Source organism: Coriobacteriia bacterium (assembly GCA_030652115.1).
Lineage (GTDB): Bacteria > Actinomycetota > Coriobacteriia > Anaerosomatales > Anaerosomataceae > UBA6100.
The window spans coordinates 1-55,510 of record JAUSBK010000009.1 but is presented as its reverse complement, the minus strand read 5'-3'; the positions used below and the strand labels follow the sequence as shown (position 1 = coordinate 55,510).

General features: G+C 66.6%; 61 protein-coding genes and 5 tRNA genes (1 of these 66 cut by a window edge). 58 read left to right on the top strand and 8 right to left on the bottom strand.

What is annotated here, in order from left to right; all coding sequences use genetic code 11:
• The 10 genes in view from fdhD to Q7W51_07600 are tightly spaced (at most 3 nt apart) and all read left to right on the top strand, a layout consistent with a single transcriptional unit that may run on beyond the window.
• On the top strand, positions 1–747 hold the 3' portion of the coding sequence (gene fdhD, locus Q7W51_07645; protein ID MDO8848239.1) for a formate dehydrogenase accessory sulfurtransferase FdhD. The gene continues 660 nt to the left of window position 1, outside the view; the window shows 747 of its 1,407 coding nt (coding positions 661–1,407); the start codon falls outside the window, past its left edge; it ends in the stop codon at positions 745–747.
• On the top strand, positions 744–1,985 hold the full coding sequence (locus Q7W51_07640) for a molybdopterin molybdotransferase MoeA (protein ID MDO8848238.1): 1,242 nt from the start codon (positions 744–746) through the stop codon (positions 1,983–1,985). The genes fdhD and Q7W51_07640 overlap by 4 nt, the downstream gene beginning before the upstream one ends.
• Positions 1,982–2,203 carry a hypothetical protein gene (locus Q7W51_07635; protein MDO8848237.1) on the top strand — a complete coding sequence of 74 codons (222 nt, stop codon included), beginning with the start codon at positions 1,982–1,984 and terminating at the stop codon, positions 2,201–2,203. The genes Q7W51_07640 and Q7W51_07635 overlap by 4 nt, the downstream gene beginning before the upstream one ends.
• Position 2,204: 1 nt before the next feature.
• Positions 2,205–2,729 (top strand): molybdopterin-guanine dinucleotide biosynthesis protein B, encoded by a 525-nt coding sequence (gene mobB, locus Q7W51_07630; GenBank protein MDO8848236.1) that lies wholly within the window; start codon positions 2,205–2,207, stop codon positions 2,727–2,729.
• Positions 2,719–3,741 (top strand): GTP 3',8-cyclase MoaA, encoded by a 1,023-nt coding sequence (gene moaA, locus Q7W51_07625; protein MDO8848235.1) that lies wholly within the window; start codon positions 2,719–2,721, stop codon positions 3,739–3,741. The genes mobB and moaA overlap by 11 nt, the downstream gene beginning before the upstream one ends.
• A 1-nt stretch (position 3,742) precedes the next feature.
• Positions 3,743–4,252, top strand: coding sequence for a cyclic pyranopterin monophosphate synthase MoaC (gene moaC, locus Q7W51_07620; protein MDO8848234.1), 510 nt, complete (start codon positions 3,743–3,745; stop codon positions 4,250–4,252).
• Between the two features lie 2 nt (positions 4,253–4,254).
• Complete coding sequence (locus Q7W51_07615; protein ID MDO8848233.1) at positions 4,255–4,695, top strand: MOSC domain-containing protein; 441 nt, start codon at positions 4,255–4,257, stop codon at positions 4,693–4,695.
• Position 4,696: 1 nt separating this feature from the next.
• Positions 4,697–5,176: a MogA/MoaB family molybdenum cofactor biosynthesis protein gene (locus tag Q7W51_07610; protein MDO8848232.1), complete on the top strand. Its 480-nt coding sequence runs from the start codon at positions 4,697–4,699 to the stop codon at positions 5,174–5,176.
• Between the two features lie 3 nt (positions 5,177–5,179).
• A complete protein-coding gene (locus Q7W51_07605) occupies positions 5,180–6,334 on the top strand; it encodes an aminotransferase class V-fold PLP-dependent enzyme (GenBank protein MDO8848231.1) in 1,155 nt (384 codons plus the stop codon).
• Positions 6,331–6,588, top strand: coding sequence for a DUF3343 domain-containing protein (locus tag Q7W51_07600; protein MDO8848230.1), 258 nt, complete (start codon positions 6,331–6,333; stop codon positions 6,586–6,588). Before Q7W51_07605 ends, Q7W51_07600 begins: the two co-directional genes overlap by 4 nt.
• On the opposite strand, the gene Q7W51_07595 is transcribed toward Q7W51_07600, so the two are convergent.
• Complete coding sequence (locus Q7W51_07595) at positions 6,585–7,622, bottom strand: L,D-transpeptidase/peptidoglycan binding protein (protein MDO8848229.1); 1,038 nt, start codon at positions 7,620–7,622, stop codon at positions 6,585–6,587. The two genes, Q7W51_07600 and Q7W51_07595, sit on opposite strands and share 4 nt — an antisense overlap.
• Positions 7,623–7,715: 93 nt before the next feature.
• Between Q7W51_07595 and Q7W51_07590 the strand changes: the two genes are divergently transcribed.
• The 14 genes from Q7W51_07590 to Q7W51_07525 all read left to right on the top strand — a co-directional run bounded on the left by Q7W51_07590 (position 7,716) and on the right by Q7W51_07525 (position 21,381).
• Entirely contained in the window at positions 7,716–8,564 is an 849-nt protein-coding gene (locus Q7W51_07590) for a protein-glutamate O-methyltransferase CheR (GenBank protein MDO8848228.1), read from the top strand.
• 67 nt (positions 8,565–8,631) lie between these two features.
• Positions 8,632–9,954 carry a methyl-accepting chemotaxis protein gene (locus Q7W51_07585; GenBank protein MDO8848227.1) on the top strand — a complete coding sequence of 441 codons (1,323 nt, stop codon included), beginning with the start codon at positions 8,632–8,634 and terminating at the stop codon, positions 9,952–9,954.
• Positions 9,955–9,956: 2 nt separating this feature from the next.
• Positions 9,957–10,448 (top strand): chemotaxis protein CheW, encoded by a 492-nt coding sequence (locus Q7W51_07580; protein ID MDO8848226.1) that lies wholly within the window; start codon positions 9,957–9,959, stop codon positions 10,446–10,448.
• The gene (locus tag Q7W51_07575) at positions 10,441–10,815 is read left to right on the top strand and encodes a response regulator (protein MDO8848225.1); all 375 of its coding nucleotides are present in this window, start codon (positions 10,441–10,443) and stop codon (positions 10,813–10,815) included. The genes Q7W51_07580 and Q7W51_07575 overlap by 8 nt, the downstream gene beginning before the upstream one ends.
• A 10-nt stretch (positions 10,816–10,825) precedes the next feature.
• Positions 10,826–11,878 carry a chemotaxis response regulator protein-glutamate methylesterase gene (locus tag Q7W51_07570; protein MDO8848224.1) on the top strand — a complete coding sequence of 351 codons (1,053 nt, stop codon included), beginning with the start codon at positions 10,826–10,828 and terminating at the stop codon, positions 11,876–11,878.
• A gap of 6 nt (positions 11,879–11,884) precedes the next feature.
• Positions 11,885–13,837, top strand: a complete 1,953-nt coding sequence (locus Q7W51_07565; GenBank protein MDO8848223.1) for a chemotaxis protein CheA — start codon at positions 11,885–11,887, stop codon at positions 13,835–13,837.
• A gap of 1 nt (position 13,838) precedes the next feature.
• Positions 13,839–14,450 carry a chemotaxis protein CheC gene (locus Q7W51_07560; protein ID MDO8848222.1) on the top strand — a complete coding sequence of 204 codons (612 nt, stop codon included), beginning with the start codon at positions 13,839–13,841 and terminating at the stop codon, positions 14,448–14,450.
• 3 nt (positions 14,451–14,453) lie between these two features.
• Positions 14,454–14,972 carry a chemotaxis protein CheD gene (locus Q7W51_07555; GenBank protein MDO8848221.1) on the top strand — a complete coding sequence of 173 codons (519 nt, stop codon included), beginning with the start codon at positions 14,454–14,456 and terminating at the stop codon, positions 14,970–14,972.
• A 37-nt stretch (positions 14,973–15,009) separates the two neighbouring features.
• Positions 15,010–16,500 (top strand): sensor domain-containing diguanylate cyclase, encoded by a 1,491-nt coding sequence (locus Q7W51_07550; protein MDO8848220.1) that lies wholly within the window; start codon positions 15,010–15,012, stop codon positions 16,498–16,500.
• A gap of 59 nt (positions 16,501–16,559) precedes the next feature.
• Positions 16,560–16,898: a hypothetical protein gene (locus Q7W51_07545; GenBank protein MDO8848219.1), complete on the top strand. Its 339-nt coding sequence runs from the start codon at positions 16,560–16,562 to the stop codon at positions 16,896–16,898.
• A gap of 36 nt (positions 16,899–16,934) precedes the next feature.
• Positions 16,935–17,843: a peptidoglycan-binding protein gene (locus Q7W51_07540; GenBank protein MDO8848218.1), complete on the top strand. Its 909-nt coding sequence runs from the start codon at positions 16,935–16,937 to the stop codon at positions 17,841–17,843.
• 53 nt (positions 17,844–17,896) lie between these two features.
• Positions 17,897–18,922: an NlpC/P60 family protein gene (locus tag Q7W51_07535; protein ID MDO8848217.1), complete on the top strand. Its 1,026-nt coding sequence runs from the start codon at positions 17,897–17,899 to the stop codon at positions 18,920–18,922.
• 39 nt (positions 18,923–18,961) lie between these two features.
• The gene (locus Q7W51_07530; GenBank protein MDO8848216.1) at positions 18,962–20,197 is read left to right on the top strand and encodes an MFS transporter; all 1,236 of its coding nucleotides are present in this window, start codon (positions 18,962–18,964) and stop codon (positions 20,195–20,197) included.
• A gap of 80 nt (positions 20,198–20,277) precedes the next feature.
• Complete coding sequence (locus Q7W51_07525) at positions 20,278–21,381, top strand: PilT/PilU family type 4a pilus ATPase (GenBank protein MDO8848215.1); 1,104 nt, start codon at positions 20,278–20,280, stop codon at positions 21,379–21,381.
• 4 nt (positions 21,382–21,385) lie between these two features.
• Here Q7W51_07525 and Q7W51_07520 read toward each other — a convergent pair whose 3' ends face one another.
• The gene (locus Q7W51_07520; protein MDO8848214.1) at positions 21,386–21,766 is read right to left on the bottom strand and encodes a VanZ family protein; all 381 of its coding nucleotides are present in this window, start codon (positions 21,764–21,766) and stop codon (positions 21,386–21,388) included.
• An 82-nt stretch (positions 21,767–21,848) separates the two neighbouring features.
• Here Q7W51_07520 and Q7W51_07515 point away from each other — a divergent pair, with 82 nt between their 5' ends.
• Entirely contained in the window at positions 21,849–22,751 is a 903-nt protein-coding gene (locus Q7W51_07515) for a DMT family transporter (GenBank protein ID MDO8848213.1), read from the top strand.
• On the opposite strand, the gene Q7W51_07510 is transcribed toward Q7W51_07515, so the two are convergent.
• The 3 genes from Q7W51_07510 to Q7W51_07500 form a co-directional block, all read right to left on the bottom strand.
• Positions 22,748–23,416, bottom strand: a complete 669-nt coding sequence (locus tag Q7W51_07510; GenBank protein ID MDO8848212.1) for a hypothetical protein — start codon at positions 23,414–23,416, stop codon at positions 22,748–22,750. The genes Q7W51_07515 and Q7W51_07510 overlap by 4 nt on opposite strands.
• 90 nt (positions 23,417–23,506) lie before the next feature.
• Positions 23,507–23,734: a DUF1462 family protein gene (locus Q7W51_07505; protein ID MDO8848211.1), complete on the bottom strand. Its 228-nt coding sequence runs from the start codon at positions 23,732–23,734 to the stop codon at positions 23,507–23,509.
• 115 nt (positions 23,735–23,849) lie between these two features.
• Positions 23,850–23,927 carry a 4Fe-4S binding protein gene (locus Q7W51_07500; protein MDO8848210.1) on the bottom strand — a complete coding sequence of 26 codons (78 nt, stop codon included), beginning with the start codon at positions 23,925–23,927 and terminating at the stop codon, positions 23,850–23,852.
• Positions 23,928–24,239: 312 nt separating this feature from the next.
• Here Q7W51_07500 and Q7W51_07495 point away from each other — a divergent pair, with 312 nt between their 5' ends.
• From Q7W51_07495 to Q7W51_07470, 6 genes are all read left to right on the top strand, one after another.
• Positions 24,240–25,394 (top strand): methyl-accepting chemotaxis protein, encoded by a 1,155-nt coding sequence (locus Q7W51_07495; GenBank protein ID MDO8848209.1) that lies wholly within the window; start codon positions 24,240–24,242, stop codon positions 25,392–25,394.
• Entirely contained in the window at positions 25,394–25,855 is a 462-nt protein-coding gene (locus Q7W51_07490) for a RidA family protein (protein MDO8848208.1), read from the top strand. Before Q7W51_07495 ends, Q7W51_07490 begins: the two co-directional genes overlap by 1 nt.
• 186 nt (positions 25,856–26,041) lie before the next feature.
• Complete coding sequence (locus tag Q7W51_07485) at positions 26,042–28,213, top strand: cytochrome c3 family protein (GenBank protein MDO8848207.1); 2,172 nt, start codon at positions 26,042–26,044, stop codon at positions 28,211–28,213.
• Between the two features lie 122 nt (positions 28,214–28,335).
• A tRNA-Pro gene (locus Q7W51_07480) sits at positions 28,336–28,412 on the top strand.
• Between the two features lie 58 nt (positions 28,413–28,470).
• Positions 28,471–29,148, top strand: a complete 678-nt coding sequence (locus tag Q7W51_07475) for a DUF2085 domain-containing protein (GenBank protein ID MDO8848206.1) — start codon at positions 28,471–28,473, stop codon at positions 29,146–29,148.
• A gap of 69 nt (positions 29,149–29,217) precedes the next feature.
• On the top strand, positions 29,218–29,601 hold the full coding sequence (locus Q7W51_07470; GenBank protein ID MDO8848205.1) for a hypothetical protein: 384 nt from the start codon (positions 29,218–29,220) through the stop codon (positions 29,599–29,601).
• Here the strand turns inward: Q7W51_07470 and Q7W51_07465 are convergent.
• Entirely contained in the window at positions 29,598–30,044 is a 447-nt protein-coding gene (locus tag Q7W51_07465) for a hypothetical protein (protein MDO8848204.1), read from the bottom strand. The genes Q7W51_07470 and Q7W51_07465 overlap by 4 nt on opposite strands.
• Before the next feature lie 79 nt (positions 30,045–30,123).
• Here Q7W51_07465 and Q7W51_07460 point away from each other — a divergent pair, with 79 nt between their 5' ends.
• The 21 genes from Q7W51_07460 (at position 30,124) to Q7W51_07360 (ending at position 50,672) form a co-directional block, all read left to right on the top strand.
• The gene (locus tag Q7W51_07460; GenBank protein ID MDO8848203.1) at positions 30,124–30,930 is read left to right on the top strand and encodes an SAM-dependent chlorinase/fluorinase; all 807 of its coding nucleotides are present in this window, start codon (positions 30,124–30,126) and stop codon (positions 30,928–30,930) included.
• A 78-nt stretch (positions 30,931–31,008) separates the two neighbouring features.
• Positions 31,009–32,010, top strand: a complete 1,002-nt coding sequence (locus tag Q7W51_07455; protein MDO8848202.1) for an HD domain-containing protein — start codon at positions 31,009–31,011, stop codon at positions 32,008–32,010.
• Positions 32,011–32,088: 78 nt separating this feature from the next.
• Positions 32,089–32,886, top strand: coding sequence for an S-methyl-5'-thioadenosine phosphorylase (locus Q7W51_07450; protein ID MDO8848201.1), 798 nt, complete (start codon positions 32,089–32,091; stop codon positions 32,884–32,886).
• Between the two features lie 28 nt (positions 32,887–32,914).
• Positions 32,915–34,039, top strand: coding sequence for a site-2 protease family protein (locus tag Q7W51_07445; GenBank protein ID MDO8848200.1), 1,125 nt, complete (start codon positions 32,915–32,917; stop codon positions 34,037–34,039).
• Between the two features lie 75 nt (positions 34,040–34,114).
• On the top strand, positions 34,115–34,768 hold the full coding sequence (locus tag Q7W51_07440; protein MDO8848199.1) for a redox-sensing transcriptional repressor Rex: 654 nt from the start codon (positions 34,115–34,117) through the stop codon (positions 34,766–34,768).
• A gap of 74 nt (positions 34,769–34,842) precedes the next feature.
• Positions 34,843–35,058, top strand: coding sequence for a twin-arginine translocase TatA/TatE family subunit (locus Q7W51_07435; GenBank protein ID MDO8848198.1), 216 nt, complete (start codon positions 34,843–34,845; stop codon positions 35,056–35,058).
• A 161-nt stretch (positions 35,059–35,219) separates the two neighbouring features.
• A complete protein-coding gene (greA, locus tag Q7W51_07430; protein MDO8848197.1) occupies positions 35,220–35,693 on the top strand; it encodes a transcription elongation factor GreA in 474 nt (157 codons plus the stop codon).
• A 9-nt stretch (positions 35,694–35,702) separates the two neighbouring features.
• Positions 35,703–37,202 (top strand): lysine--tRNA ligase, encoded by a 1,500-nt coding sequence (lysS, locus tag Q7W51_07425; GenBank protein ID MDO8848196.1) that lies wholly within the window; start codon positions 35,703–35,705, stop codon positions 37,200–37,202.
• Between the two features lie 168 nt (positions 37,203–37,370).
• Positions 37,371–39,926 carry an ATP-dependent Clp protease ATP-binding subunit gene (locus tag Q7W51_07420; protein ID MDO8848195.1) on the top strand — a complete coding sequence of 852 codons (2,556 nt, stop codon included), beginning with the start codon at positions 37,371–37,373 and terminating at the stop codon, positions 39,924–39,926.
• A gap of 1 nt (position 39,927) precedes the next feature.
• A complete protein-coding gene (gene radA, locus Q7W51_07415) occupies positions 39,928–41,271 on the top strand; it encodes a DNA repair protein RadA (protein ID MDO8848194.1) in 1,344 nt (447 codons plus the stop codon).
• 75 nt (positions 41,272–41,346) lie between these two features.
• Positions 41,347–42,399, top strand: coding sequence for a DNA integrity scanning diadenylate cyclase DisA (disA, locus tag Q7W51_07410; protein MDO8848193.1), 1,053 nt, complete (start codon positions 41,347–41,349; stop codon positions 42,397–42,399).
• Positions 42,400–42,524: 125 nt separating this feature from the next.
• Entirely contained in the window at positions 42,525–43,592 is a 1,068-nt protein-coding gene (locus Q7W51_07405) for a PIN/TRAM domain-containing protein (GenBank protein ID MDO8848192.1), read from the top strand.
• Positions 43,589–44,299 (top strand): 2-C-methyl-D-erythritol 4-phosphate cytidylyltransferase, encoded by a 711-nt coding sequence (ispD, locus tag Q7W51_07400; GenBank protein ID MDO8848191.1) that lies wholly within the window; start codon positions 43,589–43,591, stop codon positions 44,297–44,299. The genes Q7W51_07405 and ispD overlap by 4 nt, the downstream gene beginning before the upstream one ends.
• Positions 44,292–44,780, top strand: a complete 489-nt coding sequence (gene ispF, locus Q7W51_07395) for a 2-C-methyl-D-erythritol 2,4-cyclodiphosphate synthase (protein MDO8848190.1) — start codon at positions 44,292–44,294, stop codon at positions 44,778–44,780. The genes ispD and ispF overlap by 8 nt, the downstream gene beginning before the upstream one ends.
• Complete coding sequence (gene gltX / locus Q7W51_07390) at positions 44,777–46,195, top strand: glutamate--tRNA ligase (protein ID MDO8848189.1); 1,419 nt, start codon at positions 44,777–44,779, stop codon at positions 46,193–46,195. Before ispF ends, gltX begins: the two co-directional genes overlap by 4 nt.
• 72 nt (positions 46,196–46,267) lie before the next feature.
• Positions 46,268–46,984 (top strand): serine O-acetyltransferase, encoded by a 717-nt coding sequence (cysE, locus tag Q7W51_07385; GenBank protein MDO8848188.1) that lies wholly within the window; start codon positions 46,268–46,270, stop codon positions 46,982–46,984.
• Complete coding sequence (cysS, locus tag Q7W51_07380) at positions 46,965–48,470, top strand: cysteine--tRNA ligase (protein MDO8848187.1); 1,506 nt, start codon at positions 46,965–46,967, stop codon at positions 48,468–48,470. Before cysE ends, cysS begins: the two co-directional genes overlap by 20 nt.
• 7 nt (positions 48,471–48,477) lie before the next feature.
• Positions 48,478–49,209: a 23S rRNA (guanosine(2251)-2'-O)-methyltransferase RlmB gene (rlmB, locus tag Q7W51_07375; protein ID MDO8848186.1), complete on the top strand. Its 732-nt coding sequence runs from the start codon at positions 48,478–48,480 to the stop codon at positions 49,207–49,209.
• Positions 49,206–49,733 (top strand): NYN domain-containing protein, encoded by a 528-nt coding sequence (locus Q7W51_07370; protein ID MDO8848185.1) that lies wholly within the window; start codon positions 49,206–49,208, stop codon positions 49,731–49,733. The genes rlmB and Q7W51_07370 overlap by 4 nt, the downstream gene beginning before the upstream one ends.
• A gap of 172 nt (positions 49,734–49,905) precedes the next feature.
• Entirely contained in the window at positions 49,906–50,553 is a 648-nt protein-coding gene (gene sigH / locus Q7W51_07365; GenBank protein MDO8848184.1) for an RNA polymerase sporulation sigma factor SigH, read from the top strand.
• Between the two features lie 44 nt (positions 50,554–50,597).
• A tRNA-Thr gene (locus Q7W51_07360) sits at positions 50,598–50,672 on the top strand.
• Positions 50,673–50,728: 56 nt separating this feature from the next.
• On the opposite strand, the gene Q7W51_07355 is transcribed toward Q7W51_07360, so the two are convergent.
• Together Q7W51_07355 and Q7W51_07350 are read right to left on the bottom strand one after the other, a co-directional pair.
• Complete coding sequence (locus Q7W51_07355) at positions 50,729–52,243, bottom strand: adenylate/guanylate cyclase domain-containing protein (GenBank protein ID MDO8848183.1); 1,515 nt, start codon at positions 52,241–52,243, stop codon at positions 50,729–50,731.
• A gap of 17 nt (positions 52,244–52,260) precedes the next feature.
• Positions 52,261–52,968 (bottom strand): DUF3307 domain-containing protein, encoded by a 708-nt coding sequence (locus Q7W51_07350; protein MDO8848182.1) that lies wholly within the window; start codon positions 52,966–52,968, stop codon positions 52,261–52,263.
• Between the two features lie 138 nt (positions 52,969–53,106).
• On the opposite strand from Q7W51_07350, the gene Q7W51_07345 reads away from it, so the two are divergent.
• The 6 genes from Q7W51_07345 to Q7W51_07320 form a co-directional block, all read left to right on the top strand.
• Positions 53,107–53,520 carry a cyclic nucleotide-binding domain-containing protein gene (locus tag Q7W51_07345; protein MDO8848181.1) on the top strand — a complete coding sequence of 138 codons (414 nt, stop codon included), beginning with the start codon at positions 53,107–53,109 and terminating at the stop codon, positions 53,518–53,520.
• 23 nt (positions 53,521–53,543) lie between these two features.
• Positions 53,544–54,164 (top strand): hypothetical protein, encoded by a 621-nt coding sequence (locus Q7W51_07340; protein ID MDO8848180.1) that lies wholly within the window; start codon positions 53,544–53,546, stop codon positions 54,162–54,164.
• 160 nt (positions 54,165–54,324) lie between these two features.
• Positions 54,325–54,409: transfer RNA gene (locus Q7W51_07335), tRNA-Tyr, on the top strand.
• Positions 54,410–54,443: 34 nt separating this feature from the next.
• Positions 54,444–54,519, top strand: a tRNA-Thr gene (locus Q7W51_07330).
• Positions 54,520–54,553: 34 nt separating this feature from the next.
• Positions 54,554–54,630: transfer RNA gene (locus tag Q7W51_07325), tRNA-Met, on the top strand.
• Between the two features lie 153 nt (positions 54,631–54,783).
• Positions 54,784–55,510, top strand: a 727-nt coding sequence (locus Q7W51_07320) for an elongation factor Tu (protein MDO8848179.1), incomplete at its 3' end; no start/stop codon positions are given.

The following is a 55,510-nucleotide window of genomic DNA, read 5'->3' as shown; positions in this document are numbered from 1 at the left end:
GCGCGCCGACAGCGCGGGATGCCTTCCGAGCGGCCGATCACGATCTTCCTCAATGACGACGAGATCGCCACGATGCAAAGCACGCCCGAGGATCTCGACGACCTGGGCATCGGCTTCCTGGTCTCCGAAGGATTCCTCACCGATCGCGACGCGCTCGAGAGTGTCGACATCGACCACAAGCGCGGACTCGTGTACGTACGCAGTCGCGAGGAAGCGCCAGCCGACGTGGCCGAGCGCAAGCGCTACGTGACCTCCGGGTGCGGCAAGGGCGTGACCTTCGCGTCGGTCGGGCACGCGCGTGGCGTGGAGCCCGTCGTTTCCTCGGCCACCGTGTCGCCGGATGTGATCTACGACCTCATGGGCCAGCTCGCCCGTGCGGCGGCGGCGTACCGCGACACGGGCGGCGTCCACTCCTGCGGTCTCGGCGTGAACGGCGAGCTCGTGCTCATGCGTGAGGACGTGGGCCGGCACAATGCGCTCGACAAGCTGTTCGGCCGCGCGTGGCTCGACGGCACCCCCACCCAAGACGGGCTCCTGCTCACCACCGGCCGCATCAGCTACGAGATGGCCGTGAAGGCCGCCAAGGCGCGCGTCCCGGTGGTTGCGTCACGCACGGCGGTCACCGATCTGGCCGCCGAGGTCGCCGAGCGCGCCGCTATCACGCTCGTGGGGTACGCCCGCGGCGGAAAACTGGTCGTCTACACGAACCCGCAGCGCATCATCCCGAGCGAGGAGGCACACTCGTGATCACCGTCGAAGAGGCGACCGCGCAGGTTCTGTCGCGCATCCCGGTTCTCGAGCCGGAGCGGGTATCGCTCCTCGAGTCCCTTGGACGCGTGCTCGCCGAAGACGTGATCTCGGACATCGACGTCGCGCCCTTCGACAACTCGGCGATGGACGGCTATGCGCTTCGCTATGCCGACATCGCAGGCGCGAGCGACGACACCCCGGTGAAGCTCGACGTGATCGAGCACATCCCGGCGGGTGTGGCGCCAGAACGGTCCGTGGGTCCGGGGCAGGCCGCACGCATCATGACGGGTGCTCCTGTGCCGACAGGAGCCGACGCGGTCGTGAAGGTGGAGCTCACGCGGGTGGGAGAGAACGCCGGCGGTGCCGGCGGGACGGTTGAGATCCTCGCGACGGCCAAACCCGGCGAGAACATCCGGGGCCGCGGCGAGGAGGTCCGCGCCGGTGAGACCGTTCTCCTGAGCGGCGAGCTTATCGGTCCAGCGGCGATCGGGCTGGCGGCATCGGTGGGGCACGACCAGCTCATGGTGCGGCGCCGTCCCCGGGTCGCCATCGTCTCCACCGGGGACGAACTCGTGGAGGTCACCGAGAAGCCGGGGCCGGGGAAGATCCGCAACTCCAACTCGCACTCGCTCGCCGCGCAGGTGCTTCAGGCAGGCGGGGAGCCGCACGTCCTTGGCGTGGCGCGCGACAACGAGGACGACACCCGGGCGCTGCTTTCGCGGGCGTCCGAGTTCGACCTGATGGTCACCACCGGCGGTGTCTCGATGGGCGACTTCGACGTAGTGAAGAAGGTTCTCGAGGAGATCGGCGAGCTCGACTTCTGGCGGGTCGCCATGCGCCCGGGCGCGCCGCAGACCTTCGGCACGATCGACGGGACGCCGTTTTTCGGCCTGCCGGGCAACCCCACCTCGACGATGGTCGGGTTCGAGATGTTCGTTCGCCCGACCATCCGCAAGATGGCCGGCTACACGTCGCTCGCACGGCCGCGTGCGGTGGCGACGCTCACGCACGACGTGAAGAAGAAGGCGGACCGGCGGTACTTCCTGCGCGGACGACTCACCGCAAGCGGCGACGGGAGCTACTCGGCCGCAGTCTCGGGCAACCAGTCCTCGGCGCTGCTGACAGCGATGCATCGCGGCAACTGCCTGATATCGCTGCCGGAGGGGGAGTCGTTCGTCCCCGCCGGCACGTCGGTGATGTGCATCCGACTCGACATGGAAGAAGGTACGGCATGAGCAGCGAGAACCAGAAGTTCGCCGACCCCAGGTGGGCCGGTCAGGTGACCGACGACATGAAGGACGCCATCAAGGCCAAGGCGGACGAGAACGGCAAGATCACCTGCCCCGTGCTGCGGAAGTTCGCCGAGGACCAGGGAGTGCCGTACAAAGTCGCGGGCGCCGCTGCCGACGCAGCCGGCGTGCGTGTCCACAACTGCGACCTCGGGTGCTTCTAGCGTGACCTCCGGGGCGGGCATCCCTGTCGTCTCCGTCGTCGGCAAGAGCGATTCGGGCAAGACGACTTTGATGGAGCGGCTGATCCGCGCGCTCGTCGCGCGCGGCTACCGCGTGGGCAGCGTCAAGCATCACGTCCACGACTTCGACATCGATGTGCCCGGCAAGGACTCGTGGCGCCATGCGAAGGCCGGCGCAGCCGTCACGCTCGTGAGCACGCCTTCGAAGCTCGGCATGGTGCGCACGATGGATCATGAGGCCTCGCTCGATGAGTTGCTCGCGCTGGCCAACGACGTGCACATCCTGCTCACGGAGGGCTACCGCCGCGCGGGCAACGTGCGCATCGAGGTATCGCGGCGCGCCCGCTCGACCGAGCTCGTGTGCGAAGCGGCCGAGCTGTTCGCGCTCGTCACCGACAACGATGAGATCGATCTGGGGGAGGTGCCGGTCTTCGGTCTGGACGATGCCGAGGGGCTGGCCGACTTGGTGGAAGCGACGTTCCTGAAGGGCAGCCCCCATGGCGACTGACGCGTTCGGCCGACGGATCGACTACCTGCGCATCAGCGTCACAGACCGCTGCAACCTGCGGTGCGTCTACTGCATGCCGCCCGACGGCGTGGAGTGGAAAGGGCACGAGGAGGTCCTCTCCTTCGAGGAGATCGAGCGATTCGCGGCGGTCGCTGCAAGTGAGGGCATCAGCAAGATCCGCCTCACCGGCGGCGAGCCGCTCGTGCGGCGTGGCATCGTGGATCACGTGCGCCGCCTGCGCGAGACCACCGGGATCGAGGCGATCGCGCTCACCACCAACGCCACGCTTCTTCGGCGGTATGCGGCCGACCTGGCCGAAGCAGGCCTCAAGCGCATCAACATCTCTCTCGACACCCTCGACCCCGAGGTCTACAAGCGGGTCACGCGAGGCGGGAACCTCGCCGACGTGCTCGACGGGCTCGGAGCGGCGTTCGAGGTGGGTATGGATCCGGTCAAGCTGAACGTGGTGGTCGTGCGCTCGCTCGACCAGAATCTCGTCGGCTTCGCGGGCATGACCTTCGATCGTCCGCTGCACGTGCGCTTCATCGAATACATGCCGGTCGGCGACGTGGGCGAGCATTCGTGCACGAGCGCCGAGGCGGACGGATGGAGCGAGGGTGACCACGTCTCGACAGATGAGATCCTCGAGCGCATCGCCGCCGACGGGGCAGCCGCGGGGCTGGGCGAGCTCACGGCGGTGGCGCGCGATGACGCGCCCGGCGGCTGGGGTCCCGCGCGCTACTACCAGTTCCCCGGGGCGCTCGGCACGATCGGCGTGATCTCGCCGCTCTCGCATCACTTCTGTGGCGAGTGCAACCGGCTACGTCTGACCGCGGACGGCAAGCTGCGGACGTGCCTCTTCTCCGACGAGGAGATCGATGTCCGCGGCGTCCTGCGCGCGGGGACGGATGCCGACGTGCGGGACATCATCCAGCAAGCGCTGGCGGCCAAGCCCGAGGGGCATCACATGCAGCTCGGCACGGTGCGACGCATGTCGCAGATCGGAGGCTGACATGAAGGACGGCTCGCACCTCACGCACCTTGACGAGCACGGTGCCGCACACATGGTCGATGTGGCCGACAAGCCGGTCACGCACCGGCGCGCGGTGGCCGAAGCGCTCATCCGCATGCAGCCCGAAACGCTCGCGATGATCGTCGAGGGCCGGGCGCCGAAGGGCGACGTCTTCGCCGTGGCGCGCATCGCCGGCATCCAGGCCGCGAAGCGCACGAGCGATCTGATCCCGCTGTGCCACCCGCTGCCGATCACGCACGCAAGCGTGGAGCTCGAGCCGTGCGATTCCGCGGTGCGTATCACCGCCGTGGTCGAGACCGACGGCAAGACGGGTATCGAGATGGAGGCGCTCACGGCTGCGTCGGTGGCCGCGCTCGCGCTCTACGACATGTGCAAGGCGGTCGACCGCGGCATGGAGATCACCTCGGTGCGCCTGCTCGAGAAGACCGGCGGCGCTTCGGGCACCTGGGAACGGCAAGACGTCCCGCGCAAGACCCCCAAGGAGGACTAGCAATGGCAGCGACGGTGACTTCGGTCAACCTCTCCGCGAAGAAGACGGTGCGCAAGACGCCTGGCGCGGCCGGCACGCTCATCGAGAATCGCGGCTTCGACGGCGATGCGCACGCAGGCGACTGGCATCGGCAGGTAAGCCTTCTGGCCGAGGAGTCCATCGCCAAGATGCAGGCCAAGGGACTGGACGTGGATGCCGGCGATTTTGCCGAGAACATCACCACGAGCGGCATCGACTTGGTCTCGCTGCCCGTGGGCACGCGCCTGCGCGTGGGCGCCACACTCCTCGAGGTCACCCAGATCGGCAAGGAGTGTCACACCAAGTGCGCGATCTACTACCAGGCCGGCGACTGCGTCATGCCGAAGGAAGGAATCTTCGCCGTCGTTGTCGAAGGTGGCCCGGTGAACGTCGGCGACGAGATCGTGGTGGAGGCGGCTTCCTAAGATGGCTGTGCTCAGGATCGGAGTACTCACGTGCTCGGACACGCGAACCGAGGAGAACGACACCTCGGGCGCGGCGCTGCGCGCGCTGAGTGAGGAGCGCGGCTGGGAGACGGCCGCCTACGCGATCGTCCCGGACGACGCCGACGCCATCTCCTCGGCGCTGGTGCGGATGGCCGACGAGGACCGCTGCGACGTGGTGCTCACCACCGGCGGCACCGGCCTCTCGCCTCGCGACCAGTGCCCGGAGGCGACGCTCGCGATCGCCGACCGCGAGGTGCCCGGTATCGCCGAGGCGATCCGCTCGATGAGCCTCGCCATCACCAGGCGGGCGATGCTTTCACGGGCGGTCGCGGCGCAGCGGGGCCGCACGCTCATCGTCAACCTGCCGGGCAGCGAGAAGGGTGCGCGCGAGAGCTTCGGCATCGTCGCCGATCAACTCGAGCACGCGGTCGAGATGATTGCCGGCGGGGGGCACGGCTAACCGATGACCGACACGCCCCGCATCCGCTACTTCGACCATGCCGCCACGTCGTGGCCGAAGCCGCCTGTGGTGGCCGAGGCGATGATGGGCGCGATGGACGTCGCGGGCGGCAATCCCGGCCGTAGCGCGCATTCGCTGGCGCTCGCCGCGGCTCGCGCAGTGGAGCACGCCCGGACGCAGGTGGCGGCCTTCATCGGCATCGCCGATCCACGGGACCTGGCCTTTGTTCCTGGATGCACGTACGGGCTCAATCTCGTGCTCAAAGGAACGCTCAAGCGGGGCGACCGGGTGGTCGTGTCGTCCGTGGAGCACAACGCGGTCGCGCGTCCGCTCGCATTTCTCGCAACATCCGGGGTCAAGGTAGCGCGAGTGCCTGTCGACGCGCAGGGTCGGATCGATCTGGACGACATCGAACGCGCTGTCGCTGCCGCGCCCACGCGGATGGTCGTCTGTCAGCATGCCTCCAACCTGACCGGTGCCATCCAGCCGATCGGCGACATCGTGGACATCGCGCACGAGCACGGCGCGATCGTCGTGGTGGACGGCGCTCAGGCGGCAGGGCACCTTCCGCTCGCGCTCGGCGTGCTCGGCGCAGACGCCTACGTCGCGCCGGGCCACAAGGGTCTGCTCGGCCCACAGGGGATCGGCGTGCTGTACCTCGCGCCCGGTTTCGATCCCAGGGAGCTGGTGCAGGGAGGAAGCGGCGGGCGCTCGGAGGAGATCGAGCAGCCGCGCGTCCGTCCCGATCGGTACGAGGCGGGGACGGGCAACGTCATCGCCGCCGCCGGCCTGGGTGCCGCTGCCGACTATCTCGCGGCGAACGCCGTAGAGATCCGATCGCGCGAGCGTGAGCTCACCCGGCGGCTGTACCACGGCCTGAGCGACATCCCCGGGGTCACCGTGCTCGGACCGCCGATCGCCGAGGAACGCGTGCCCGTGGTGAGCGTCGTCCACGAGAAGCTCGCTCCCGACGAGATGGCATTCGCGCTCGACCGTCGCTGGGGGATCGCCGTTCGCGCCGGTTTGCACTGCACGCCCTGGACGCACGAGGCCGTCGGCACGAGCGACTCGGGCGCGCTGCGCTTCAGCGTCGGCTGGAACCTTACCGACGAGGACGTGGACGTCGCTGTGGCCGCCATGCGGGAACTCTGCCGATGAGCGCGGAGCGGGAGGCGTTCGCCGTCTTCGGCTTCGAGGGCACTCACGAAGCGATCCGTGCCGAGGAAGTGCTGATCGCAGCCGAGGTCGATGTGGTGCTCATCCCCACGCCGCGCGCCCTCGGTTCGCTCTGCGGATTCGCCGTGCGCGTTCCGATCGCCGAGCGCGCGAGTGCGCTCGAAGCGCTCAAGGCTTCGGGGCTTGAGCCCGGCGGCGAGGTGGAGATGCGGGACCGCGTGTCCCGGAGGCGCTAGCGGACGATGAAGACCGGCGTGCCGACCTCGACGCGATCGTAGAGGTCTTCGATGTCCCACCGGTGCATGCGCATGCACCCGTGTGACGCGGCGGTGCCGATCGAGCTGTCCTTGCTGGTGCCGTGGATGCGGATGCCCGGCGCGTCGAGGTTGAGCGCCCGCGTTCCGAGGGGGTTACTCGGGCCCGGCGGAATGGACGCGGGCATGCCTGCGGCCCACGCCGAACCCGGGTTGGACCATGTGGGCATGTAGCGCTTGAGCACGATCGTGAAGTTGCCGCGCGGTGTCGAGAACCCGGGGGCGCCCACTGCGACGCCATACTCCTTCACGAGCGCGCCCTTATCGTAGAGGTAGAGCTTGCGCTCGGAGAGGTCGACCAGGATCGCGGGGCCGAGACTGCTCTCCGTCACCGCAGGCTCCGTGTAGGTGACCGAGAGTTCGACGGTCTTCACGCCCTGGGTGAGCGCATCTTCCAGCATCTCGGTGGTACGTGTGCGGTCCACAGTCTCTGCGGTGCGGGACGGGACGAGCACGATCTTGTCGGCCTCGACCGTCATGGTCGCGTCCTGCGGCGTCGTGTCCACGGATGCGGCGACCTCGTCGAGCCATGCTGCGATCTGGGCGTCGTCGAGGGACAGGGCCACTTCGGCGTCGCCGCCGGTCTCGCGCTGGAGCGCGCGGTCCACGACACGGTTGACGAGCGCAGACTGGGCCCTGGGCTCGAATGCCGTCTCGACCATGCCGTCCACGTCCACCGAGATCATCGAGCCGGCGTCGAGCGTGAAGGAGCGGTCGCGGTACGTGACCGTTACCGGCTCGGCGAGGGGCTGGGCCACCTCTGCTTCGACCAGTGCGCGAGCCTCGTCGCGCGTGAGCCCGGCCACCTCCACGCCGGCCACAGTCGCGCCGTCGGGGAGGATCTCGCGTGTCAGGTAGTCGTCGGCAACGGCGAACGCGCCGCCGCCCGCAAGAATGAACAGCGCGATAGCACCGATGAGTGCGATGATACGTAGTGGAAGTGACGCACGGTGCATGATCGGTCCCCCAGGGTTCGGTGGGCGTAGTTCCGCATATTCTACTCAGGGGAACGTCTTTCGTGAAGTGCGCGGGAGGAGACGACGCGGCGGATGCCCGAGCAGACAACGGATCCCGCATACAGGGGCAACCTCAGCCGGCTGCTCGATAAGGTCCGTTCCGAGCGTGGTCTCGATCTCTCTCAGTACCGTGAGAACTACGTGGCCCGCAGGGTCGCGGTGCGGCTCAACGCGCTCGGGCTGCACACGTACAAGCAGTACTCGGCGTACCTCGATGGGAATCCTGAGGAGTACGCAAAGTTGCTCGACACGCTCACGATCAACGTGACGCAGTTCTTCCGCGACCCGACGGTCTACGCGCTGTTTCGGGACCAGGTGGTGCCGTCACTGCTTGCGACGAAGAAGTCGCGCAAGCAGCGGCTCGTGCGACTGTGGTCGGCAGGGTGTGCGACCGGGGAGGAGCCCTACTCGCTCGCGATGTCCATGCTCGACGGGATCGTCCGGACGAGGTCGAACGACGCGATGCTTTCCGTGATCGGGACGGACATCGATCGCAAGGCCCTCGCCGTAGCGAAGCGGGGGGAGTACTCCGTGCGGCTGCTGAACCAGATACCGACCTCCGACCGACACCGGTATGTCGATGTTGACGGCGAAGTCTTCCGCATGAAGCCCGAGATTGCGAAGGTCACCAGGTTCCAGTACTTGAATCTGTTCGAAGACCCGCCGATAAACGGGATTGACGTCGTGTTCTGCCGCAATGTGTTCATCTACTTCAACCACGGCGACCAGTCACGTCTGATCGAGTCGTTCTGGGAGGCCCTCACTCGGGGGGGCTACCTCGTTCTCGGTCGTTCGGAGCGGTTGGCACCGGCGCTGGCGAAGCGTTTCGAACTGGTCAGCGGTCGCGAGCGTGTGTACCGCAAGCCTTTAGGACTGTCGTGAACGGCTCGTTTTGCTATCGTAGGGCGGATACATCGGGTGTGGGGACACCGTTCGAGGAGGGATCCGGATGCCGCAAGCCAACCGGCCTAGTCAGGTGATGCGCGGGCTGTCGTTGACGTTCACGCTGCTGACATGGGCCACCATCGGTCCGGCAGTGGCCATCGGTCTGACAGCCACCGGGCTGTTCGCGTGGTTTGTGCTGAGGATCGATCATGTCAATCTGCTCTACACCGCCCTCTTCGGCGGGATGGCGATGCTCATCTGTGCTGTTCCCGGCCAGATCCTCTGGTGGCGGGCGTTCCGTCGCCGCATCCTCGAGCCGTTGCACGATCTGGGCGGCGTGATGGTCGACGCCGGCCAGGGCGACCTGACCGTGCGGGCAATCGCCCCGCACGATGACGAGATCGGGCTGCTCGTGAACGAGTGCAACGCTCTCATCAGCTCGCTCTCGGAGATCGCGGGCGAGGTGCGGCGTTCCTCGGAGTCGGTCACCAACGCTGCCACGCAGCTGTCAGCTTCCTCGCAGGAGATCAACGCGTCCTCGATGGAGATCTCCTCCTCCGTGCAGCAGATCGCGCACGGCGCCGAGTTGCAGTCGCGCAAGGTCGAAGAGACCTCGGCCGCGATGCAGTCGATCTCATCCAGCATCGACGACGTGGCGCGCCGTGCCCTGGAGGCGAGCGGGACGAGCGACGAGGCGGCGCGTGCGGCCGCGCTCGGCGAGCAGGCCACGCATGAAGCGATCGAGAAGATCGCCGAGGTGCGCGACGCGATCCAGACGCTTGCGGGCTCGGTCGAGACGCTCGGTCACCGTTCGGCGGAGATCGGCAGCATCGTCGACGTGATCACGACCATCGCCGACCAGACGAACCTCCTCTCGCTCAACGCCGCGATCGAGGCGGCTCGTGCCGGCGAGTCCGGACGCGGCTTCTCGGTCGTGGCCGAGGAAGTCAGGAAGCTTGCCGAAGGCTCGGGCAAGGCCGCCGAGCAGATAGGTGAGCTCATCAAGGACGTTCAGCAGGAGACCGCCAAAGCACTCAAGTACATGGAACTCGGCACGAAAGAGGTCCGTGTGGGAACAGAGGTCGTGGAGCGCAGCGGAGAGGCGCTGCGTCAGATCAACGAGTCCGTGTCGCGAACGGCTGCCCTCGCTCAGGAGATTGCCGCTGCGACGTCGGAACAGGCGCGGCGGACCTCCGAAGTCGACCGGGCGATGCACGACATCGCGGCGGTCGTCGAGCAGAACGCAGCGAGCGCACAGGAGACCGCGGCAGCAGCCGAAGAGCAGACGGCCTGTATGGAGGAGATCTCATCCTCGGCACAGGACCTTGCGGACATGGCACGTCGGCTCGAGGAGTCGGCGCTGCAGTTCCACCTTGAGGAGAAATAGGCGTGGACGAGAGCGTCAGCACCGAACAGCGTCAGTATGTGCTCTTCGACCTCTGCGGCGAGGAGTATGGGCTGCCGATCGCGCGCGTTCAGAGCATCATCCGCTTTGAGCAGCCCACGCCGGTTCCGCACGCGCCCGAGGGGATCGAGGGCGTGTTCAACCTCCGGGGGCAGGTGCTCCCGCTGATCGATCTCGGCAGGCGTCTCAGGGGTGCGGCGATCGAGCCGACGCCCGCATCGCGCATCATCGTGGCGGACAGTGGCCTCGGGGCGGTCGGGCTTGCGGTCGACGTGGTCCGCGAGGTCGCAAGCCTGAACGTCGCCGATATCCGCCCCGCCCCGCAGGCGGCGGTCGCAAGCGAGATGGCGGACGCGTTCGAGGGTGTCGCGAACTACGGTGAACGGCTCATCATCTTGCTCGATCCCGACAAGGCGCTTCCCAAGCCGGTCTTCTCGACGGCTGCCGGCGCCCAGGAGGCTGATCCCGATGTCTAGGTCCGTGCTCGTCGTCGACGACGCCGCGTTCATGCGGATGATGATCAGGGACATCCTCGCCAAGGAAGGCTATGTCATCCACGAGGCGGTCAACGGCCGCGATGCGATCGAGAAGTACGCCGAGGTCCGTCCCGACCTCGTGACCATGGATATCACGATGCCCGAGATGAGCGGACTCGAGGCTCTGCGTGCCATACGGGACGCGGATCCGACTGCGCGGGTATTGATGGTGAGCGCCATGGGTCAGCAGAAGATGATCGTCGAGGCACTGGAGTACGGCGCGATGGACTTCCTCGTCAAACCGTTCCAGCCGACCAAGGTCCTCGAGACGGTCAAGAAGTGCCTGCAGTCTGCGGCGCGTGCCTGATTGGGGGGCCATGCGGTCGCCGATCAAGGTCCTGGTCGTCGATGACTCTGCGCTCATCCGGCAGATGCTCACGCGCGCGCTCTCAGTCGACCCGTCGATAGAGATCGTCGGCACCGCCAAGACCGGCCTCGAGGCAATCGAGAAGGCGAACGCGCTTCAGCCCGACGTAGTGACCCTCGACATCGAGATGCCCGAGCTGAGTGGGCTCGAGGCGCTGCCGCACATCGTCAAGACAACCTTGGCCAGGGTCGTCATGCTCTCGTCGTTGAGCGATCACGACACCACCTACCAGGCGCTCGACCGCGGCGCGGTCGATTTCCTCGTGAAGCCGGCCGCTGGCGTAGCGCTCTCGCTCGCGGACTTGAGCGAAACGCTCATCAAGAAGATCAAGATCGCGAACCGCATCTCTCCCGAGCATCGGTTCTCCTCCCCGGCCGAAAAGCTCGAGGGTGGCAAAGGGACGACCGTGTCGCCCGCTCGTCGTGGTCTTCCCGCCGACCGCGTTGTCGCGATCGCCGCTTCGACTGGCGGGCCGCCTGCGCTCGAAACGGTCTTCTCGGGTCTTACCGCGGATCTTCCGGCCGCCTACGTCATCGTCCAGCATCTCCCGGCGGGTTTCACCGCGTCCCTCGCGCGTCGGCTGTCACGCGTCACCGACATCCCGGTCACCGAGGTCGAGGCCGGGATGCCGGTTGAGACGGGCGTCGCCTACCTCGCGCCCCACGGCTCGCACATGCGGATCGTCGGCATGAGCGTGAAGCGGCTCGGACTTGGGGATGGTCCGCCCCTGCACGGTGTGAGACCAGCCGCGGACCCGCTGCTGGAGAGCGTGGCCTCGAGTTACGGTGAACGCGCGGTCGGGGTAGTGCTGACCGGGATGGGCGCCGACGGTGCCGCCGGGCTGAAGCTGATCCGCGATGCCGGCGGCGAGACGATCGCACAGGACGAGGAGACGAGTGTCGTGTGGGGCATGCCCGGCGCTGCCACCCGCTCGGGTGCTGCGTTGCACGTGGTCCCACTCGGCAGTGTGTCGGCTGAGATCCGGCGCGCGGTGAGGGGGTGACGCATCGTGAGTGACGACATGTCAGCCTATCGCGATGTCTTTCTAAGCGAGAGCGCCGACTACATCCAGGCCATAACCGAGGGTCTGCTGGCACTCGAGTCGGATCCTAACGACCTCGAACCGGTCGAGACCGTCTTCCGTGGCGCGCATTCTCTCAAGGGTATGGCCGCGGCGATGGGCTACGGTCGGACGCAGGAACTCACGCACAAGATGGAGTCCCTCATGGACACCGTCCGCTCCCGCCGTCAGGTGGCAGACCACACGCTCATCGACCTCGTGCTGCGCGCCACCGACACGGTGCGGGACGTGATCGCCGACGAGTCGTCGGGCGGCACTTCGGTCGAGATCGCCGAGATGGTTGCGGCGCTCGTCGCGCGTACCGAGAGCGCAGGCGATGAAGCCGAAGTGCAGCCCCGTCTGGGGAGCAGCGCGGCCGCACTCGCCGAGTCCGAGGAGGGAACGCTGTATAGGGCGCGCATCACCCTGGAGGCGGGGTGTGTGCTCAAGGGCGTCCGGGCGTACATGGCGATCAAGCGACTGAGCCACATGGGCACTGTCGTGGAGACTGTCCCCGGCGCGCGCGAGATCGAAGACGAGCAGTTCGACCGCTCCTTCGACATCGTGCTGCGCACCCGCTCGACAGCCGAGGCGGTGCAGGAAGCCGGCATGGCGGTCACCGAGGTCGATTCGGTCACTGTGGAGGTGGCCGATGGCGTGCCTGTTCCCGTGACCGCAGACAGCGCCGCCCAGCCCCTGGCGGCCCAGCGCTCCCGCTCGGTGCCCAAGCTGAGCGAAACGCAGACGGTGCGCATCTCCATCGGGCATCTCGATGAGATCGTCAATCTCGTGGGTGAGCTGGTCATCGTTCGCTCACGTCTCGATCGCATCGCCGCCGATGTGGCCCGTGCGGACCTCGACGACGCGCTTGCGACCCTCGAGCGAGTGAGCGTCGATCTGCAGCAGGGGGTCATGCAAACGCGCATGGTCCCGGTGGGGAACATCTTCAACCGGTTCCCGCGCATGGTGCGTGATCTCTCTCGCGACCTGGGCAAGGAAATCACGCTCGAGATGGGCGGTCTGGACATCGAACTCGACCGCACGGTGCTCGATGAGATCGGCGATCCCATCGTCCACCTCCTCCGTAACAGCATCGATCACGGCATCGAGTCCCCCGAGGACCGTACCGCTGCGGGCAAGCCCGCTCGTGGCACCGTCCGGCTGCACGCCGAACGGGAACGCGATCAGATCCGGATCACCGTGTCCGATGACGGTCGCGGGATGGACGTGGAGCGCATCTGGGCCAAGGCCGTCGAGCGGGGGATCGTCGACCGCTCGGCGCGGGAGACGTGCTCCGAACAAGACGTGTTCATGCTGGTGTGTGTGCCGGGCTTCAGCACGAAGGAGACCGCGACGCGAGTCTCGGGCCGTGGCGTGGGTATGGACGTGGTCAAGGGCAAGATCGAGTATCTTGGCGGCACGATCCACGTGGCCTCGGCCCCTGGTGAGGGGATGAAGGTCACCCTCATCCTGCCGCTCACCCTTGCGATCATCCAGGCGCTCTTGGTCGGCAACTGTGACCGGGTCTACGCCTTGCCCCTCAACGCCGTCGACGAGGTTCTGCCTCCCGATGAGGTCCGCTCCTCCACGGTCGACGGCAAGCCGGTCGTCGTGCTGCGTGACGGCACCGCGGTGGTGTTGCAGCGTCTGAGCGCGCTATGCGAGGACGACGACCGCCGCACCGAGCGGAGTGCATCCGCGGAGCAGCTGGTGCTCATGCGCTCCGGTAGCGAGACGCGCGCGCTCGCCGTCGACCAGCTTATCGGTCGTCGTGAGATCGTCATCAAGCCGCTTTCGCCCCTCTTCCGCGGCCTCAAGGGGTTCAGTGGCGCAGCCGTGCTCGGCGATGGGCGTGTCGCGCTGATCCTCGATCCCCGGACCCTGTTCCAGTTGGAGGTATGACATGGACCCGCGACACCTCACAGAACTCCAGATCGACGCTCTCGGTGAGGTCGGGAGCATCGGCGCGGGTCATGCGGCCACGGCGCTCTCCCAGCTGCTCGGCGCCTCGGTGGAAATCAATGTGCCGGACACCCGGCTGCTCCCCGTGAGCGAGGTTCCGATGGTCTTCGGCGGTCCGGAGAACCTTGTCGGCGCCGTCTACAGTCGCCTGCTCGGCGATCTGTCGGGTGCGCTCCTGTTCGTCCTTCCTCGCGCCGACCTTCTTGCTCTCGCCGACCTGTTGCGTTCCCGGGAGCCGGGGAGTTCGAAGTCGCTGGGCGTGGCCGAGGAGGGACTCGTGGTACACGCGGCCGGCGTGTTGCAGTCGGCTTACCTGGCGGCGATCGCCCGGCTCACCGAGCTCGCCGTGTTGCCCGGGCCGCCGCAGTTCGCGTTCGACATGCTCGGGGGCATCCTCGAGTTCGTTACCGCCGAGATCGGCATGAAGGCCGACTCCGCGCTCTTGATCGTCACGCGGTTCCTCTCGACCGAGATCGTGGTCGACGGCGCACTCTTCTACCTGCCCGATCCGGACAGCCTCGACGTCCTGCTCGGCCGACTCGGCGTCGTCTGAGTGATGGCCAGCGTCACCGAAATAGGCGGCCATTGGGCCGATCCGGACGAGAACACGGTGCTGGTAGCGACCGGCGAGATCGCGGTCGCCGAGCACCCGAAGGTCATCGTCACGCCCGCCCTCGGTTCATGCGTCGGGGTCACGCTGTGGGACGCGTTCGCGCGGCGTGGCGGCATGGCGCACGTGATGCTGCCGACGCCCAGCGAGACGCGGCTGGACGGACTCGTGAACCGGTTCGCATCGATCGCAATACCCGCGCTCGTCGAGGAGGTCACGCAGGGCTCCACGATCCGTCGGCTGGTAGCGAAGATCGCCGGCGGGTCGGTGATGTTCGGCTCCGAGAACGGTGCGCCGAGCATTGGCGGCCGGAACATCATCGAGGTCAAGCGGCAGCTCGCACTGTTGCGGATACCCCTAGTTGCCGAAGATACCGGTGGTGCACACGCCAGAACCATGGAACTGCATCTCGATACCGGGCTGGTGGTCGTGCGAAGCTACCGGTACGGCATCAAGGACCTCTGATGACGGGTATAGTGGCAATGCCAACGAAGGGTACTTGATGGAGGAACGGGCGGGGTCGGCGGCTCTCATGGCGACCCGCAACGGCCATATCAGCATCGCCATCGCGGGGGGTGGCCTTCGGGCCACATCCGTCCTGCGTCTCTTGAACGATGTCGATAACCTGAGCGTCGTTGCTGTCTACGATACCGTGCGCTCCGCGCCCGCAGTCAGGCTCGCCGACGATCTGGGCATCTTCACGACCACCGAGATCTCCGAGCTCTACCAGATCGGCGGGCTCGACCTGGTGCTGGACCTCTCCGAGGACTCGGCCATCCATGACATGCTCGAAGCCGAGCGCTCCAGCAGTGTCGGCATCGTCACAGGAGCCGGCGCCGAGCTCGTCTGGGATCTCCTGATCGCCAAGAAGCGCAGCGAGGAGCAGGAGAAGATCTTCGTCGAGCTGCAGGTGGCCTACGACAAGATCCGGAGCCACGAACGACGGCTGCAGTCCAGCAAGGAGGCGCTCGAGAAGGCGAATGAGGAGCTCGAAGGGCGGCTTGCAGAGATCTTCTTCACACACGAGTTCTTCAAAGCCCTCACGACCTTCAGCTCCATAGAAGACGTCACGAGCCTCATCGTGGACGGGGCGAACGGCATCCTCGGCGCGGAGATCTCGGCCATCTACCTCTTCGCTCCGGAAGACTGGACGCTTCGGCTGTGCGCCAGTCAGGGCCGCCCGGAGGAGACGTTCCGCCCGGTGGTCACCGTCTCCGAGACCATCATCGGTGCGGCGTTTCGGGACGGGTTCGTCCAGCAGAGCGACGTGCAGCCGGGCTCCGAGCTCGCTGACTGGTCGACCAGGCCTGAGGAGATCCGTTCTCAGGCGGCCACGCCTCTGCGCTCAGGCGACTCGGTGGTGGGCGTGCTACTGATCGCCTCGGCTACGTTCCGCGACCTCACTCACGCCGAGCGCGACCGTCTCCAGGGCATCGCCAACCAGTCCTCGCTGGCGCTGCAGAATGCCCTGCTCCACGAGGAGCTCGAGCGGCTCTCCGTCACGGACAGGCTGACGGACCTCTACAACCATGGCTATCTGCACCAGCGCCTCGACGAGGAAATGGAGCGCTGCCAACGATTCGATCACGAGATGTCGCTCATCATGCTCGACATCGACGACTTCAAGAAGTTCAACGACCGCTACGGCCATCCGAAGGGCGACACTGTCCTCAAGGCCGTGAGCGGCATCATCAAGCAGAACCTGCGCGAGATCGACGTAGCCGCGCGCTACGGCGGCGAGGAGTTCGTGATCATGCTTCCCGAGACCGACATTGCCGGCGCTGCGGCTGTTGCCGAGCGGATTCGGGCGAGCATGGCGCAGTATCCGCATATCACCGGCGATGGCGGCGAGCGCGTCACGCAGACGGTGTCGCTCGGCGTGGCGAACTACCCCACCCACGCATCGACTGCCGCAGCGCTTGTGGAGGCGGCGGACCAGGCGATGTATCGGGCGAAGCGGGCGGGCAAGAACCAGGTGGTTGTCGCGTCGTAAAGCAGGCGCGTAGAATGCATTTCAACGTTATCCTGGTCCAAGGATAAGGGGCCCACGTTGTGAGTCTGAGCCGCGCGCTAGCCACCCTCTCAGATGATGAGCACACCGAGCGCGTGCTCCGAGATGTCCTCGTGCTCTTTGGGCGTCACACCGCCGAGTGGCTGAGCGAAGCGGACGTACAGACAAAGACCGGCAGGACCCGCCAGGATCTCGACAGGATCCTTCCCGTGCTCTCCGACGCGTATGTGCTCGACTTCGACCGCGCCGATGCGCGTTACCGCTATAGTGGCGATGTCGTGCTCGGCTTCGAGATCGATACGTTCATGCGCCGCGCCGAGTTGCATCAGAGCCACGTGCGCGCAAACGTCGCCCGATTCCGGGAGCGGCACAGCTACTAGGCCCCACGGTACGGGGGCGTACCGATCGGAGGCAGTGTGGTTCGACCCATCGCTCAGGGCGATCGTGGCCCCGCGGTCGAGGACGTTCAGAAGCGTCTTCTGAGTCTCGGCTTCGATCTTGGCCCGACGGGCGTCGACGGCGTCTTCTTCGGCGCTACGCTCACGGCTGTCCGCCGCTTCCAGGCTGAGCACAGGCTCTCCGAGGACGGCGTGGTGGGCGACGAGACCTGGGTTGCGCTCGTCGACGCGACCTTCCGCCTCGGCGACCGCCTCCTCTACCTGAAGTATCCGTTTCTGCACGGAGCGGACGTGCGCCTGCTTCAGGGGGCGCTCAACGTGCTCGGGTTCGCGTGCGGCGAGCCCGACGGCATCTTCGGCGCCTTCACCGAGCGAGCCGTGGGCGAGTTCCAGGCCAACGTTCAGCTGCCGGTCGACGGCATCGCCGGTCCGGAAACCGTCGCCGCGATAGAGCGACTGCACCACGTCTGGAGCGGCAAGGATCCATCCGCACCGGCGTCGCTCGCGGTGGCCCCGGCGCGCGCCGCCGAGGTGCTGCGCCATGCGGTCATCGTTCTCGTGTACGGCGACGAGTGCGGGCGCGTGGTGGCAGAGCGCGTAAAGAACCTTGCGCGCGCCGCCGAGCCCGCGGCGCGCCTTGGCGTCTCGGTCGATTCGGACCGGGACTCCGGCGGCCTCCGGCTGTTCGTGGGCTCCGGCGCGCCTGTCGGCGTGGCTCGGCTGCCCGTGATCTCGATCGCACCGGGCGCACGTTCCGAAGGGCGATTCATAGCAGCGTTCAAGGGGGCGCCGCACGCCGCTTCGGCTGTCGTGCTGGTGCCCGAGACGGTTACCGCCGACGAGCACGAGGCGCAGAGCGTCGCCGTGCAGATACTGGACGGGGTATGCGCCGTCCTGTCTGAGGGCCCGATCGCTGTGGTATCATAGCCCGGCTGCTCGACCACCGTGGAGCGCACGAGGAGGCGAGAAGCCTGACACGAATGACCCTACGGGCCCTGTGCCCGCTCATCATCATGACACTGCTCGTCGGACTTGCCGTGCCCGCATTCGGCGCTCCGATCGACGACAAGCGCGCACAGGCCGCGCAGATCAAGACGCAGATCGACGAGCTGGACGTGCAGCTCGAGATCGCCGCCGAGCAGTACAACGAGGCGAAGAGCGCCTACGACGCCGTGAGTGCCGAGGTCACAGCGAGTGAGGCGCGCCAGGCCGAGCTCTCCGCTCGTCAGGATGTCCTCGAGGCCAACCTGGCCACACGCGTGTCCAGCATGTACCGGCAGGGTCCGCTCGGCGCGCTCGAAGTACTCCTGGGCGCCTCGTCCTTTGATGAGTTCGCCACGCTCTGGGACTTCCTTCAGACTCTGAACGACAACGACGCGTCGACCGTCGCCGAACTCAAGGAGACGCGTACCGATCTCCAGATCGTGCAGCAGGATCTCGCCGCGCAGCAGGCCGAGGCGAAGGCGTACTCGGACGCGATGAAGGCGAACAGGGACACGATCGAGGCGCAGGTCGCCGAGCGGCAGAATCTCCTCTCGGGGATCGAGGCGGAAATCGCCCAGATCCAGCGGGAAGAGGAGGAGGCCGCCCAGCGCAGGGCGGCGGCCGCCAAGGCAAAGAGCCGCCCCGCGACCGACTACGGAAACCCGACCAACGCGCCGCGGTCCGAGGTCGTCAACATCGCGCTCTCGAAGCTGGGCTCTCCCTACAAGTGGGCGGCTGCAGGTCCCGACTCATTCGACTGTAGCGGTTTCACCATGTGGTGCTATGCGCGGGTCGGCGTGAGCCTTCCGCACAGCTCACGCTCGCAGATCAGCGTCGGCCAGCGCGTCTCCCGGGACAATCTGGCTCCGGGCGATCTCGTGTTCTTCGGCAGGAGCACGATTCACCATGTCGGAATCTACATCGGTGGGGGCAACTTCGTGCACGCGCCGAACACCGGTGACGTCGTGAAGATCTCGAGCCTGGATGCGCGCAGCGACTACGTGGGGGCGTGCAGGCCGTAGGCCTCGCGCCAAGGGGTCGACGACGGTACGGGGGGGGCCATGCTCGGGGGGAGATTGGCCGAGCCACTGCGCTCGAGGGACTACCGATGCCTCTGGCTCGGTCAGCTTGTGTCCGTCATCGGAGACAAAGTCAACCAGATCGCTCTTGGCATCCTCGTCTATGAGGCCACCGGCTCCGGACTGCAGATGGGCATCGTGCTCGCCCTGTCGATGCTGCCCGCGGCGCTGTTCGGGATGGTCGCCGGTGCGTACGTCGACCGGTTCGACAAGCGCCGCACGATGATCGTCGCCGATCTGCTTCGCGCGGTGCTCGTCCTGAGCGTGCCGTTCGTTGCGGAGTACAGCATCGTGGCGGTCTACGCGGTCGCCCTCCTCGTGGCCACGGTCAGCCTCTTCTTCGAGCCTGCCAAGCTCTCGCTCATCCCAAAGCTGGTCGACGAGGAGCAGCTCATGGCTGCGAACTCGCTCGACAACGCCACGGTCTCCGCCGCCGAGCTCGCCGGACTCGCATTCGCGGCCGGACTTGTGGCGAGCATGGGCACACGGCTGGCATTCTTCCTCGATTCGGCCACGTTCCTGGTGTCGGCGCTCTTCATCTTCGGCATCGGCCATCGCGAAACGCGGCAGTCGGGGGAGGTCGCCCCCACGGGTGGGGTATGGGCGGACGTCGTGGAGGGCACGCGGTACATCTGGCAGCACGACCTGCTGCGCGACCTGCTGCTCGTGTACTCTGCCGCGACGGCCGCGGTTGCCGCGGCAGGGCTCTTCTTCTACGTTCTCGCGCTCGAGAAGTTCGATGGGGGGGCACCGGGACTTGCGGTCATGGACGGCGCGATCACCGTCGGTCTGCTCATCGGCAGCATCCTGATCGGCCGTACGGGGGCTGCCGGCGCCGTGCGCAAGCTGTTGTGGGGTCTGACGGTCTTCGCCGGCCTGTACTGGCTGCTCGCTGTCGTACCAACGGTCGCATGGTCCATACCGCTGCTGCTGGTGATGGGTGTCGCCAACATGTTCTTCTACGTGCCGATGTCGACCGTGCTCCAGACGATGACGGTCCCCTCCATGACCGGGCGCGCGTTTGCGGCAAAGCAGACGCTCAGCCGCACGCTTTCGGTCGGCGGGTATCTCGCCGCCGGCGCGCTCACGGAGAAGCTGGGACTCCAGACGTCGATCATCCTGGTGGGGGGTTTCATGGTGACGGTTGCGGCGATCGGCTGGCTGCGTCCGGCGCTTCGGCGTACGGTCCCCCTGTCAGGCACGCTGGACCTGCAGTAGACTACGTGCGGGTAGCTAAAGGACAGCGCCTTTCACGTCGAAGTACCTCCTGTGTCCCGATTCGAAGGTGAGAGCGCCGCATGGCGGACATAGACGGACTTCTCAAGATGATGGCCGACAACGGGAGTTCCGACCTGCACCTCAAGGTCGGGAGTCCGCCGGCGGTACGGCTCAACGGCAAACTCATCGTTCTGCGCGAGTTGCCGGTGCTGAAGCCCGAGATGACGAGCGCGCTCGCGACGTCGATGATGGACGACCGCCAGAAGGCCTCGTTCGAGAACCACCGCGAGCTCGACTTCGCGTACTCCCTCTCAGGCGTCGGCCGCTTCCGCGTCAACGTGTTCCATCAGCGGGGGAGTGTGGGTATCACGCTGCGGCGCGTCACCACTGAGCGCTCCGGCATCGAGGAGCTCGGCCTGCCCTCGGTGGTCAGGCGTCTTGCCGAGGAGCCCCGGGGCCTGGTGCTGGTGACCGGCACCGCAGGCTCGGGCAAGACGACCACGCTTGCCGCAATGATCGATCACATCAACCATACTCGAGAAGGCCACATCGTCACGATCGAGGACCCGATCGAGGTGCTGCACCAAGACGTCAAGTGCATCATCAATCAGCGCGAGATCGGCATCGACACCGAGAGCTACGCCGATGCCCTCCGCCATGTGGTGCGGCAGGACCCCGACGTCGTGCTTATCGGCGAGATGCGCGATCACGAGACGGTGGCCGCCGCGCTCACGGCCGCCGAGATCGGCAACCTCGTGCTGTCGACGCTGCACACCATCGACGCCACTGAGACGATCAACCGCATCATCGACTTCTTCCCGCCGTATCAGCAGAAGCAGACGCGCCTGATGCTTGCCTCGACGCTCAAGGGCATCATCTCGATGCGCCTGATACCCTCGATCAACGGCGGTCTGGTGCCTGCGGTGGAGGTCATGGTGATGACCGGCACGATTCGCGAGTACATCACGGACTCCGAGAAGACCTACCTCATCCGGGACGCCATGGAAGAGGGCGAGTACTACGGCATGCAGACGTTCGATCAGAGTCTGCTGCGTCTGTACTCGGAGAACCGCATCACGCTGGACGATGCGATTGCGATGGCGGGCAACGCGCACGACTTCAAGATCAAGGTGCGTCAGCTGGGCATGTCCGCCGAGCAGGCCGCGCAAACCGGCATCTACTAGGACGTCAGGCCGGGTCAGAGCGTGCGTCGCGTCTCGCAATGAGGCGCCGTAGTCCTTCGGCGAGCATCACTGCGGTGAGCGCCCCTGCCGTGTCCACGAGCCAGTCGACCGGATCGGGCATCCGGCCGGGCACGAACGACTGGTGGATCTCATCTGAGATGCCGTAGAGCGACGCGAGCGCAACCGCCACGATCGCCCATCGGCCGCCGGCCGGCAGCGCCGTGAAGTAGAGCGTCCCGAGCACCGCGTAGAGGATGAAGTGACCGAGCGTGCTGTAGCGCCCGGGAACCGACGAACCGTGCAGGGACGAGAGGCCGAAGATCACGCCCATCCAAGCGACCGCGAAGACCGTTGCGGTAGTGCGTATCGTTCGGGTGCGATTCACAGGGGGCATTCGTCCCTCCGATTGACCTGCCGCTCGACCTCTGCCAGCGTGATTCTACCGTTTCGCCCATCATGGAGGGCCTGTGCGCCGCAGGACCGCGCTGTTTGTCGTCATCACCTCGGCCGCGTGTTTCGCCACGCTGGCCGTGCTGACCCGCCTCGCGTACGCCGAAGGGGGCCGGCCCCTGCCGTTGCTTTCGTGGCGCTTCGCGATCGCCGGTGTGCTCATGATAGGACTGCTTGCCGTCCGTCGCCCGGGCGCACTTCGTGACGGGCTGAAGGACCTACCGCGCTACGCCGCCCTGTCGTTCACCGGATATGGCGCCGCGTCGGTGTGCTTCTTCTTCTCCCTTCAGCACATCACCGCATCTGTGGCGACCGTTCTGCTCTACGCCTATCCTGCGATCGTGGCGCTGATCGAGTCCGCGCTCGATCGTGAACGCATCGCGCCCTCCCGGCTCGGAGCGATCGTGATGACCTTCCTCGGTTGCGCGCTGGCCGCCGGCGTGCTCGATGGTGCGGTCGAGGTGAACGGCACCGGCATCGTTCTAGCGCTCGGGGCCGCACTCGGCTATGCGCTCTTCACCGTGCTCTCCGATCGGCTTGTCGGAGACCGATCCCGATTGGTGCTCATGGCTTACACGTTCGCGCTGTCAGCGGTGGGCGTGGGCCTCGTGACGGTAGTCGTGGGAGAGCCGCTCTCGCCGGCCGGATGGACGCCGCGGCTGTGGCTCATCCTGGCCCTGATCGTGCTCGTGCCCACCTACGCCGCCGTCACGCTGTTCCTGCGTGGCGTACGTGAGCTCGGGGCGTCGCAGGCATCGCTCGTTTCTGCCATGGAGCCGGTATTCACCGTCGTTCTCGCAATACTGCTGCTCGGGGAGCGGCTCACCATCGCGCAATCGGCGGGCGCTGCGCTGGTGATCGGAGGGATCGCGCTTGCCGAGAGGCCGCGTAAGACGCCGGATGTGCCCGCGGGCCTCTAGCTCAGCGTGATGAGTGCGATGACCGCCCGGACGAGCCAGCCTCCGACGAGGATCGCCGCCTGCCCGCCAAACGACCAGCCCACCGTGACTCGAACGTCGCGTGCGGATACCCCCGCGCCGAGGAGTCCGCGCCGGGTGAGAAGGGCGGACCCACCCAGCGCTACCATCCGCAGCGGCCACGTCGCGCCGAATGCGTAGGGCAACAGACCGGCGAGGAACGCGATCGACAGCCGGGTGCGGGTTATCGTGCCGCGCGGCATGAGCATGGCGATGATGATGAACCGGGCACCGGCCCACAGCACCTCGGTCCCGGTCGTGACGACCGCAGGGCCCCACAGTCCGGAGGATTGCGCCGTGACGATGCCGGCGATGACCACGCCGAAGAGGAACGCACGCGTGCCCACAGCGGCTGCAGTCTCGCGGTCCGCCGCGGTTGCTACCGTCCAGGGCTCGGAGGCGTGCCGGTGATACTCGCGCACCCGTCGCCACTGTCCGATCCAGGTGCGGACCGCCGAGCGCGCACCGTTCACGACCCGGGGGACTACGCCAGCGATCGAGTTCACCATGCGACGCCATGCGGAGAAGAGGCCGTAGGGCACAGCGCGCAGCGGCGGGGTGTCCGTGTCGGACTCGACGCCGTCGGTAGCGTGGGGTTCGTCCATCATGGTGCGGCGCCTCCGCACTGTCGGGCAGGGTCGAGTGTCAGTCTACCCGAGCAGGGCCGAGGCGGGGGTGGCGCGGCCAGATGGCCTCGGTCAGGACGCGCTCAGACGCGTCTGGACGGCCCGCAGGATCGCCGGGTACGAGACGGCTCCATCGTACATGGGCTCTCCGTCAACGACCGTCACCGGGTAGACCAGACCCTGGTCCTGGATGAGTTGCACCATGGCCTGGTGTGCTGCAAGGACCTCTGGTCGGCTCGTGTCGTGATAGACGATGCTCGCGCTGTCGCCGAAGCGGTGCTCGACCTCGGAGCGGATGATCGCGGTGATCTCCTCCGGAGACCAGGAGGGGCCTCAACCGCCGCTCCAGCAGGTGGTCTCGGCGGGGTAGTCAAAGACCTCTACGTTGACCTTGGGCTCGGTCATGGTGTTTCTCCTATCCAACACGCACTGCACCGCCAGGGCAACTGAGCGCACACACTGCACAGCCGGTGCAGCGCTCTTCGTCGATCATGTAACCCTGCGAGCCCGGAAAGAACCCGCCGGATACCGGTACGATAGCGCCTCTTGGGCACGCACGGCGAGCGGGACACATGGGGGAGCGGTCGCAGGCAGAGATATCGATGGTCACGGTACGCACGTTTCGAGTCCTTCCACGCATCGGCTAACACGCGCATCGTATACCCCATAGGGTATGGAGCGCAAGCGGTGACGCGGCCGGTTGCGCTACGTGGATGGCCCGAGCGTTCACGCCGGGGCCCCGGTGCTGGTACCATAGCCGGGACTGGGGCGGTCGGCCGACCCGCACGCGAGCAGGGGGCTCACTGTGAGCACACAAGTACGGGATGGTGCGCAGCGCGCAAGCACGATCGTGATCGGATTGGGCGCCGCGACGGGAGCGGTCTTCCCCCTTGTGGCGAGTCTCCTGGTCGAGCCGAAGAGCATGCTTGCGCTGGTGCTCTTCTGGCTCATGTCAATCGCCGCAGGCACCGGTGTCGGCTTCGTGTGCCTGAGGCTGTTGAAGCGGGAGGTCGAGCACACCCTGAGTGGCGCGCTCCGCAACACGAGCTCGCAACTCGGCATCGCTGCGACCGAGGCGAAAGGTGAGGCCGCACTCACCGAGGAGATCGCGCGCATTCTTGCATCGGCCGCGCAGCTTCTCGGGCAAGTTCGTATGGCCACCGAGAACATCCGTGCTGTGAGCGCCGAGGTACTTGCCGCGACCGAAGAGCAGGCCTCCGGTGCCGCCGAGCAGGCGGCGGCAGTGACGCAGACCTCCGCCACAGTCGAAGAGCTCGCGCAGACCTCGAGCCAGATCGCCGACAACTCCGAGGCGGTCGTACGCATCGCCGAGCGGACGCTCGCGACCGCCGAAGATGGCATGACTGCTGTTGCGGCTACGGCCGCAGGCATCGAAGAGATCCGCGAGACCACGATGCAGTCATCTGACCGCATCCTCGCGCTCGGCGAGCGTAGCCAGGAGATCGGCCGCGTTCTGTCGATCATCGACGAGATCGCGGAGCAGACGAAGATACTTGCGCTCAACGCCGCCATCGAGGCGGCCCGGGCCGGCGAGGCTGGCAAGGGTTTCTCGGTCGTGGCCGAGGAGATCCGCAAGTTGGCCGATTCGGTCACCGAGTCGACGAATGAGATCGGCCGTGTGGTTCGCGAGATCCAGGCGTCGGCCTCGGCGCTGATCATGCAGACCGAGAAGGCCGCGAACAAGGTGGCCGAGGGGCAGGAACTCGCCCAGAACACGGCCAGCTCGCTCGAGCGTATCGTGAGCCAGGTCGAGCAGACCACGGACGCCGCCAAGCAGATCTCGATCGCGACACAGCAGCAGCGGACCGCATCGGACCAGGTCGTGGTCTCGATGCGCGAGGTGGCGCAGGTGTCGCAGCAAGCCGCGAGCGCATCGCGCAAGATCACATCCGCAATCTCCGAACTCACACGCCTCGCGGACTCGCTGGCGTCGCGCTGATGCCGGGCGCTGTTGCATCCAGGCTGAACTCCGCCGGACTCGCACTGCCCGTTCCGGCCGCCGCCTTGGGCGCCTACGTGCCGGCGGTCCGCACCGGCTCTCTCGTGTTCACCTCGGGCCAACTGCCGGTGCGCAAGGGCGAGTTGCTTGCGTGCGGTGTCGTGGGGGCCGACGTCACGCCGGAGGAAGCAGCGACCTGTGCTGCGCAGTGTGCGCTGAACGCGCTTGCTGCCGCCTCGTCCGTGTGCGATCTCGACGCGGTGGTGCGCGTCGTCAAGCTCGTGGGCTACGTCGCCTCCGCTCGGGACTTCGGCGGGCAGCCGGGCGTCATCAACGCCGCGAGCGACGTGATGAGTGCCGCCTTCGGCGACGCCGGGGCGCACGCGCGTGAGGCCGTGGGTGTCGCCGCGCTGCCTCTTGGCGCGCCCGTGGAGATTTCACTCATTCTCGAGGTGGAGTGAGCGACCGAGGCAGGAATGCGGAGATGCTTGCCGAATAGGCTGAGAGCGGACGTTGTAGCGTGCGCGTTCGTATTGTTCGTGTACAGGGGTTCGGCTATCGTGTGTCGCAGGGCGGCCGAGGGGGCTGTCTCTGTTTGTTCTGCGGTTGGCGCATGACCTTGGGATCCAGGCGAGGAGAGGGTGCGTATGGCGAAAGAGTCGAAAGAGAAGAAGAAGTGGGGGCTGATCGCCGGATTCAAAGACCCGGTGAAGCGGCCTCGGTTCATCATGTGGACGGGCGTTGCCCTCATCGGCATCTGCGCCTTCCTCGTCGTCGGCTTCATCGGCTCTTCGACGTACTGGTTCTGCGGGAGCTTCTGCCACTCAGTACAGGGTGACGCTGTCGCTGCGTACGACAACGGCGCACACAACAAGGTGAGCTGTCTGACGTGCCATGAACCGGTCAACGGGGATCCGCTCAGCTTCACCTACCGCAAGGTAGAGGCGGGTGTCATCGGCGTTTACGAGCTGGCCACGACCACCTATGCGCTGCCGCTCAACGCCACCAGCCACCTTGCCCTCAACCAGAGCGCGTTCAGCGGCTTCTCGGACGATCACTGCACGCAGTGCCACACGTTGGAGAACCGTAAGATCACGCCGAGCGAAGGCATCATCATCAACCACGACACGCACACCGACCGTGAGATCCACTGCACGGCCTGCCACAACCGTGTCGCGCATCCGGAAGATGAGATCGAGATCATGACGGTGAACCCGGTGACGGGCGACCGAGCAGCCTACCACGCGGACTTCATGACGATGACTGCGTGCTTCCGCTGCCACACCCTCACCGACGAGTCCCCCTCCGGTGCGGAGTTCAAGGCCCCGGGCACCTGCTCGGCGTGCCACCCCGCCGACTTCGATCTGAAGCCCGCCAATCATGACGGGTCAGACTTCTATCCCAAGGGTCACGCTGATCTTGCGATGATGGAGGTCGACCACTACTCCGGTCGTCCGGCTGAGGACATCATCCGTCCGGTCGCCCACGGCGAGCCGTACGAGAGCGCCGTGGAGGGCGCGGAGGGCGAAGCTGAGGGCGAAGAAGCCGAGGGCGAAGGCGAAGAGGCCGAGCACGAGGCCGAAGAAGAGGGCGGTCACGGTGAGGTCCTCGAACTCGTCCCGGTCCAGGACGTCGACTACTGCCAGACCTGCCACATCGAGAACCAGTTCTGCCTTGGCTGTCACGGTATGGAGATGCCGCACTCGGAGGAGTTCGAGACCAAGACCCACCCCGAGACCGCGGCGACGATGATCGACAAGTGCGAGTTCTGCCACCAGCAGTCCGCCACGTACTTCTGTGACAGCTGCCACCATGGCACCAAGGTCGACTGGACGTTCGATCCGGCCGCGCCGTGGCAGAACCAGCACGCGAAGACCGTCGTTGAGAAGGGCGTCGCAGGATGCCTCGGCGCCTGCCACGAGCAGCAGTTCTGCGTGGATTGCCACACGGCACTCCAGCCGCTGCCCACGTCGCACACTGCAGCCGACTGGCTCCACGGTGGCCTGACCGTGACGTCGTACCCCGACACCCCTGCGGTGCCGAGTGCTGCGCACGCGCTGTCGGCCCAGAAGTCGATCGACAGCTGCGACGTGTGTCACGGTCCCGGCGGCATCAGCGCAGCGTTCTGCGCGAACTGCCACGGCATCGAGATGCCGCACCCCGATCAGTTCAAGACGAACCACGTTTCCGGTGCCAGCACGCCGCAAGTGTGCGCAAACTGCCACAAGGCTGCGGAGCTCTGCTCCGACTGCCATCACAAGGGTGCCGTCAATGGCACGCCGTGGCAGCGCCAGCACCCGGTGACGGTTGCTGCTGATGGTGCGAACCCGTGCTTCGAGAAGTGCCATCAGGACAAGCAGTTCTGTGTCGCGTGCCACACCACGCTTAACGCGGTGCCGACATCGCACACCGTGGGCGACTGGACGCATCGGGCCACTGATGCGGGTGCCGCACACCAGGTTGCCTACAAGGCGGCGACCGACTCGTGCGACTACTGCCACGGTGATGGTGGCGTAGCGGCGGCGTTCTGCCAGAACTGCCACCAGTTGGGGATGCCTCACGCTGACGCGTACGATACCGCCGGCCACCAGGCCGACCTGACGACCAACGCTGTGCCGCGGGCCGTCTGCCTGAACTGCCACGCGCAGCCCATGTGCGACAGCTGCCACCATCCGAAGTCCGTTGCTGAAGAGCAGTGGGTGTTCTATCACCCGAACGCGGTAGCGTCAGACGGAGCACAGTCGTGCTTCGACTGCCACGAGCCGACGTTCTGCTCCTTCTGCCACGTGAACAAGGCAGCCGATCTGAGGCGCCAGTAGGCCCAAGGAGTGTGACTATGAGGGGCCCGGCCTGCAGTGGCCGGGCCCCTTCCTATTGTGGCGAGAAGTGACTGATCCCGGCCTTTGCCCTCGGCCGAACGACCATGTATGATAGCGGCTCACGGGATGTGGCTCAGCTTGGTAGAGCGCTGCGTTCGGGACGCAGAGGTCGTGGGTTCGAATCCCGCCATCCCGACCATCATTGAGACACCTGACAGGCCGGGAGACCGGCCTGTCGGCGTATCCAGAGGAGTATCGTGCTCGACGCTTTCTTTCACGCCATCGGATATGGACTGTGCCATCAGCTGCCCGAGCGCTCGTTCTTCAGCGGCGGCTACCAGTTGCCGGTCTGCGCGCGCGACACCGGCATCTACCTCGGATTCGCTCTTGGCCTTGTCGCGCTGTCGATCCTCGCGCGCAAGTCGCGTCCATCGGAGCTTCCCCGGTGGCCGGTGCTCGTGCTGATCGGGCTCTTCGTCGCGGCGATGGGCTTCGACGGCGTCACATCGTATGCGGGGTTGCGCGCGACGACCAACGATCTCCGGCTCGCCACCGGTCTCGTTACCGGCTGGGGGCTTTCCGCGCTGACGTTCCCGATGTTCAACACGGAGATCTGGATGCGGCCCGGATTCGGCCGCACGCCGGATGGACGGGTGCAGGTCCTGCAGTGGCTCGCGATGCTCGTCGCGACATTCGTCGTGGTGCGCTGGGCTCTTCCGCTCCTGGGCGTGGTCTACCCGCTGCTGCTCGTCGTGGCAGTGATCGTGACCCTGGACGCGGTCAACATGGTCTTCGTGGGACTGATGCCGCGCTTTGAGCGTCGTGCGGAGCGGTGGCGTGACCTCTGGCTCGCGATGCTCTTGGCGACGGGGTTCACAGTGGTGGAGCTCGCCGCGGCAGCCTGGCTGCGCTCGATCGCAGAGCGCCTGCTCTAGCTTCACACTGCGTGTCAGAGCGGGCAGGTACGCTTCTTGCGAACAGGTGTTCGTGAGGAGGCGATTCCGTTGGTACAACTCAGTCTCATGGGCCGCGATGACAGCCGCACGCTTGCAGCGACCGTACCGCTTCTCGTGCAGCAGTGGGTGCGTCGGCTCGGCGACGGCCCCCACGTTGCCGTGGCTGCGCGTGCCACGAGCGCACAGTTCTCCGGCTGGGGCTCGCGGGAGCTCACCTTTCGGGAGCAGGCGCGCGTTGCGGAGTACTTCGGCGGTGTCGTCCGGCGCGCCACCATGCGCGCAAACGATGCCGCAGGGCTCAGGGCACGCCAGCGCCTGGTGGCAGCCACGATCGAAGCCGACCTGCTGAGCGCGGGATGGGATGCAGATCGTGCGGCCGCCGAGGCTGTGCGGGCGACAGGAGGCGCGATCGGCTGCGCAGGAGCCGCCTAGCGGGCGGACTGTGCGGCGAGGACCGCGAGATCGTCGTTGGCGAAGACCCAGACCCGACGGTTGGACAACGTTCCGCCCTCATCCCCCCAGGCCTCGAAGACGATCCATGCATCCTGGTCCTCGTACGAGCCGCGTTCGACCGAATACGGCACCGCAGCGACGCCTGCCGGGAACTCGGAGGTCAGCACGTCCGCGAGACGGGCGGCTTCATCGCCGTGTGAACGCAGGTCTGCAAGTGCCGCCTGCCGAACGTCCGGGGCTTCCTCGGTGGTCACATCGGCCGCCGAACCTGCATCAGACGCTTCAAGCGCCTCGGCCAGGCTCTCGGCGGTGTACGAAGCGCCCTCGGGTATATAGGTGACGCGCGATGCCGACGCGCATCCAACAGCACTGAGTGCGGTGAGCAGAGCAACGAGGCAGAACGCATACCGGCGCTTGCGCATGATGGTTCCCACCTCCACTGGTTGCCGTATGGGACCATACTAGCGGATGGCGGGTCCGCCCGATGACGAAGGACACCTGATGCAGTCGATCGTGTGCTTCACCTCAGACTTCGGAACGAGCGACGCGTGGGTGGGCGTTTGTCATGCGGTCATCTACCGCGCGTGCCCGCAAGTCCGCGTCGTCGATATGGCCCACGACATCCCGCCGTACGACATCCGCAAAGCGTCCGCGGTCGCCGCGGCGGGTGCCTGGCAGCTTCCGGATGCCATCCATCTGGTGGTTGCAGATCCCGGCGTCGGGGGCGGCCGTCGGAACTTGGTGCTGGTGACGGGGATGGGGACGGTCTTTGTCGGCCCGGACAACGGTGTACTTCTGCCCGCAACGTGGCGTCTCGGCGGCGTCGAGGGCGCCTATGCGATAGACGCTAGCCACCTGGACTTTCATGCGCCGCTGGCCACCTTCCACGCCCGGGATGTCCTTGCCCCGGCCGCCGCGTTGCTTGCATGCGGCGTCGACGTCGCCGCCTTCGGTTCGTCCGTGGATCCTTCGACGCTCGCCGAGGCGCCGTTTCAGCCGGGCCACCTTGAGGGCGACACGACTGTCGCGGAGGTCATCGACACGGACCGCTTTGGTTCTATACGGGTAGCGGTGTCCGCGCAGGAGGTGCTGGCGCGAGGCTTGGACCAGGGCCGACTTGAGATCGCGCTCGGACACGCGATGCTCGAACTGCCCTTCGGAAGCACCTACTCGGATGTCGCCGAAGGCGAACCTGTCGCACTCGTCGACTCCTCCGGTTGGCTGACGGTCGCGGTCCACCTCGGCAGTGCGGCCGAGCGTTACTCGGTCGAGCCGGGGATGCTCGCACGGATACGCCTGCTACCCTGACCCCCCCTGGGGTACGATGTCAGTGCACCCCGCTATGCTCCTGGCGTGTAGGAGTGAACGAGGCGGCGGAGGTGCATCATGGGTCGGCGGTTCATCGCGGAACTCACCGAAGGCGAGCGGATCGACGCGGTATTCGCGCTGGCGGCCAGGGAGCTGCGGGCAGCCCGTACGGGAGACACGTACCTCGCGCTCGAGCTGTCAGACCGGACAGGCCGCGTGAACGCCGTGATGTTCCGTCCGACGCCAGACGCCGCGGCGATACCCGCGGGCACGGTAGTACGCGTTCGGGGCGCTGCCACGGTGTACCGTGGCATCTTGCGGGTCACGGCGACGGCGATGCGCGAGGTCAGGCAGTACGACCCCGCCGATCTCATACCGTCCGGCACGCGCGATCAGGCCGAGCTGCTCTCCGGGATGCGTGTTCTCGTGAAGTCCGTGACGGATCCCGGGTTCTCGGCTGTAGTGCGGTCGGTCTTCGCGGATTCATCGTTCATGAAGCGCTTCAAGGCGTGTCCGGCTTCACAGGCCTACCATCATGCCTACATCGGTGGCCTGATGGAGCACACCGTTGGCGTGGCCTCCCTGTGCCAGGCATTGTGCGGCCTGTACCCGCACGCCGATGCGGACCTCCTGCTGGCTGGCGCGCTGCTTCACGATGTCGGCAAAGTCGATGAACTCGAGTACACCACTGGCATCGGCTACACCGACGACGGGAGGATGATCGGGCACGTTGTGCTCGGTGAGCGCCGGGTCCGGGCTGCCATCGAGTCGCTTGGTTCTGTCGTGTCACATGAGGCCGGCACGAGGCTATCTCATGTGCTGCTGGCGCACCACGGTGAGCTGGAGTGGGGTTCGCCGAAGCGACCGTGCACGCTCGAGGCGCTCATGCTCCACCACGCCGACAACCTCGATGCGAAGACGGCCGGGTTCATCGCAGCCGCGGCTTCGGCTTCGAGGATCGAGGAGCCCTGGACCGACGCCGGGAACCTCTTCCGTCGGCCCCTGTGGGCTCCGCGTGCGCTTGAGGACGATCGTCCGGCGGCACCCGTCGAGGACGGTCAGTACGCGCTGATCGCGTGACTGCCGGTGGCATGGGCTACAATTCTCGGGTGACACGACGTAGTGATTCCCGGTCGCACCGGGCGTGAGGAGCGAGAGATGAGCCAGCCCCAGGCGGAGATCGGCGTTTTCGGCGGTAGCGGTTTCTACTCACTGCTGGAGAACCCCGTCGAGGTGAAGGTGGACACCCCCTACGGCGCTCCGTCCGATAGCCTGATGGTGGGTGAGATCGGCGGCCGCACGGTCGCGTTCCTGCCGCGGCATGGCTCCAAGCATACGCTGCCGCCCCACATGATCAACTACCGCGCGAACGTATGGGCGATGAAGCACCTGGGGGTCACCAGGATCATCGGTCCGAACGCGTGTGGCTCGCTTCAGGCCAGCGTGAAGCCCGGAGACTTCGTGATCTGCGACCAGTTCGTCGACCGGACGTGGGGGCGCAAGGACACGTTCTACGACGGCCCCACCACCACACATGTGTCGTCGGCCGACCCGTACTGCCCGACCATGCGCGCCGTCGCCACCGAGAAGGCGCGGGAGCTTGGCATCACCGTGCATGAGCGCGGTACCGTCGTGGTGATCCAGGGTCCGAGGTTCTCGACGCGCGCCGAGTCGCGGTGGTTCGCCTCCCATGGCTGGGAGGTCATCAACATGACTCAGTACCCCGAGTCGTACCTCGCGCGCGAGCTGGAGATGTGTTACTGCAACATCTCGATCATCACCGACCATGACGCCGGTGTGGAGGGTCTCGGGGAGCCCGTCACCAACGAAGAGGTGGTGCGGATGTTCGCGGCGAGCAACCAGAAGGTCAAGGACTTGCTGTTCGCCATGATCCCCACGCTTCCCGCCGAGCGTCCGTGCGTCTGTGCGACGGCGCTTGAGGGCGCCGCGTTCTGAGCCTCCGTCCGTCGTAGGCAGGTGAGTGATGTTCGGGCTACCATCGGTTCGGATCGGGAAGCCATTCGGCATCCCGCTTGAGATTGACGCGAGCTGGCTCATCGTCTTCTTTCTGGTGGCCTCGACGCTGACTCTGAGCTATCTGCCCGCGGCCTTGCCTGATCGCGAGTCCGTGCTGTACGTGGTCCTCGGCGTGCTCACGGCCCTGGCCTTCTTTGGGTCGCTCGTCTTGCACGAGCTGGCGCACTCGCTCGTTGCGCGGGCCGGGGGACTGCGGGTCTCCAAGGTCACGCTGTTCGCGCTCGGCGGCGTATCTCAGATGGAGGACGAGCCGCGTAGCCCCGGGCACGAGTTCCTTCTGGCGGTGGCCGGACCAGCCACGAGTGTCCTCATCGGCGGCACTGCGCTCGCCGCGAGCGCTCTCCTGTCGGCGCTTGATGTGACCGATGTGGTCTGGGTCCCCATCGAGTATCTCGGCATCATCAACATCTCGCTTGCGGTGTTCAACCTCTTGCCGGGGTTCCCTCTCGACGGCGGACGGGTCTTACGGGCGCTGTTGTGGGCCGTAACCGGGGACATGCTCAAGGCCACGCGATGGGCGAGCCGCGCGGGCCAGGCGATCGGGTTGGCCCTTATCGCCGCCGCGGTCATGGGCGTGCTGCTTGGGACCTTCGATCTGGTGTGGCTTGCGGTGATGGGCTGGTTCCTGTCGAACATGTCGGCAGGCGCGTACCAACAGCAGGTGGTGCGTTCCACACTGGCGGCGGTCCCCCTCCGCCAGATCATGTCGTCGCCCGCGCAGCTTGCTCCCGCAGACGCGTCGCTCGAGGAGATGGCGCACTCGTACTTCCTGGGCGGCAGGCACACCCGGTATCCGGTGGTAGAGAACGGCCATGTGGTCGGACTCATCGACCTGGCGCGTGTCCGTGAGATACCGCGCGACACGTGGCCATCCACGTACGTCAGGGACGTGGCCGCGGCGGACCTCGCCGACATCGTGGCGGCACCAAGCGCCTCGGTCGACAGCGTGCTCCACAAGCTCGAGCCCGGCGGTCGCGGCGCGATCCTTGTGGTAGAGGATCGTCGGCTCTCCGGGATCGTCACCCGCGCCGATGTCATCCGGCTCATCCGGGAGTCGACCGGGCGCACCTGACTCCGGGGCTTGTGCGACTTTGTAACAGCGCGTTACCATGTCGCATACGCCGAATCGGGGAGCGACATCAGCACAATGACCGAACACGAAGCACCGCGCATCCCGGAAGGCGTCATCGAGCGCCTGCCTGCGTATCTGAGCATACTCATCCAGTTGCGGGCGGACGGTGCATGCACCGTGTCTTCCGCGCGACTCGGTGAGCTCACCTCGGTGAACCCCGCGCAGATCCGGCGCGATCTCACGTACTTCGGCTCCTTCGGCAAGCGGGGCGTCGGTTACAACATCGCGCTGCTTGTCGAGCGGATCCAGCACATTCTCGGCTCGGACCACGTACACCGGTTGGCGCTGGTGGGGGCAGGCAACCTGGGTTCCGCGATCGCCGGGTACAACGGACTGAAGCAGCACGGGTTCGTCGTCACTGCGATCTTCGACGACGACCCGAAGAAGATAGGGACGCGTATCGGCGACATCGTGGTCCAGGACGTCGCTGCCCTTGATGTGACGCTCAAGGAGCAGAAGATCCGCATCGGTGTCGTCGCGGTTCCGCCCGAGGCCGCACAGCGTGTCACCGATGAGCTGGCCCGTGCCGGCGTGCGCGTTGTGCTCAACTACACGCCGGTCATCGTCCGCGTTCCCGACAGCGTGATGCTCCACAACACGGACCCGGTGCAGGAGTTGCTACACACCCTGTACTACCTCTCGCGCCGAGAGGGCGTGGCGCGGGTATAGTCGTAGGTGGTAAGCTGACGTTCGTTCACACGGGTCGGCACCCGGCGGTGCGGGCCTTGGATCGAGGAGGCTACATGGCGGCATTCGGTTTGCCCGGTGGATGGGAGATATGGGCCATCCTTGCGGTAGTGCTACTGCTGTTCGGCCCCACGCAGCTCCCGAAGCTTGCGAAGATGTTCGGCAAGTCGGCTAAGGCGCTCAAGGAAGGCATGGACGAGGGCCTGAAGTCGACCGACGACGAAGAGCCGGTCACGAAGGTCGAGAAGCCCGAGACACCTTCGGACGAATAGCGCGAGAGCGGCAACCTACCTGCATCGAGGGCGCCCGACGGCGCCCTCTTGCATGTCCTGCTTGTCGGAGTCAGGAGGCGCCGCTATACTCTCGTGAGCCAATCGCGGGCAGCGGCGCACGAAGCCTGTCACCGTTGTAGACCGATCTACAGGAGTCATACATGCAGAAGGAGATAGCACTCACCCCCGAAGGCCAGGCACGGCTCGAGGAGGAACTGCTCCACCTGGAGACGGTCAGGCGCCACGAGGTGGGCGAGCGCATTCGTGAGGCCAAGGACTTCGGCGACATCTCGGAGAACTCCGAGTACGACGACGCCAAGAACGAGCAGGCCTGGGTCGAGAGCCGCATTGCCGAGATCAGCCAGATCCTCGCGAACGCAACGATCATCGAGTCCCCGAAGCGCCGCGATCGCGTTAGCCTCGGCACGCGGGTGCACCTCAAGGACCTGGGCGCGGACGAGGTGTTCGTGTACCAGCTCGTCGGCTCGGCCGAAGCGGATCCGACACACAACCGCATCTCCAACGAGTCGCCCGTGGGCCAGGCGGTAATCGGTGCCAAGAAGGGCGACGTCGTTCGCGTCACGACCCCCCGCGGCGCGGTCATCGAGTATGAGGTCGTGTCCATCACCAAGTAGCGGGGGGCCATGTCCGACGAGCCGCGCACAGACGAACGACAGGCCGAGGACGCGGTAGCAGTCCGGCTGGCCAAGGTCGGCGCCCTGCGGCGCGACGGCATAGAGCCGTACCGGGACTCCTTTGAGCGGACATCGGTCGCTGCGGCCGTTGCGCAGACGTATGCATCTCTGGAGGCAGGCGCCGAGACCGACGACACCATCGGTCTTGCAGGACGCGTGATCGCGAAGCGCGACCAGGGCAAGGTGCTCTTCCTCGTCATCCGGGACGGTTCGGGCGAGATCCAGCTCTTCTGCCGGCCGAACGTGCTCGGCGATGAGGCGTTCGCCGCCGCCTGTGACCTCGATCTCGGCGACTGGGTGGGGGCGACCGGCTCGGTGCTTCGCACCCGTCGGGGGGAGCTCTCGCTGTCGCCGACAGAGCTGCTGCTGCTTTCGAAGTCGATCCGCCCTCTGCCCGAGAAGTACCACGGCCTCGCAGACACGGAGACCCGGTATCGTCAGCGTTACGTGGATCTCATCGCCAACCCCGAGGTACGCGACGTTTTCGAGACCCGGTTCGCGGTCATCTCGGCCATCCGGGTGTTCATGGCGGGGCGTGGGTTCCTCGAGGTCGAGACGCCCATGCTGCAGCCGATCCCGGGCGGCGCGACCGCGCGGCCGTTCGTGACGCATCACAACGCGCTCGACATGGACCTGTACCTGCGGATCGCCCCGGAGCTGTACCTGAAGCGTCTGCTTGTTGGCGGCTTCGAGCGCGTCTTCGAGATCAACCGCTCGTTCCGCAACGAGGGCATGTCGCCACGCCACAACCCCGAGTTCACCATGCTCGAGGCGTATCAGGCGTTCGGAAACATGGAGACGATGCGGGAGCTCACCGAATCGCTTATCACGAGCGTGGCATCCGAGGTCCTCGGGACGCTCGACTTCGAGTACCAGGGCACATCGGTCTCGCTCGTCTCGCCGTGGCGTCAGGCGCCGATGGCCGAGCTCGTGAGCGAGGCGGCCGGACGCGAGCTGTCGGTTCATACGCCGCTTGAGGAGCTTCGTGCCGAGTGCGCGAAGCACGAGGTTCCTGTGGAATCCGCATGGGGCCCCGGCAAGCTGCTGAACGAACTGTTCGAGAAGCTCGTGGAGCACACGCTCATCGAGCCGACGTTCGTGACGCTGTACCCGGCCGAGACGTCGCCGCTGGCGCGGCGCAACGATGCCGACCCGGCGCTCACCGACCGATTCGAGCTGATCATCACCGGCCGCGAGTTCGCGAATGCGTTCTCGGAGCTGATCGATCCGGCTGACCAGCGCGCCCGCTTCGAGGCGCAGGCCGCTGCCAAGGACGCAGGTGACGTCGAAGCGATGTGGGTCGACGAGGATTACCTGCGCGCCCAGGAGTACGGCATGCCGCCCGCCGGCGGCCTGGGCATCGGCATCGACCGGCTCGTCATGCTGCTCACCGACAGCGCCTCTATCCGGGACGTGCTGCTCTTCCCGAACATGCGCCCGGAAGCGTAGGCACCGCCGCCGACACCGCGCCCGGATGTGAGTGCCGGGCGCTCACATCCCGTGGCATCAGGCTTGCTTCGTCGCGCGTACGCTTCGACCCATGTCAGCGGGCGGGGTAGAATAGGCGTGCGAATCCCGTTGCGTCCCGCGTGGCGCTTACGATAGGAGTGACCCGAGATGTTCGAACGTTTCACAGAGAAGGCCCGCCGGGTGGTCGTGTATGCGCAGGAAGAAGCGCGCATGCTCAACCAGAACTACATCGGCACGGAGCACCTGCTGCTCGGCCTCATCCGCGAGCAGGACGGCATCGCCGCCAAGGCGCTCGAGAGCCTCGATATCTCGCTCGAGGATGTCCACCAGCAGGTCGAGGAACTCATCGGTCGCGGCACCTATGTGCCAACGGGTCACATCCCGTTCACGCCCCGGGCCAAGAAGGTCCTCGAGCTCAGCCTGCGCGAGGCACTGCAGCTCGGCCACAACTACATCGGCACCGAGCACATCCTGCTCGGCCTTATCCGCGAGGGCGAGGGTGTCGCCGCCCAGGTGCTCCTGAATCTCGGCGCCGACCTCGAGAAGGTGCGCTCGGCCGTCATCCAGCTGCTGAGCGGGTACTACGGCAAGCAGACCGAGCCCACCGAAGAGCGACGTGGGGGTCGCGGTAGCGAGGGCGCGCTGCTCGACGAGTTCGGGCGGAACCTCACGCGTGCCTCGGTCGAGGGCAAGCTCGATCCGGTGGTCGGCCGCGAGCAGGAGATCGAGCGCGTGATGCAGATCCTGTCGCGCCGCACCAAGAACAACCCGGTACTCATCGGAGAGCCCGGTGTCGGCAAGACGGCGGTCGTCGAGGGTCTCGCCCAGCTCATCGCCGCCGACGAGGTTCCTGAGACCCTCCGCGACAAGCAGCTCTACACGCTCGACCTTGCGGCGCTCGTCGCCGGCAGCAAGTACCGCGGCGAGTTCGAGGAGCGCCTCAAGAAGGTCATGAAGGAGATTCGCGAGCGCGGCGACATCATCCTGTTCGTTGACGAGATGCACACACTCGTCGGAGCAGGTGCCGCCGAAGGCGCGATCGATGCGGCATCGATCATCAAGCCCGCGTTGGCGCGCGGCGAGCTGCAGACCATCGGCGCCACCACGCTCGACGAGTTCCGCAAGTACGTGGAGAAGGACCCGGCGCTCGAGCGGCGCTTCCAGCCCATCATGGTCGGTGAGCCGACGATCGAGCAGACGCTCGACATCCTGCGTGGTCTGCGCGACCGCTACGAGGCGCACCATCGCGTCTCGTACACCGACGCCGCGCTCGAGGCCGCCGCGACGCTTGCGGCCCGCTACATCTCGGATCGCTTCCTACCCGACAAGGCCATCGATCTGGTGGACGAAGCCGGCAGCAAGATGCGCATCAAGATGATGACCGCCCCTCCCGGTGTGCGCGAGGTCGACGAGCGCCTCAAGCAGGTGCGTCAGGAGAAGGAAGCGGCGATCGAGGCGCAGGAGTTCGAGAAGGCTGCGTCCCTTCGGGACAATGAGAAGCAGGTCCTTGCCGAGAAGCGCGCAATGGAAAACGAGTGGCGCAAGCCGGACACCCAGCGTATCGTCGAAGTCACCGAACGCGAGATCGCCGACGTCGTGTCGATGTGGACGGGCATCCCGGTCGCGAGCCTCACCGAGGAAGAAACGGAGAAGCTGCTCCGCATGGAGACGAGCATCCACGAGCGCATCGTGGGTCAGGACGAGGCCGTCATCGCTGTCTCGAAGGCCATCCGCCGTACGCGGGCCGGGCTCAAGGACCCCTCGCGCCCGGCAGGGTCGTTCATCTTCCTCGGCCCCTCCGGCGTAGGCAAGACCGAGCTCGCCAAGGCGCTCGCGGCATTCCTCTTCGGCAGTGAAGACGCGCTCATCTCGCTCGACATGAGCGAGTACATGGAGAAGCACACCGTCTCGCGTCTGGTCGGCTCGCCTCCGGGCTACGTCGGCTTTGATGAGGGCGGTCAGCTCACCGAGGCCGTCCGCCGCCGTCCCTATTCGGTCATCCTGTTCGACGAGATCGAGAAGGCGCACCCGGACGTGTTCAACGTGCTGCTCCAGATCTTCGAAGAGGGCCGTCTCACCGACGCCCAGGGGCGGAAGGTGGACTTCAAGAACGCGATCATCATCCTCACGTCGAACCTCGGCGCGCGCGACATCGGCAAGGGTCGCAGCCTCGGCTTCTCGATGCAGGAGACCACGGGGCTCGCGTACGACACGCTCAAGGAGCGGGTCACCGGCGAGCTCAAGAAGATGTTCCGCCCCGAGCTGCTGAATCGCGTGGACGAGGTCATCGTCTTCCACGATCTGGTCGCCGAGGAGATCGAGGCGATCGTGGACCTGCTGATTGCGCGCGTGCGCGAGCAGCTCCTCGTGCAGGGCGTGGGTATCCGCCTGAGCGCCGAAGCCAGAACGCTGCTCGCCAAGAGCGGCTTCGATTCCGCGATGGGCGCCCGACCGCTCCGCCGCGCGATCCAGCGACTAGTTGAGGACCCGCTCTCCGAGCAGCTGCTCGCCGGCGAGTGGCTTCCGGGTGACACTGTGCTCGTGACCGTGGAAGGCGAGCAGATCGTCTTCCACAAAGGCGAGGGCGAAGACGTACCTGCAGCTGCCGCTCCAGCGGCCGTGACGCCGAAGGCGACCACGGTGTCGCGTGCACCTCGCACGCGTCGTGGCTCGGGGGCAGCCGGCGGCGCGGCAGGCGCGTAGCATGCCGAAGCCGCACAGCTCCTGGCGCTGCCAGCAGTGCGGCCATGCGGCTGCGCGCTGGCTGGGTCGGTGCCCGGAGTGCGGCGAGTACGGCACGTTCGCCGAAGAGGCACAGGCGCCGCAGCGGACAGGCGGTTCTTCGGCCGTGGGTACGGCCCGACCGGTCACCTCGCTCGCGGACGTGACGCTTTCACCGGAGATGCGCTTCCCTACAGGCATCGGCGAGCTCGACACGGTACTCGGCGGTGGACTGGTGCGCGGCTCGGCGGTGCTCATCGGCGGTGAGCCGGGCATCGGCAAGTCGACGCTCCTGCTCCAGGCCGCCGGCACGCTCGGCGGTCGCGGCGTACCGGTGCTCTACGTGTGCGGCGAGGAGTCCGCGCAGCAGGTTCGTGCCCGCGCCGATCGCGTGGGCGCGTCGGACGGCATCATGTTGCTGCCCGAGGTGGATGCAGCGGCGATCGAGGCCACCGTTCTCGCGGAGCGGCCGCAGGTGGTCATCGTCGATTCCGTGCAGACGCTGTTCGATCCGGGGCTCGATGGCGTCCCGGGGAGCGTCGGGCAGGTCCGGGCCACCGCTGCGCGGCTGGTGCGCATGGCCAAGACGCACGACGTGACGCTGATCCTCGTGGGACACGTCACCAAAGACGGCACGATCTCCGGCCCCCGCGTTCTGGAACACGTCGTGGACACGGTGCTCTACTTTGAGGGCGACGCCGATCACGCGTTTCGCATCGTGCGGGCAGCGAAGAACCGTTTCGGCTCCGTCTCCGACATCGGGATCTTCGAGATGACCGGAGACGGCCTTGCCGAGGTCGGGCAGCCGTCGAGCGCTCTGCTCGCTGGCCGCGCGGGCGGCGTGGCGGGCTCGGCGGTCATGGCGACGATGGAAGGCAGTCGGCCGCTTCTGGTCGAGGTGCAAGCGTTGGTCACGCCCACCTATCTCCAGGTGCCGAGGCGGCTGTCGGTGGGCATCGAGAACGCGCGCCTCCTCCAGGTGCTCGCGATCCTCGAGCGGCGTGCCGATGTCGGACTCGGCACGTACGATGTGTACGTGTCGGTTGCCGGAGGCGTGCGGGTGACCGAGCCCGCCGTCGACCTGCCGCTCGCTCTCGCGCTCGCCTCGTCCAGGAGCGATCGCCCGCTGCCTGCGGACGCGGTCGCGTTCGGCGAGGTCGGTCTCACCGGCGACGTGCGTGGTGTGCCGCATGCCGAGGCAAGACTGCGCGAGGCGGCGAGGATGGGCTTTTCACGGTCGTTCGGGCCGGAGCTCAAGGGCATCAGCGCTCCCGGGCACGTTGCGGTTCGCTCGCTCAGCGACGCGCTGGAGCGAGCATTCGGATAGGACCGCTGGTGAGGCGTCGGCGGTCGTGGCAGAATCCAGGTAGAGATGTCGTAACGGGGAGGTGAGCCGGGCGTGATGCGTGAGGACGTGATGCTCGCGGCACTCAAGTCCGTCGCGCCGGGGACGCCGCTCAGGCAGGCGCTGGACAATGTCATCGCCGGTCGCACGGGAGCGCTCATCGTCATCGGCGATGAGAAGGGCGTCGACTCGCTCAGCAACGGCGGCTTCGTGATCGACGCGCCGTTCACTCCCCAGCGCCTGTTCGAGCTCGCAAAGATGGACGGCGCCATCCTGCTGGACGCGGGCGCGACCCGCCTCCGTCGCGCCAACGTGCACCTCATGCCCAACCCGGCGCTTCCTACCTCGGAGACCGGCATGCGGCATCGGACGGCCGAGAGGGTGAGCCGTCAGACCGACGCGCTCGTCATCTCCGTCTCCCAGCGCCGCGAGGTCGTGAGCCTCTACCGCGACGGGGACCGGCTCTGGCTCGAGGACATAGACGTGGTGCTCTCCAAAGCGAGCCAGGCGCTTCAGACACTCGAGCGCTACCGGACCCGCCTTACCGAGGTATCGGCACATCTGACAGCGCTCGAATTCGAGGACATGGTCACGTTCGGCGACGTCGCCCTCGTGATCCACCGCTTCGAGATGCTGCGCCGGGTCGGCCGAGAGCTCAATCGCTACGTCATCGAGCTCGGGGCGGAAGGCCGGCTCGTACGCATGCAGGCCGAGGAACTCACCGTTGGGGCTGAGGAGGACTTCCTGATGCTCGTGCGGGACTACATCCCCGATCAGGGTCCCCGCAAGGCGGCAGCTGCGCTCACGCGGCTTGCGGCGCTCACGCCCGAGCAGCTGCTCGACCCGGCGGCTCTTGCCGGCGCGCTCGGATTCGCTGCTAAGGGCGATGTCGACGAGCTGCATGTGCGGCCAAAGGGCTACCGGCTCCTGCATCGTGTGCCGTTACTTCCCGGCACGGTGACCAATCGTCTGGTGGATCGCTTCGGCACCGTCAAGGCGCTCCTCGAGGCCACCGAGCAGCAGCTTGACGACGTCGACGGTGTCGGCGCCCGGCGGGCCCAGGCGATTCGAGAGGGACTCCGGCGCATGCGCGAACGCGCCGTGCTGTAGGGCCGCTGCAGGTCGCTGTGCTAAGATTGTATAATCCATTCCATTATATGTATCGTTGGCTCGACCGTTAGACGGTCCGCGACCCAAAGGAGGTGACGGCGCTCGTCAGAGGAGGCATCTGACGTTTGGGCGTCGAGGCCATGTTCGTACAGCTCACTCGTGTGGCACTCGTCACAGTGGGCGCCCTCGGCGGATTCGCGGTCTCGCAACAAGTCGACTGGACGGCACAGACCGGGTTCTCAGAAGGCTTCGTCATCTTCGTCTTCATCATCCTGGGAGCTTCGATCGGGTACGTCCTCGGCGGCATCATCGGTCGTGAGGCCACCTCCGCGTACCGGCGCATTCACCAGAAGCTTGCCGAACTCCGCACCCCGGCTTTGCTGCTGGGATCGGTCGGTTTTGTCGTAGGCCTGCTTATGGCGTTCCTCATCTCGTCATCGCTGTTCAGGTATCTCGAGAGGCCCGAGTGGCTCGGATTCGTCGTGACCGTGCTCCTTTACGTGTTCTGCGCGTATGCGAGCACGAGCCTCTTCCTGCTGCCGAGCCGCGACGAGACCCTCACGTGGTCGTTCGGAGCCGCCGCTCCGACTGACGAACGCCCGCCGAAGCTGCTCGACACGAGCGCCATCATCGATGGGCGCTTCGCCGAGCTGGCCAAGTCCGGCATGCTCGAGGGCCCGCTCAGGGTTCCTCGTTTCGTCCTGGTCGAACTGCAGACGCTCGCCGACTCGGCTGACGACGCGCGCAGGGCACGCGGTCGGCGCGGACTCGACCTGCTGACCACGCTCGCCACCGGCGAGAACAGCGTGCTCGTGATGGAGTCGGACTTCGCGGAGATCCCCACCGTGGATGCGAAGCTCGTGAAGCTCGCGCTTTCGAGCGGCGGCACGGTCGTGACCGTCGATTTCAACCTCACCAAGGTGGCCCGCGTCGAGGGCGCCGCGGTCCTCAACGTCAACGAAGCCGCCGAGGCCCTGCGGCCGGTGCTCCTGCCCGGAGATGGGCTGCACATCGCCATCACCAAGGAGGGCAAGGAAGCGGGGCAGGGCGTCGGCTACCTGGCCGACGGTACGATGGTCGTGGTGGCCGAGGCTGCCTCGGCCGTCGGCACGGATATCGATACTGAGGTGACCTCGGTGCTGCAAACGAGCGCAGGCAGGATGGTCTTCGCCCGCATCAGGGAGGTCTCGTGAACGCTGCGATCATCGTCGCGGGCGGTTCGGGGGAGCGCACCGGTCTTGCAGACGGAAAGCAGCTTGCCTCGCTCGCCGGGCGTCCTGTGCTGCAGCACACGATCGCCGCTTTCGCCATCTGCCCGGCGGTCGATGAGATCGTCGTTGTCGTCCACCCGGAACGCATCGGCGAGTACACCGCCGCGGCCGTGGAGCCTCTTGGCTCCCCGAAGGTGGTTGCGGTGGTTGGTGGCGGCGACACGCGGCAGGAGTCGGTTGCAGCCGGACTCGAAGCTGTCTCGACCGAAGCGGACGTGATCATGGTGCATGACGGCGCTCGGCCGCTCGTCACGCCCGGCCTCATCACCGATGCGGTCGCGGCGCTCGAGGCGGACCCGTCGCTCGACGGCATCGTTGTCGGACACCCCTCCTACGACACGCTCAAGCTCGTGGACCCGCAGGGGCGCGTCTCCGGGACCCTCGATCGTGCGCTGGTCTGGGCGGCGCAGACGCCGCAGATCTTCCGCGCCGCCGCGCTACGCGCCGCATACGCCTCGGCTGCCGCCAGCGGCATACCGGGCACCGACGACGCTTCACTTGTCGAGCGCGCCGGTGGCGCGGTCGCCATGTTCACCGGTCCGCGCGACAACCTCAAGATCACCGTCCCCGAGGACCTGCTTGTCGTCGAGCGTCTGCTCGAGGCGAGAGCGGAGGCAAGCGATGAGTGACCTCAGAGTCGGCATCGGCTACGACGTCCATGCGTTCGCCGAAGGCCGGGCGCTCGTCTTGGGCGGAGTCGAGGTGCCCAACGGCGTGGGCCTTGTGGGCCACTCGGATGCCGACGTGCTCGTGCACGCGCTCATGGACGCGATCCTCGGCGCGATGCGCAAGGGCGACATCGGGCGCCTCTTCCCCGACACCGACCCCGCCTATGCGGGCATCTCGAGCTTGGAGCTGCTCACGCGGGTGAGCTCGCTCATGGCCGAGGGTGGCTTCCGCCTCATCGACGCCGATACCGTGCTCGTGCTGGAGCGCCCGAGAATCGCACCGTATCGCCACGAGATGCGCGCGCGGATCGCCGAGGCGCTCGGTGTCGAGGTGGAGCGTGTGGGCGTGAAGGCCACGACCACCGAGGGCCTTGGTTTCGAAGGCAGGGGAGAGGGTATCGGGGCCCAGGCTGTCGTGCTGCTGGAGCGTGTGACGCCGTGAGCGAGCGCGTGCGGTTCGCACCGAGCCCGACCGGGGGCCTTCACCTCGGCGGTGCCCGAACGGCCCTGTACAACTGGTTGCTCGCCCGTGCCACCGGAGGCGCGTTCATCCTGCGCATCGAGGACACGAACGCCGCCTCGGTCGTCACCGGTGCCGAAGAGGCGATCTCATCCGATCTGGCCTGGCTCGGCCTGACGTGGGACGAAGGTCCGGATGTGGGCGGGCCGCACGCGCCGTATCGGCAGAGCGAGCGCCAGGAGCGCTATCGGACCACGTTTGCGCGTCTCCGCGGTGCCGGCTTCCTTTACCCGTGTTTCTGCACGACCGACCAGCTCGCCGTCGACCGCAGCGTCGCTGCAGCGGCGAATCGGCCTCCGCGCTACAGCGGGCGCTGCCGAGGACTCGATGCAGCGGCCGCCGAGACGCGTATCGCCGCCGGTGAACCTCACGCCTGGCGGTTTCGGGTGCCGGCCGGTGACGTGATCCGCTTCGTGGACGCCGTCTTCGGCGACATCGCTGTGCCCGTCGCCGACATCGGCGACTTCGTACTCGTCCGCTCGGACGGCACCGCCACCTATGACCTCGCCTGTGTGACCGACGACCTGGAGATGGATATCACCACCGTTCTCCGTGGCGCCGACCACCTCACCAACACGGCGCGCCAGCTGCTGATCTACGATGCGCTTGCCGCATCGGCTCCCCGCTTCGCCCATCTGCCGCTCGTGACCGGTCCCACTGGCTCCCCGCTCTCGAAGTCCGGCGGCGCGACTACCGTTGCCGCGCTGGCCGCTGCAGGTCATTCGCCGGCCGCGGTGCTCCAGCATGTGGCCCAGCTCGGTTGGTCGGACCCGGCGGGGCGGCAGCTTCTGAGCGCCGATGATCTCATCGCGTCGTTCTCGCTCGACCGGGTGTCCGTGGCGTCGGCGGTCCACGACCCCGCCCGCCTGGCCTCGCTCACCACGCGTCACCTGCATGCGCTTCCGCACGCGGAGCTGCTGGCGGCGGTGCGTGCCATGGTGCCGGACGTGCCCGAATGGCTGGATCTCGATCTGTTCGTCACCCGTATCAGCGCCGACCTGGCGCGGCTCTCCGATGTGGGACCGCTGGTGGACGCGGTCGTGGGGACGGCGCCCGCCGACGAGGAGGCGGTCACACTGCTCCGTTCATCCGAGGGTGTTCGCTCGATCGACCTCGCGATCCGGGCGCTCTCGACAGCGCCCGGCGAGTCGACTGGCGAGGACCTTGAAGATCGTGTGCGCGCCACGTACGCCGGAGCCGGGCTGCCACTCAGGATCGCGCTGCCCTCGTTGCGAGCGGCGCTCACCGGTCCCGCCCACGGGCTCCCCATCGCGCTTCTGCTCGACGTGATCCCTCGCTCGGTCTGCCTCGTGAGGCTGGAACGCGCGCTCGGTTGACACGGTCCGCAACGTGACATGATAGTAATGCGACCTGTGGCCGGGAGAAGAGGGAGGTAAGGTCGGGTGCCCGTGGTCTCCCGCATCAAGGCAGACATCGCTGCGGTCAAAGAGCGTGACCCGGCGTGCCTCTCGACCTTCTCGGCGCTCACCAACTACCCGGGTCTGTGGGCGGTATGGTGGCACCGCGTGACGCATCGGCTGCACAGGTCCGGCCACACATGGCTTGCGCGCTACATCAGTCAGCTGGTGCGCCGACGGACGGGGATCGAGATCCACCCCGGCGCGGTCATCGGCGATCGTTTCTTCATCGATCATGGCATGGGCGTGGTCATCGGCGAGACGACCATCATCGGCAACGACGTCACGCTCTATCAGGGCGTCACGCTCGGCGGTACGGGCAAGGAACACGGCAAGCGGCATCCCACGATCGAGGACTTCGCCGTGGTCGGCGTTGGGGCCACGGTACTCGGCAACATCGTGATCGGTCGCGGCTCCCGTGTGGGCGCCGGCGCGGTCGTGATCGCGGACGTGCCTGCGACATGCACGGTCGTGGGTATTCCGGGCCGGGTCGTGGTGCGCGAAGGCCAGCGGGTCGATGTGGTCGACCTCCATCACGAGGACCTGCCCGACCCGATCGTGGAGATGTACCGCTCGACGGCGCGCCGCATCGACCGCCTCGAAGCACGGCTCGCGCGGGACGAGGACTTGAGCGCCGAGGCCGGAACGGCCGTCTTCGGCGAAGCTCCGGAAGCAGGAGAGGACGACGATGACGATCCGGGTCTATAACACCCTCAGCCGTTCGAAAGAGGAGTTCGTTCCTCGCGATCCGGGTTCCGTGGCCATGTACGTCTGCGGTCCGACCGTCTACAACCACATCCACATCGGAAACGCGCGCACGTTTCTCACCTTCGACGTCATCCGGCGATACCTGAAGCACGCGGGGTACGACGTCCGGTTCGTCCAGAACATCACCGACGTGGACGACAAGATCATCGCGCGTGCCGCCGAAGAGGGTCGTAGTCCCGCCGAGGTGGCTACCGACTACACGCTTGCGTTCCGCCAGGCCATGGACGCGCTCGGCGTCGAGCGTCCCACCGTTTCACCCAAGGCCACCGAGACGATTCCCGCCATGATCGCGATGACCGAGCGGCTCATCGAGCGCGGTCACGCCTACGCGGTCGACGGCGACGTCTACTTCGCGGTCCGCAGCTTCTCCGAATACGGCAAGTTGTCGGGCCGCAACATCGATGACCTCGAGTCGGGGGCGCGCGTGGACGTGGACGAGCGCAAGCAAGACCCGCTCGACTTCGCGCTGTGGAAGGCCGCCAAGCCGGGCGAGCCGCACTGGCCCAGCCCGTGGGGCGACGGCCGACCCGGGTGGCATCTCGAGTGCTCGGTCATGTCCGAGCAGGAGCTGGGTCTCACGTTCGATATCCACGGCGGTGCGAGCGACCTGATCTTCCCGCACCACGAGAACGAGATCGCGCAGTCCGAGGCCGCGACCGGTGAGCCGTTCGTGCGCTATTGGCTGCACGGGGGCCTGCTGCAGGTGAACGCCGAGAAGATGAGCAAGTCGCTCGGCAATTTCATGCTGCTGAATGAGGTCCTCGAGAAGTATCCGGCGCCTGTTGTGCGCATTCTCATGCTCCAAACGCACTACCGCAGCCCGCTCGACTTCTCCTCCGACCGGCTCGACGACGCGTCGCGCTCGTACGAGCGGCTCGTCACGCCGCTCAGGAACCTCGAGTGGGCCAAGCGCAATCGCGCCAACGGGGCGCTCACCGAGGCCACCCCATCGGCAATCGAAGCACTGGAGGCAGCGCCCGGCGTCGCGCGCGCGGGGTTCGCCGAGGCGATGGATGACGATTTCAACTCGGCCGGTGCGCTCGCGGCGCTCTTCGACCTGGTTCGGATCCTGAACACGTTCCTGGAGCGTCATGGCATCGGCGACAACGCACGCTACGTTGCGCGTCTTGATGAGGCCGGCGACGCACTTCGCGACCTGCTTGGCGTGCTCGGCGTGTCCACCGTCGGCGCTGATCAAATGAACGAGTACCCGCCGGACGTCCTGGAGCTCGCGCGAGACCTCGCCGGCTATGCGGGTCCTGACACGCGTACGGCGGTCGACTCCCTGCTCGCGGCGCGGTCGGCTGCACGAATCGAGCGTAACTGGGGCGCTGCCGATGCGGTCCGCGATGGGCTCGCGCGCCTCGGATTCACCATCGAAGACACGCCGTCGGGTGCACGGGTCGTCTTCCACGGTCGCGGGTAGAGCGGCGATGAGCGAGCTGATCGAGGGGCGTAACGCGGTACTTGAGGCGCTTCGGGCCGGCGTTACGCTCGAGCGCATCGCCATCGCCGACGGCCTGCGGTCCGATTCCGTGCTCGACGAGATCCGCGAGCGGGCCGACCGCGCGGGGGTCCGCATCGAGACTGTCGCGCGACAGGCGCTCGACCGCCAGAGCGCGCGGGGCGCCCACCAGGGTGTGGTGGCGACCGCGCGTCCCTTCCTCTACACGGAGCTTGCCGAGGTGACGAGCGCGACCGCTGGTCGCGAGCGCTCCCTCGTTGTCGTCCTCGACCATGTGACCGACCCAGGGAATCTGGGTGCCGTGGTCCGTTCGGCTGAGGTCGCAGGCGCTGACGCCGTCATCATCCCGAAGGACCGTTCCGCGTCCGTCGGGCCCGTCGCCCACAAGGCGTCTGCGGGTGCGACCGCCTATCTGCCGGTGGTCCAGGTGGGCAACCTGGCCCGCGCGCTCCAGGAACTCAAAGACGCGGACTACTGGGTCGCCGGTGCTGACGAGCGGGGCGAGCAGGATCTGTGGGACGCCCCGCTAGCCGGTCGGCTGGCGCTCGTCATGGGCGCCGAGGGCAGCGGTCTAGCCCGGCTCACACGGGAGCGCTGTGACTTCCTCGTTCGCATCCCCGTTGCCGGCCACGTCTCGTCGCTTAACGTCGCGCAGGCCACGACCGTGCTTGCGTTCGAGTGGGTGAGACGGGACGCGTGAGCCGCGACCACTACATCATCGACGGCTACAACGTGCTCCACGCGCACCCGGTTCTCGGCCCGGCGCTCAGCGACGATCTCGATGCTGCGCGGGCGCGACTGGTTGCGGAGCTGGCGGGTTTCGCCCAGGGCGGCCCCCGGACGATCGTGGTGTTCGACGGCGCGGGGAATCCCGCTTCGGACGGCGCGCCCCATCACCTGGGATCGCTCACGGTCATCTTCTCGAAAGCGGGCGTCTCGGCCGATACGGTCATCGAAGGCCTTGCGCGCCGCTTCCGCGAGCGTGGGGAGCGCGCGGTGGTCGTGACCTCGGACGGCGCCACGCGAGATACGGTATTCTCGGGAAGCGTGTCGGTGCTCTCCGCCGCCACGTTCGTCGACGAGCTGGCGGGGGAGGCCGAGCGCCGTTCGGAGAGCACGACCGTGCCGCGACGCGTTCCCGTGAGCGAGCGCATCGACGCGAACGTCGGGGCGACGCTTGCACGGTGGGTGCGCGGAGACGTATCTATGCAGAAAGATGATTAACGAACACCAGTAGTGCAGGTCAGGCTTGTTCAGGCTTCTCGGAACGCGTTGACACCGGCCCTCGCGATGCTATCGTCGTTTGTGTTCGTCAAGTAACGCGATTCACAAGCGGCGAACGCTGGCCACACTCCTCCCCCTCGAGACCGGGGGGCTTCGTGGGAGGGAACACGAATTGCAAAGGACACTTGGGGACTCACGACGTAGACTCGACCGCTGCGACGAACTCACACTTATCGTCGCTGCACAGCGGGGGGACGAGGCTGCCAGCGCTGCGCTGGTATCACGCTACCGGGGATTCGTGCGCTGCAAGGCGCGCTCTTACTTCCTCGCCGGTGCCGACCGTGATGACGTCATCCAGGAAGGCATGATCGGTCTGTACAAGGCCATCCGCGACTACGACCCGTCGCGTCAGGCGAGCTTCCGTTCGTTCGCCGAGCTGTGCATCACTCGCCAGCTCATCACTGCGATCAAGTCGGCCACGCGGCAGAAGCATTCGCCGCTCAATAGCTACGTCTCACTCAGCCGCTCGGCCACGGTCGAGGAAGAGGGCGACCGGGTGCTTGCCGACATTCTCGCAGCACGCGAGGTCTGTGACCCTGCCGAGATCGTGATCTCCGCATGGGAGACGATGAGCATCCGCGAAGGCTTCCTCCAGGTGCTCTCACCCTTCGAGACCGAGGTGCTGCGCCTGTACGTCGACGGCAAGTCGTACCAGGAAGTGGCCGAGGTGCTTGATCGTGGCGTGAAGTCGGTCGACAACGCGCTGCAGCGCATAAAGCGCAAGATCGAGTTCCAGATCGAACTCGTTCACGCCTGCTAGAACCTGGCCGTTCCTACAACCGTCCAGCTACAATGGTGCGCGCCGCCGGCGTAGCTCAACGGCAGAGCAATCGCCTTGTAAGCGATAGGTTGTGGGTTCGACTCCCTCCGCCGGCTCCAGATGACACGCGGCCCGGGCAGATGCCCGGGCCGTTGTGCGTCGGCAGCGTGGTGCCTCACGAGGCGCGGATCTCCTGTGGCTCGATGATGCCCTCACGCCAGAGGTACTCCGCTACCGGCACTGCTTCGGCGATGTTCTTGAGCTTGTACTCTCCGTGAGCATGCAACCGGTCGGGCGCCAGTGCGGACGCGCTCGCCACCTGGCCCGTCATCATGATGTGTCCGCCGTCGGCGAGGTCCATCACGCGGGCGGCGAGGTTGAGCGCTCCCCCTAGGAACGGGCAGCCGGCAGCATCGAGCACGACTTCGCCCGAGGCGATTCCCACGCGCACCGACAGCTCGTGCGGGGATCGGTCTGAGCCGGTGTACCCCTCGAGCGCGGCCTGTATGTCTGCAGCAGCAGCCACTGCGTCTGCGGCTGAACCGAACGCAGCGACCAGGCCGTCTCCGCCGGTCGGCGCGCCCTTCCCCCGGTGCGAAGCGATGATGGGGAGCAGGAGGTCGCGGTGGCGCTGGACGATCTTCGCCGACTCGACGCTGCCGATCTCCTCGGTCATGGCCGAGAACGACTTCATGTCGGTGATGAGGACGACGGCCTCGGTGTTGTGCCGTGATGCGAGTTCGTCTTCGGCGGCCGCGATGGTGCGCAGTAGGTCGTCCACGTCGCGCGACGCAGCGGGGGTGGCAGTGCCGAGGGAGATCGCTCGCTCGGGGAACACCCACAGCGCTACGGCGGTGCCGGCAAGCGCGAGCGGGAGCGAGACTGCGGCGGTCGCGAGCAGTCTGGAGGCTGCGACCGGCCCGTCGAACGCCGTATCGAGCGCCAGGCTCCCGAGCGCGAGCACCATCACGGCCGCAGCGGGCCCGGCCAACGCGACGACGCGATTCACTGGCCGTCGAACGGCTGCGCCAACAGCCCCCGCGAGTGCCCACAGCAGCGCCTGGGCGCCCACGAGTAGTGGCCGGTCGATCCCAAGCACGGCGTCGAGCGCCCGGCCGGGATCCGCGGACTCGAGCGCCTGCGCGAGCCAGCCGAAGCCGAGCGCACCCTCGGGGGAGGCCGCAAAGGCCACCGTCCCCGGTGCGCTGCCTCCTGTGGCCACGGTGCCGATCACAGGCGCGCCGAGCGCGATGCCTGCGGCCACGACGGTCAGCAGCACGGTCACGCCGGTCAGCGCACCCTTGCCCCGCCCGAGCAGATAGCCGGCGACTGCCACCACCGCCCACTCGGCATGCAGCGGCACCGCCGCCACGCCGAGCACTGCGAGGAGGAACCCGCCGGCACGCCCGATGCTCAGATACTGCGTGGCGATGAGCCCGCCGATGAGGAACGCCAATCCTGCGATGAGGTCGGCCCACATCACCGGCAAAGCGAGGACGATCACGAACAGCAGCGACGCGGTGGCGGGCGAGAATGCGGCGAGTACGCCGGTCGCGAGCGCGAGCGCGGCTTCGAGCCAGGGCGGGTAGAAGGGCATCGCGCGCAGTGCGAGCCAGGTGACCGCGGCGAGCATCGCGGCGGCGAGGTAGCGTGCGAGCAACTCGTTCTTCCGCGCGAGCGAGCGAGCCATGTGCGTTCCCTTCACAGTCAGGCGCCGACGGCGCCCACGAGCGTCCACGCAACCACGCAGAGCGCCAGACCAACACCGAGGGCTGCCAGCTGCGAACGTCTGCGTTCGGCCGGCCCGAACGACGCGAACCCCAGTCTCGGCGCGAACACGATGAGACCCAGGAGTGGCGAGGGCAGAAGGAGGGCCGCGAGCAGGGCGCCGCCCCGCTCCGCAAACCCGTATGCGCGGGCGGCGTCGAATCCGAGTATCGGGTCGGGGTCGGTCGCGTTCCCCACGAGCGCCACCTGTGCCTCGAACACCAAGATCGAACCGCCGAAGGCGACCGTGGTGACGGCACACGCAATCGCCAACTCGCGCACTGTGACCACCCACATCCCGAGCACAGGTGTTGCGGGCGAGCCGTGACTGACGGCCGCGATAATCGCCAGCGACACCACGTGGAGTGCCTGATCGAGCAGGAACACCGTGATGTTCGACGTCCCGGGCGCCCGGCGGGCGCGGATGGTGAGGTGTTCGACGGCGAAGTGCGCGCCACCCGCGAGTGCGAGTGCCGGCCACGTCTGCCTGAGCGAGCCAAACAAGACGAGCGCAGTGCACAGGATGACGATCGCCGTATGAAGGACGACCGCGTTCAGGCGCTGTCGTTTGGCGACGACGAGCCGACCAGGCTGGAAGACGAAGTCGCCCAGGACGTGGCCGAGATAAAGACCGAGGAAGAGCGCCACCGCATCTCCCGCCTGCGGATGTGACGGTCCGTTACCTGCGGTCATTGTGCATCATGCACGCGGCCGATGCACAGCGCGCTTCACCGCAGGCTGTCGTTGGGCTAGCATGGGCGCAGGTACCGTGCGGAGGAGGCTGCCATGACGAACGAGGAGTTTCTGTCCCGGGTGCCGATTTTCGAGAGCTGTCTGCCCGAGCAGATCGCGAGCATCCTCGCTGTCTCCCAGGAGCACACGTACGCACCGGATCAGATCATCGTGACCCAGGGTACGCCTGGTCAGGCGTTCTACCTCATCACTTCGGGACGCGTCGCCATCGAGCGGGACGGTCAGGGACTTGGTGCGTTCGGCCCGGGCGACTTCTTCGGCGAGATGTCGTTGCTCGACAACGCACCGCGTTCGGCCACCATCCGTGCGATCGATGAGACTCACTGCCTCATGCTCTCCAGCTGGGACTTCAAGTCGCTGCTCGAGCGTATGCCGGCCATCGCCATCCGCCTACTCGAAGTGCTGAGCCGTCGGCTGCGCGTCGCCGACGAACGACTGGCCCGCTGACGGTCCGAAGGGGAGTTCTAACGATGCTGCTTACCGGTTCGCCGCTCATCCACGAGGTGGGCAAGCGCATCCTCGGTCGGTACCTGGAGCAGGCGGGATCTCGCGACGTCGAGTTGTCACCCGTGATGCGCGCCGACGGCACGGGAGTCGACATCCGTCGCCTGGAGGGCCCGACGAGAATCACCGCGAAGGTGAAGGTCGACTACTACTTCGGCAGTGATGAGGCGAAGATCGCGAACCGCGACTTCACGTTCTACCGGAAGGACACGGCCAGCTACGCGCTCGAGTCGATGGCCGATACCGCGACGCGTACACCGGGCTGGGTCCTCACATCACTCGCAGACCAGCTGTTCTACTACCGCCTCGCTATTCCGCGACCCGAAGGGGAGATCGCAGCGCTGCTGGAAAGCCCCGATGGTGTCTTCTTCTCGGAGCTCGGCGTAGATCGTGACGAGCTTCGGATCGTGCCGATGCGCGAACTGCGCGAGTGGTTCGAGCGCTCCAATGAGCGGTACACCCCGAGGCCGGTGATCACAGGCGGCAGGTCAGCCTGGTACAGAATCGTGCCGATGGCGGACCTCGAGGCGGCGGTCCGGGGCGTGTCGGTGACCGCGCCCGTTTACAGCCGCCTGAACGTCAGGTAGCGGATCCGGCGCCGCCTTCGACGCATCTGTGAACTGCGTCATTGGATACGCCCGGCACCGTTGTAGTCGTTGACACTGTTTCTCACGATGAAGTAGTATTCCTCTCGCCTGTCGCCAGGCAAGCAACTTGAAAACGTGATAGAGTGCGGCTTTTTTTGTTGGGAGTGTGCCCGAGTGGCTAAAGGGGACGGGCTGTAAACCCGTTGGCTACGCCTACCTAGGTTCGAATCCTAGCGCTCCCACCAGCAATCATCGCCCCCGCGCACGCGGGGTCATTCCGCCCACATAGCTCAGTCGGTAGAGCACTTCCTTGGTAAGGAAGAGGTCACCGGTTCAAGTCCGGTTGTGGGCTCCACGTGTCATCACGTCGGCAGCGATGTCGGCGTCGTGGCGGCGTAGCTCAGTTGGTTAGAGCACACGGTTCATACCCGTGATGTCACTGGTTCGAGTCCAGTCGCCGCTACCAGGCATCATCACGGAAACGCGCATGGCGCGTGACGTGCAACGAATAGACAGCACACCATGCTGCTGCGATCGCGCCGCGATCTCGGCAGGCCGGAGACGGGACCGTGACCCGCGACCGGCTCGGTCGCATCAGGTCCTTTGGAGGAGGAGACACATGGCAAAGAAGAAGTTCGAGCGCACCAAGCCGCACATGAACATCGGCACCATCGGTCACGTCGACCACGGCAAGACCACCCTCACCGCCGCGATCACCAAGACGCAGGCCGAGAAGGGTCTCGCCGACTTCACCCCGTTCGATCAGATCGACAAGGCCCCCGAAGAGCGCGAGCGCGGTATCACCATCGCCATCGCGCACGTGGAGTACGAGTCGGATAAGCGCCACTACGCGCACGTCGACTGCCCGGGCCACGCCGACTACGTCAAGAACATGATCACCGGTGCCGCGCAGATGGACGGCGCCATCCTGGTGATTGCCGCCACCGACGGTCCCATGGCCCAGACCCGCGAGCACATCCTGCTCGCCCGCCAGGTGGGCGTGCCGAACATCCTCGTCTACCTCAACAAGTGCGACATGGTCGACGACGAAGAGCTTCTTGAGCTCGTCGAGCTCGAGGTTCGCGAGCTGCTCTCCGAGTACGAGTTCGACGGCGACAACATCCCCGTCATTCGCGGTTCGGCGCTCAAGGCGCTCGAGGGCGACGAGGCGTGGAAGGGCTCGATCCAGGAGCTTCTAGACGCGGTCGACAACTACTTCCCGGACCCGGTCCGTGAGACCGACAAGCCGTTCCTCATGGCCGTCGAGGACGTCTTCACCATCACCGGCCGCGGCACCGTCGCGACCGGCCGTGTGGAGCGCGGCATGGTCAAGGTCGGCGACGAGA

What these genes read in the sequence shown, in the direction of transcription:
- moaC (MDO8848234.1), top strand. Translation starts at nt 3,743, where the DNA reads ATGAAGGACGGCTCGCACCTCACGCACCTTGACGAGCACGGTGCCGCA.
- Q7W51_07460 (MDO8848203.1), top strand. Translation starts at nt 30,124, where the DNA reads ATGCAGTCGATCGTGTGCTTCACCTCAGACTTCGGAACGAGCGACGCG.
- disA (MDO8848193.1), top strand. Translation starts at nt 41,347, where the DNA reads ATGCGTGAGGACGTGATGCTCGCGGCACTCAAGTCCGTCGCGCCGGGG.
- Q7W51_07615 (MDO8848233.1), top strand. Translation starts at nt 4,255, where the DNA reads ATGGCAGCGACGGTGACTTCGGTCAACCTCTCCGCGAAGAAGACGGTG.
- Q7W51_07490 (MDO8848208.1), top strand. Translation starts at nt 25,394, where the DNA reads ATGCCGGGCGCTGTTGCATCCAGGCTGAACTCCGCCGGACTCGCACTG.
- Q7W51_07420 (MDO8848195.1), top strand. Translation starts at nt 37,371, where the DNA reads ATGTTCGAACGTTTCACAGAGAAGGCCCGCCGGGTGGTCGTGTATGCG.
- Q7W51_07550 (MDO8848220.1), top strand. Translation starts at nt 15,010, where the DNA reads ATGGAGGAACGGGCGGGGTCGGCGGCTCTCATGGCGACCCGCAACGGC.
- Q7W51_07635 (MDO8848237.1), top strand. Translation starts at nt 1,982, where the DNA reads ATGAGCAGCGAGAACCAGAAGTTCGCCGACCCCAGGTGGGCCGGTCAG.
- Q7W51_07485 (MDO8848207.1), top strand. Translation starts at nt 26,042, where the DNA reads ATGGCGAAAGAGTCGAAAGAGAAGAAGAAGTGGGGGCTGATCGCCGGA.
- Q7W51_07530 (MDO8848216.1), top strand. Translation starts at nt 18,962, where the DNA reads ATGCTCGGGGGGAGATTGGCCGAGCCACTGCGCTCGAGGGACTACCGA.
- rlmB (MDO8848186.1), top strand. Translation starts at nt 48,478, where the DNA reads ATGAGCGAGCTGATCGAGGGGCGTAACGCGGTACTTGAGGCGCTTCGG.
- Q7W51_07525 (MDO8848215.1), top strand. Translation starts at nt 20,278, where the DNA reads ATGGCGGACATAGACGGACTTCTCAAGATGATGGCCGACAACGGGAGT.
- Q7W51_07600 (MDO8848230.1), top strand. Translation starts at nt 6,331, where the DNA reads ATGAGCGCGGAGCGGGAGGCGTTCGCCGTCTTCGGCTTCGAGGGCACT.
- radA (MDO8848194.1), top strand. Translation starts at nt 39,928, where the DNA reads ATGCCGAAGCCGCACAGCTCCTGGCGCTGCCAGCAGTGCGGCCATGCG.
- Q7W51_07585 (MDO8848227.1), top strand. Translation starts at nt 8,632, where the DNA reads ATGCCGCAAGCCAACCGGCCTAGTCAGGTGATGCGCGGGCTGTCGTTG.
- moaA (MDO8848235.1), top strand. Translation starts at nt 2,719, where the DNA reads ATGGCGACTGACGCGTTCGGCCGACGGATCGACTACCTGCGCATCAGC.
- Q7W51_07455 (MDO8848202.1), top strand. Translation starts at nt 31,009, where the DNA reads ATGGGTCGGCGGTTCATCGCGGAACTCACCGAAGGCGAGCGGATCGAC.
- Q7W51_07465 (MDO8848204.1), bottom strand. Translation starts at nt 30,044, where the DNA reads ATGCGCAAGCGCCGGTATGCGTTCTGCCTCGTTGCTCTGCTCACCGCA.
- Q7W51_07560 (MDO8848222.1), top strand. Translation starts at nt 13,839, where the DNA reads ATGGACCCGCGACACCTCACAGAACTCCAGATCGACGCTCTCGGTGAG.
- cysS (MDO8848187.1), top strand. Translation starts at nt 46,965, where the DNA reads ATGACGATCCGGGTCTATAACACCCTCAGCCGTTCGAAAGAGGAGTTC.
- Q7W51_07450 (MDO8848201.1), top strand. Translation starts at nt 32,089, where the DNA reads ATGAGCCAGCCCCAGGCGGAGATCGGCGTTTTCGGCGGTAGCGGTTTC.
- Q7W51_07440 (MDO8848199.1), top strand. Translation starts at nt 34,115, where the DNA reads ATGACCGAACACGAAGCACCGCGCATCCCGGAAGGCGTCATCGAGCGC.
- Q7W51_07575 (MDO8848225.1), top strand. Translation starts at nt 10,441, where the DNA reads ATGTCTAGGTCCGTGCTCGTCGTCGACGACGCCGCGTTCATGCGGATG.
- Q7W51_07595 (MDO8848229.1), bottom strand. Translation starts at nt 7,622, where the DNA reads ATGCACCGTGCGTCACTTCCACTACGTATCATCGCACTCATCGGTGCT.
- Q7W51_07355 (MDO8848183.1), bottom strand. Translation starts at nt 52,243, where the DNA reads ATGGCTCGCTCGCTCGCGCGGAAGAACGAGTTGCTCGCACGCTACCTC.
- Q7W51_07590 (MDO8848228.1), top strand. Translation starts at nt 7,716, where the DNA reads ATGCCCGAGCAGACAACGGATCCCGCATACAGGGGCAACCTCAGCCGG.
- Q7W51_07340 (MDO8848180.1), top strand. Translation starts at nt 53,544, where the DNA reads ATGCTGCTTACCGGTTCGCCGCTCATCCACGAGGTGGGCAAGCGCATC.
- Q7W51_07510 (MDO8848212.1), bottom strand. Translation starts at nt 23,416, where the DNA reads ATGATGGACGAACCCCACGCTACCGACGGCGTCGAGTCCGACACGGAC.
- Q7W51_07605 (MDO8848231.1), top strand. Translation starts at nt 5,180, where the DNA reads ATGACCGACACGCCCCGCATCCGCTACTTCGACCATGCCGCCACGTCG.
- greA (MDO8848197.1), top strand. Translation starts at nt 35,220, where the DNA reads ATGCAGAAGGAGATAGCACTCACCCCCGAAGGCCAGGCACGGCTCGAG.
- Q7W51_07500 (MDO8848210.1), bottom strand. Translation starts at nt 23,927, where the DNA reads ATGATCGACGAAGAGCGCTGCACCGGCTGTGCAGTGTGTGCGCTCAGT.
- Q7W51_07345 (MDO8848181.1), top strand. Translation starts at nt 53,107, where the DNA reads ATGACGAACGAGGAGTTTCTGTCCCGGGTGCCGATTTTCGAGAGCTGT.
- Q7W51_07570 (MDO8848224.1), top strand. Translation starts at nt 10,826, where the DNA reads ATGCGGTCGCCGATCAAGGTCCTGGTCGTCGATGACTCTGCGCTCATC.
- Q7W51_07445 (MDO8848200.1), top strand. Translation starts at nt 32,915, where the DNA reads ATGTTCGGGCTACCATCGGTTCGGATCGGGAAGCCATTCGGCATCCCG.
- Q7W51_07435 (MDO8848198.1), top strand. Translation starts at nt 34,843, where the DNA reads ATGGCGGCATTCGGTTTGCCCGGTGGATGGGAGATATGGGCCATCCTT.
- Q7W51_07535 (MDO8848217.1), top strand. Translation starts at nt 17,897, where the DNA reads ATGACCCTACGGGCCCTGTGCCCGCTCATCATCATGACACTGCTCGTC.
- lysS (MDO8848196.1), top strand. Translation starts at nt 35,703, where the DNA reads ATGTCCGACGAGCCGCGCACAGACGAACGACAGGCCGAGGACGCGGTA.
- ispF (MDO8848190.1), top strand. Translation starts at nt 44,292, where the DNA reads ATGAGTGACCTCAGAGTCGGCATCGGCTACGACGTCCATGCGTTCGCC.
- Q7W51_07610 (MDO8848232.1), top strand. Translation starts at nt 4,697, where the DNA reads ATGGCTGTGCTCAGGATCGGAGTACTCACGTGCTCGGACACGCGAACC.
- Q7W51_07555 (MDO8848221.1), top strand. Translation starts at nt 14,454, where the DNA reads ATGGCCAGCGTCACCGAAATAGGCGGCCATTGGGCCGATCCGGACGAG.